This window comes from Halosimplex halophilum (genome assembly GCF_004698125.1).
In the GTDB taxonomy this organism is placed as follows: domain Archaea; phylum Halobacteriota; class Halobacteria; order Halobacteriales; family Haloarculaceae; genus Halosimplex; species Halosimplex halophilum.
Genome location: NZ_ML214298.1, coordinates 827972 through 883607, shown reverse-complemented (window position 1 = coordinate 883607; position 55636 = coordinate 827972). Strand labels below are relative to the sequence as shown.

Here is a 55636-nt window from a genome sequence, read left to right as displayed (position 1 = left end):
GCCGTCCCGTGGGGCGAGGTCCTCATCGGGCTCGGCCTGCTCGTCGGCGCGCTGGTCCGCCTTGCGGCGTTCTTCGGCGCCCTGATGATGCTCATGTTCTACTTCGGCAACTGGGACATGGCACACGGGTTCATCAACGGCGACTTCGCCTACATGCTCGTGTTCCTCGCCGTCGCCGCCTTCGGCGCCGGACGGATCCTCGGGCTGGACGCCTACATCGAGAACTACGACGTGGGCGGCGAGACGCTCGTCGAGCGCTACCCCCGTCTCGAGTACGTTCTCGGCTGAGAGCCGCGCTCCCCTCGATTTTCCCACGCTCTACGACCGCACACTGTTTTCTCGACCGTTTCCCCCGACGAGCGGCCGGTCTTCTGCAGAGCGACCACCGTATCCGCGACGTTTCAGTCGGACGCCGCCGGGCCGGGGCCGGACCTCGCGGTCGCGTCGGCTCCGCTTCCGGGCTCGGCAGACCCGTTCCGGACGACCGGCGGATGACAGAACGGGGCCGTCGATTCGGCGTCGAGCGGTCGGCGCATCCGGACGGCCCCCAGCCTCCCGCCGGCGACCGATGGTTCGGACTCGGTTTCGAAGCCCAGTTCGTCGTAGACGTGCCGGGCGGCGCGGTTGTCGGGTTCGACGACGAGCGCGAGCGCGTCGCGGTCGGCGACGGCCGCCGCCGCGACGACGTGTTTGCTCACCTCCGTGCCGAGCCCGCGGTCCTGGTAGTCCTGGTGGACGAAGACGGCGAACTCCGGTTCGGCCGCGTCGGTCGGCGTGTACAGCGCGTGGCCGACCAGTCGGTCGTCGCCCGCGACGACGAAGTTACACCCCTCCGAGAGGCAGTCGTCGACCCAGTCTTCGAGCCGCGGGCGGTGACGGGGCGGCAGCCCCTGGGCCTGTTCCCCCGGCGCGAAGTCGTCGTACATCGCGACGAGCGCTTCCCGGTCCTCGCCCGTCGCGGGGCGGACCACCCACGCCTCGCCCGTCCGGTCGACGAACCGCGGACAGCGCGGCGGGCAGTGCGCCGACCCCTCGCACTCCGTCGGCGCCCAGTACGTGCACGTCCCGTCGGCGTCGGTCATGACTGAGTGTCCCGCCCCCATCGGGTTAAGAAGGGGACCGCGCTCTCAGTCGCTGGGAACGGGGCCGTGGGACTCGACCTGAACCGGAGCTACCGGGCGACCGCGTAGCAGTCGCCGCCGCTCGTGAACGTGAAGACGGTGTCGCCTGCCACCGCGGGTGCACCGGGAGAGCCACCGAAGACCATGTCGCCGCCCTTCACCCGGTCGCGGAACGGGTGTCGCCACCGCGGCGACCCGTCGGAGGGGGCGACGGCGAGCAGTCCGTCGCCGTGACCGACGTAGACCGCGTCGTCGGTCACTGCGAGTTCCCCGAAACCGCGGTCGCCGTAGCCGTCCGTGGCAGTCTCGACGCTCGCGCCCGCTTCGGTGGACGAACGGCGCCAGCGCTCGCGCCCGTCGGCCGCCCGGCGCGCGACGAGGTCGACCCCCGAGCAGTAGACGGTCCCGTCGGCGACCACCGCCGAGAACTCGGTCTCCGCCGGCGCGGTGGTCTCCCACCTGGGTTCGCCGGTCGCCGCGTCCAGCGCGGCGAACGTCGCCGGCCCGGTCTGGGCGTACACCGTCCCGTTCGCGACGGTGGGCGGTCCGCGCGGTTCCCCCGTCGTCGGCCGGTGCCACAGGCTCGACCCCTCGTGGTCGAGTTTTCGAACGCCCGTCTCCTGCACGACGTAGACGCCCCTGTCGTCGACGGCGACCCGCCCGGTCTCCGCGTCGAGGCGGGCCTCCCACTCGACGCTCCCATCGGCGAGGTCGACGGCCGTGACGCCCGGGTCGACGGGGCCGCCCGAGAGGTAGACGGTCCCGTCGCGAACCGTCGGGCGGCTCCATCCCCCCGACACGTCGGTCGTCTCCCACAGCTCCGTCCCGTCGGCGGCGTCGTAGGCGACCGCGCCGACCTCGTCTTCGACCGTCCCCTCGAACAGCTCACCGACGACGACGGTACCGTCGCTCACGACCGGGCCCGTCGGAAAGGTGGCGTCCGGGCGACGGTCCCACCGATAGCTCCCGTCGCTCCGGTCGAGCGCGTAGACGCCGTCCCCGCTCGGGACGAACGCCGAATCCTCCGAGAGCACGACCGCGGAGCTGATGTCCGGCGGGTCGACGGTACTCACCCAGCGGTCCGCGCCGGACTCGTCGGACGCAGTCCCCGAGACGTAGCCGGTGTGGCCGGCCGTCCGCTGGTGCATCGGGACGGATCCGCCGCCGCCGGTCTCGGAACTGACCTCGTTTCGCGCCAGTTCCGACGGCTCGCCGGCGAACCGGCGGAGTCGTCCGCAGCCGGCGGTGAGCCCGGCGGCTGTGACCCCGAGCGAACGCAACAGCGTCCGTCGACTCTGCACGGGTGCTACTCCCGGCCCGACCGTACAAAAACGTCCCCGTCCGACCCGTTGCGTCCGGCGGTGGCCCCCGCCGCTCGGTCGTTCGGCGGTCGTTTGACCCTCCAGAAGGCCCTTTCCGGTACCCGCGATAGTTCCGACCATGCCCACTCGACGCCGGACGCTCGCGCTCGCCGCCGGCCTCGCCTCACTGACCGGCTGTCTCGGCGACGGCGACGCCGGGAGCGGGACCGATCCCCCGACGGACGGCTCCCCCACGACCGGGGCGGACGACACGATATCGACGGGAACGGACGGCGCCGCCCCGACGCCGTCGCCGTCGGCGACGCCTACCCCGGGGCCCGACGGGACGCCCACCGTCGCGGGGACCGACGAACCCCGGAAGACGGCCGACCCCGCCACGCCGTCGCCGCCCGCGACCGTCACCCGCGTCTCGGGCGACCTCCCCGGGTGGACCGCCGCCCGCTGGGTCGACACCGAATACGCGGACGTGCTCGGGCTCGACGGGGGCGGAGACCGTCTCTACGCCACGCTGGGCACCGACGGCGGCGGCCGCTCGGCTGTCGCCGCGCTGTCGCCCGGTCGGGCGGAGTTCGACTGGGTGCAGTCGTTCGCGGGCGAGGCCGAGGCGGGCTCACACCACGAACCGACCGACGCGACAGACACCTGGGGCGTGACCGTCGGCGACGGGACCGTCTACAGCGTCCACGGCCGCGGCGACGCCTACGAGTGGACGGCGCTGCACGCCCTCGACGCGGGGACGGGAACCGAACGCTGGTCGTTCAAGCGCGAGCGGCGCCTCGGCGTCGCCGGCTTCCTCGACGGCGCCGTCGTCGTCCGCGCCACGGAGTTCTTCGAGCCCGAGCACACCCACGACACGCCCGAAGAGCCGCTGGAGACGACGGTCTACGCCGTCGACACCGGTAGCGGCGACTCGCGGTGGTCGGCGTCGCTCGCGGGCGCGACTGCCTTCGCGGTCGGGAGCGACGCGGTGTACGCCGCCAGCGGCCGGACGCTGTCGGCGTACGGACCGGGCGGCGACCGGCGGTGGCGCCGCGAACTCGCCGCCCCCGTCCGGCTGGCCACCGTCCTCGGCGACACCGTCGTCTGTTCGGTCGGCGAGAGCGACGACGGTTCCTCGCTGGTCGGCCTCTCGACCGGCGGCGAGACGCTGTGGACGCGCCCGCTGTCGGCGCGGTGGTTCGTCCCGACCGACGACCGGGTGTACGTCGGGAACGAGTCGGTGGCCGCCGTCGCCGCCGACGGGACCGTCGCCTGGCGCGAGCGGGCCTACGCCCACGACCCGCTGCTCTCCGCGGACGGGAAGCGGCTGTACACCCGGACCAACGCGCGGATGAACGCCGTCGACGCCTACGACCGCCCCGGCGGCGACCGGCCGTTCCGGTTCGTCACCCCCTCGAACAACGGCTGGCCGGCCGCCGCCACGGCGGAGACGCTCGTCGCCGAGGCGATAACCCCCGAGAAGGCGGAGTTCACCAGCCTCTTCGCCGTCGACGCGGCGACCGGCGAGCCGCGGGCCGTCTACCGGCCGGACGCCTCGGTGTTCACCGTCACGGGGTTCGGCGGGACGGTCTACGCCGGGTTCGGGGACGGACGGCTCGGCGTCTTCGAGCCCGCCGAGTGAGCTCGACCGCTCGGCGACGCCTCACTCCTCGTCCAGCTCCGCCTGCCAGTCCTGCACTTTCGCCATCAGTTCGACCGGCGGCGTCTCGTTCACGTCGAGGTCCCGAAGTTCGTCCAGCACCTCCGCGACCTCGGGGTCGAGCGTCGGCCCCGTGTCGGCGGGGGATCCCTCGACCGCGTGGCTGCCGTCGGTGGCGAGTTGCTCGCTGCCCGAGCCCGTCCCCGCGTCGGCCGCCGGCCCGGCGTCGCTCGCTCCCTCGCTGCCGGCCGACGATCCGTTCCCACCCGTCTTGAACTGCCCGCTGCTCAGGTCGAAGACGGCCTGGGTGGTGCCCGACCCGCCGTCGCTCCCGCGGACCTCGATGGCCTCCTCCTCGCGGAGCCGGTCGAGCACCTCCCGCGAGCGGTCGACGACGGGGTCGGGCACGCCCGCCAGGTCGGCGACGTGGATCCCGTAGGAGCGGTCGGTCGGCCCGTCCTCGACGGTCCGGAGGAAGGTCACGTCGCCGTCGCGCTCCTCGGCGGCGACGTGGACGTTCTGGACGCTCGGCAGTTCCTCGCCGAGCACCGTCAGCTCGTGGTAGTGGGTGGCGAACAGCGTCTTCGCCGCGACGTTGTTGACGATGTACTCGCTGGCGGCCCACGCGATCGAGATGCCGTCGTAGGTCGCGGTCCCGCGGCCCACCTCGTCGAGGATCACGAGCGAGTCGTCGGTCGCCGAGTGGAGGATGTTCGACAGCTCCTGCATCTCGACCATGAACGTCGAGCGGCCCTGCGCGAGCTCGTCCAGCGCGCCGACGCGCGTGTAGATGCCGTCGACCAGCCCCACCCGCGCCGAGCGGGCGGGCACGAAGCTCCCGACCTGTGCGAGCAGCGTGATCAGCGCCGCCTGGCGCATGTAGGTCGACTTCCCGCTCATGTTCGGCCCCGTCACGATGAGGAACTGCCGGTCGTCGTCCATCCGCAGGTCGTTCGGCACGAACTGCGTGGTCTGCTCGACGACCGGGTGCCGCCCCCCCTCGACGACAAGCTCGCGGCCGTCGGACAGTTCCGGCCGGGTCCAGTCGTTGCGGACGGCGTGGGCGGCCAGGCTCGCCAGCGCGTCGCACTCCGCCAGCGCCCGCCCGGTCTCCTGGAGGACCTCGGCGCGGGCCGCGACGCGGTCGCGCAGCCGCTCGAAGATCTGCCGTTCGAGTTCGTGGCGGCGCTCCTCCAGCCGGAGGATCTCCCGTTCCTTCTCCGCCAGCTCGTCGATGACGTACCGCTCTGAGTTCTTGAGCGTCTTGATCTGCTCGTAGGCCTCGGGCACCGCGTCGGTCTCGCTCTTGCCGACCTGGATGTAGTAGCCGTCGGTCTTGTTGCGGTCGACCGAGAGGTGCGTGATACCCGTCCGTTCCTTCTCCCGTTCGGGCAGGTGCTCGATCCAGTCGAGCGCCGCCTCGTGGTCGTCGATGATCTCGTCGAGTTCGGGGTCGAACCCCGGCCGGATCAGCCCGCCCTGGGTCACCGTCCCGGGCGGGTCCTCGACGAGCGCCTCGTCCAGATCAGCGGCGAGTTCCGCCGCGGCCTCGCGGTCGGGTCGGTCGAGCACCTCGGCCAGCGGCGAGTCGGCGAGTCGCTCGCTGTCGGCGACCAGATCCCCGACCGCGGAGAGCAGCGCGAGCGTCTCCTGGGTCGCCCGGAGGTCCCGCGCGTCGGCGCTGCCCGACGCGGCCTTCGATGCCAGCCGTTCGAGGTCGTAGGCGTCGCCGAGCGTCTCGCGCAACCGGTCGCGGGCCATCGCGGCCTCCGCCAGCGCCGCCACCGCGGACTGGCGGCGGCCGAGCTCCGCCCGCGAGCGGCGCGGGCGCTGGAGCCACTCCCGGAGGAGCCGTCCGCCGGCGCTCGTGACCGTGTGGTCGACCGTGTCGAACAGCGATCCCTTCCGATCCCCCTGCATCGTCTCCGTGAGTTCGAGGTTGCGCTGGGTCGTCGCGTCGAGGTCGACGTAGGCCGACTCGTCGAACGACTGCAGGCGCGTCATCGACGCCAGCACGCCCGCGCCCGTCTCGTCGACATAGGAGACGACGGCGCCCGCGGCCCGGACCGCGGCCTCCGCGTCGGCGATGCCGACGCTCTCCAGGGTCTCGTCGCCGAACTGCTCGCGGACGCGATGCCGGGCGCGGCCCGGCGCGAACGCCTCCGTGGTGTGCAAGGAGAGCGAGGCGTCGGTGCGCTCGCGGATCTCGTCCAGAAAGTCGTCGTCCGAGCGGACCTCGGGGCCGGGCAGGACCTCCGCGGGGTCGAACTTGTACAGCTCCGTCAGCGCCGCGCTCGTCGCGTCGGCCCCCGACTGTTCGGTGACGAGGAACTGCCCCGTCGTCACGTCCGCGACGGCGATGCCGTAGGTGGCGTCGTCGCCATCGCTCCCGCCGCTGTCGCCGCGGCCGCTCCCGCCCTCGCGGACGACCGCCGCGAGGTACTGCGCGTCGTCGTCGCTCGTTTCGAGGTGCGTCCCGGGGGTCACGACCCGCGTGATCTCGCGGGCGTGGCCGTCCGCCGTCTCGTACTGGTCGGCGACGGCCACGCGGTACCCCCGTTCGACCAGCGCGGAGAGGTAGGGGGTCAGGTCGTCCAGCGGCACGCCCGCCATCGGATACGACGAGCCGTGCGAGGACTTCTGGGAGACCTTGAGATCCAATTCGTCCGCGACGGTCTCGGCGTCCTCGGCGAAGAATTCGTAGAAGTCGCCGCACTGCATCGCCAGCAAGTCGGCGTCGGTCCCCTCCTTCAGCGAGAGGAACTCCCCGACGATACCCGTCGCCTCGGTCATACAGGGAGGTGTGTCCGAACCGGGGTAAAAGGCTACGGGTCCGGAGCGGAAGTGGTCGCCGTCTCGCGTGGGGCCGCCGGGTCACCGGCCGACAGGTATCGAGTCGAAGTCGCCGAAGCGGCCGAGAAGCCCACGCACGGCGAGTTCGAGGAGGCCCGCCGCGAGCGTCAGGGCGAGGACGACGACGCCGAACTCGGCGAGGTAGTCCGGCGTGGCGGACCAGACGGCGGTCCCGCGAGCGTCGCCGAGGAGGGCAACGGTGAACGCCCAGGCGACCAGCAGCGCGGGAGCGACCGTCCGCTTCCGGGTCGCGAACAGGACCGCGGCCGTCACGGCCGCGACGAGGAACAGACCCCGCGTCGCGACGGCGACGTAGTGGATACCCCGGATCCACGCGGACCCGTAGGTGGTCGGAACGGAGGTCCACGAGAGGAAGACCGCGACCGCCGATACTGCGCCGACGGCCCCGCCCGCGAGCGCGTCCCGTCCGGACAGCAGCGACCGGACGGACGATGGCCAGCGGAGCAGCGACTCCGATCCGAACGCCAGGAGGAAGACGCCGAAGGCGATCGCGCCGGCCGACCACAGTGCTGTCCCCGGACGCCCGCGGTTCAGCCCGAACCCCCAGGTCAGCACCCACGGCACGACCGCGAAGGCGACCACGCCGATCCCGGCCGACGTAGGTGCTCGTCGGCGAGTGAATCCGACGCCGGCACCGAGACCGCCGAAGTACAGGACGAACGTCGCCGCTTGCGCTGGATCGGGCAGTTCGATCGCGAACCCGAGCACGACCGCGTATGCGACGGCCGCCGCAGCCGCGAGGAGAGCGCCCACGAGCGGCCGGTCAGACCCGTCGACGGTCGTCAGCGGATGCGAGGAAGTCGATGCGTCCTCGCCGCTGGCCCCAGATGCGTCGTCGCCGGCCATGCGTCCGGTTCCGTCGGGCTGCTGTAAACCTCTTGGGCCGAGCCGGCGCAAGCTATACTCGACTCTATCACCTCACACGCAGTATGACCACGTCCATTCGCATTTCCGAGGAGACGAAACGCAAGCTCGAAGCGGTGAAACGGGACGACGAGACGTTCGACGAACTACTCGGCAGGCTGGCAGTCACCCGGAGCGAGTCCGATGTCCGTGAGATGGCAGGGTTCGGCGGACCTGGGGTTGCCGAAGGCATGAAAGAGGCCCGCGAAGACCTGAACGGATCAGGGAACGAGGCCGACGACTCGTAGATTCATCCAGATCCCGCTCTCCGAAGTTACTCGTACTCGACGCCCGCCTCGTCTAGTTCGTCTTTCAGCGCTCCGGCGGCCGCCTCGAACCCCTCGGGGCCGCTGTAGCCGTAGGCCGACCCCGCGAACGCCAGGTGCGGCTCCAGCGACAGCGGGCCGTCGAAGCCCCGCTCGTGCAGCGCCGCCACGGTCTCGCCGATCCGGCCGTCGCCCTCGCCGGCGGGGCGGATCTCGCCGCGCTCGCCGAACTCGGCGTCCTTGACGTGGACCTGGTCGACGTACTCGACGACCTGCAGGAGCGCGTCGGGATACGGCCGAACGCCGATTTCGAGGTAGTTCGCGGGGTCGAAGACCGCCCGCAGGTGCGGCGAGTCGATGGTCGTCAGCAGGTCGCGCATCCGGCCGGGCGTGTCGCCGTAGATGTCCTTCTCGTTCTCCAGGACGAGCGTCACGCCCGCCGACTCGGCCTTCTCGACCGCCGTGCGGGTCCGCCGCAGGACTTCCTCGCGGTGGTCCGCCGGGTCGTCGCCGTCGGGGATGTAGTAGGAGAACACCCGTACACGGTCGGTGTCGAAGCGGTTCGCGAGTTCGAGCGCGCGCTCCAGTCGCTCCAAGTGGGGGTCGAAGTCGTCCTCGACGCCGATCTTGCCGATCGGCGAGCCGATGGAGGTGACCGCGAAGCCGCGCTCGGCCAGCGTCGCTTCGAGGGCGTCCAGCCGGTCCGCCGAGAGGTCGAGCGCGTTTTCGTTCCAGACGCCCCGGAGGTCGAGGTGGCTGATGTCGAGCGATTCGAGCGTCGCGAGCTGGTCGTCGAGGTCGTCGGCGATCTCGTCGGCGAACCCGCTGATCGGCAGGGGTGCGGTCATGTCTCGCCGGTCGGCGCGCGGGGTCGTGTGTCTTGCGCCCCCGGAGAGGAGAGCCAGTAGTACGACCCCGCTCGACCGCCCCGGAAGTTCACAATCGAACATCCAATTTATGGGGTCGCCGCCCGATATCGGGGCCGAGGCGATACCATGCACAAGCCACTGCTGGTGACGGACTTCCTCGACCGCGCGCGGCGCCACTACGGCGGCGACGAGGCGGTCGTGGCGACGACCGGCGAACGGTACACCTACGAGGAACTGGGCGAGCGGGCCGACCGCTTCTCGGCGGCGCTCCGCGAGCGAGGGGTCGGACAGGGCGACCGCGTGGCGGTGCTGGACCCCAACACCCACTACCACCTCGAAGCCGCCTACGGGATCATGCAACTGGGCGCGGTCCACACGCCGCTGAACTACCGGCTGACGCCCGACGACTTCGCGTACATCCTCTCGGACGCCGAGGTCGACGCCATCTACGCCGACCGCGAGTACGCCGGGAAGATCGAGCCGATCCGCGACGACGTGCCGACGGAGACGTTCGTGACGAACGGGGCAGACGCGGTCGACGGCGACTGGGAGGACTTCGACGCGCTCCTCGACGCCGCCGGACCCGACCCCGACGTGGACCGCCCGGAGATGGACGAGGACGACGTGATCACGATCAACTACACCTCGGGGACGACGGGCGACCCGAAAGGCGTGATGCGGACCCACCGCACCGAGACGCTGCACGCCTACCTGGTCTCGGTCCACCAGGAGATCCGCGACGACGACACGTACCTGTGGACGCTGCCGATGTTCCACGTCAACGGGTGGGGCCACATCTACGCGGTCACGGGCCTGGGCGCGACCCACGTCTGCACGCGCGGCGTCGACGCCGAGCGGATCTTCGACGCCGTCGCCGCCGAGGACGTGTCCTACCTCTGCTGCGCCCCGACGGTCCTCAACCGGCTGATCGACCACTACGAGGCGGAGGCGCCGGCGACGACCGGCGACGCCGACGTGCGCGTTGCGACCGCCGGCAGCGCGCCGCCGGAGGCGACCATCCGCACCGTCGAGGACGAGTTCGGCTGGTACCTCAAACACGTCTACGGCGCGACCGAGACCGGTCCCCTCATCACCACCTCCGACGCCCGCCGGCACTTCGACGACGACAGCGCCGACCGCTTCGCCGTCAAGAAGCGACAGGGCATCGGCTACCTCGGCACCGAGGTCCGCGTCGTCGACGAGGACGGCGCGGACGTGCCCCGCGACGACGAGACCATCGGCGAGGTCGTCGTCCGCGGCAACCAGGTGATGGAGGGCTACTGGAACAAGCCCGAGGCCACGGAACGGGCCTTCTCCGAGCGGGCCGATGGGTACTACCACACCGGCGACCTCGCGACCGTCGACGAGGACGGCGCGATCTCCATCCAGGACCGCAAGAAGGACATCATCGTCTCCGGCGGGGAGAACATCTCCTCGATCGAGCTGGAGGACGCGCTGTTCGAACACGAGGCGGTCTCGGACGTGGCCGTGATCCCCGCGCCCAGCGACGAGTGGGGCGAGAAGCCCAAGGCGTTCGTCGTCCCCGACGGGGAGCCCGACGACCCCGGCGCGCTCGAGGACGAACTGGCCTCGTTCACCCGCGACCGGCTGGCGAGCTACAAGGCCGTCCGCGCCGTCGAGTTCGTCGACGACCTCCCGACGACGGCGACCGGGAAGGTCCAGAAGTACGAACTGCGCGCGAAGGAGTGGGACGACGAGGACCGCATGGTCGGGGAGGGATGAGCCGGGCGTCCGACCGGCTTCGCCCTCACAGGAGGGCGGAGACGACCAGGTAGAGCCCGAAGGCGATCGCGAGCCCGCCCCCGATCTTCGTGAGCGCGACGTTCCAGGCGGCGGGTTCGACCTCGTGAGCCGGCGTCGTGCTGCCGATGGCGTCCAGCTGTTCGCTGAACCGGGATATCCCGTAGGCGTACCGGACCATGACCGCCCCCACGCCGATCACGATCAGCCCGAGGAGCGTCGACGCGAAGGCCGAGTCCCCCGAGCGTTCGGACTCGGGGTCTTCGAAGCCGGAATCCGGGTCGTCGGGGAACTCCGGGAACGGGTCCTCCGTCGGCGTGGGCGTGTCGTCGCCGACCGGCGGTTCGGCCGTCGGCGTCGCCGGGTCGGCGGTTCCGACCGCGAGGCCGTCGAGGAACGCCCGGCCGTCGACCCGCACGCGCCACTCCCGATCGGGGACCGAGTCGAACGTCGCGTCCCACTCCTCGTTCCACACCCGGTCGGACCCCCAGAGGGCGACGCGCACGTCGCCGTCGGCCGCCCGGACCACCGCGAACTCGAAGAACCGGCCCGACGGGAGCGCGACCCGCTCGGACCGGTTCCCGACCGCGACGACAGCCTCGGTCGAGAAGTCGGGGCCGCGGTTCTCGATGGCGAGCGCAGCGCCGTCGTCGCCCGACGTGGTTGAGGTCGAGGCGCCGGTCACGGTCGAGGCGGTCGTCTCGGCGCCCGCGCCGGCGGCGGTCGGCCCGGTGTCCGCCTCGATCAGCCGGAGCGAGCCGTTCGCGCCGAGATCGAGCGTTCCGGTGACGACGCCGCGGGACCGATCGACGGTCGTCGCCGAGAGGGTCGCGCGCTCGCCGTCCGCGACGAACAGCGAGCAGTCGCCCCCGGCGCCGACCGGGGCGATCCGGCCGCCGGTCCACCGGTCGAGCGACTCGCTCGACAGGTGGTCGACCAGCCCCGCCGTCCAGTCGGCCGGCAGGACGGGCGGGTCGTACTCGTCGTCGAGACACCGCCGCGGCGTCGCCGTCGGGGTCGGCGTCCCGGGCGACGCGGCGGCAGTTCCGGACGACACGGTGGGTGTCGCGGTCGCGGCCGCCGGATCGCTCGCTCCGTCGGCGGGCGCACCCGTCGATGCCGTGGCGACCGTCGCCGCTGCGGCCGCCGCGCCGGTCGCCGCGACGACGAGGAGGCAGGCGGCCGCGTATCTGACGAGCGCTCTGCGGGGTGGAGGGCCGAACACGCCGAGCGATATTCGTGTGCAATACTTACCGTCTTCGGATGGCCGGGATCATCGGTGAGGCCGGGAACTCGCGTCGGCTCGGCGCCCGCGTAAGTCGGTCTTACCGGACACGGCGCCCGCGTGAGCGGGATCGAGGCCGCGCAGTGACACGGCGGTTCGACGGCGGTAAGCCCCCGGTACCGAGCGTGCGCGGCCACCGCGATGAAACGGCCGAAACCGCCGGAAGTAAGCGGTCAATTGCTATCGGGCTGGCCCTCCAAGCCCGGGCGACAATGGCCGCACAGCCGAACGTCGTCGTCGTCGTCGCCGACACCACGCGAGTCGACGACGCCTACGACTCGCAGGTCGCGCCGACCCTCGCAGAGCTCGCCACCTCGGGGACCCGCGCCACGCGGGCCGTCTCGGCGGCCCCGTGGACGCTCCCCTCCCACGCCTCGCTGCTGACCGGGGCCCCGCCCTCGGCACACGGGGCCCACGCCGACCACGAGCGCCTGGACGACCGACTCCCGGTGCTGCCCGAACCGTTCCGGGCGGCGGGCTACGAGACCGTCTGCGTCTCCAACAACACCTGGCTCAGCGCCGAGTCGGGCTTCGACCGGGGCTTCGACGAGTTCCGCCAGATGTGGCAGCTCGTCCAGTCCGACAACGCCCTCTCCGAGCTCGTCGACGAGACCGAACAGAGCCGCGCCCGCCTCGTCGCGCGGAAGCTCTTCGACGGCAACCCCCTCGTCAACGCCGCCAACACGCTCTACCGGGGGTTCGTCCGCGACCGCGCCGACGACGGCGCCGAGCGGTCGACGGCGTGGATCGCCGACTGGCTCGCCGACCGGTCGAGCGACGACCCGTTCTTCCTGCTGGTCAACTACCTCGAACCGCACCTCGAATACCGGCCGCCCCGCGAGACGACCGAACGGCACCTCCCGGAGGGTGCCACCTACGAGGAGGCGATGGAGGTGCCCCAGGAGCCCTGGGAGTATCTCGCCGGCGATATCGACCTCTCCGACCGAGATCTGGCCCTCATCAGGGCGCTCTACCGGGGCGAGATCACCTACTTCGACGAGCAGCTGGCCGCGCTGCGGACCGCGCTGCAGGCCGCCGGCGAGTGGGAGGACACGGTCCTGGTCGTCACCGCCGACCACGGCGAGAACATCGGCGACCACGGCCTGATGGACCACCAGTACTGCCTCTACGACACGCTCGTCCGCGTCCCGCTGGTCCTCCACGGCGGCGCGTTCACCGGCGGCACCGACCTGGACGACCTCGTGAGCCTGCTGGACCTGCCGCCGACGCTGCTCGACGCCGCCGGCATCGAGGCCCCCGACGTTCGTGAGGGGTTCCACGGCACTTCCTTCCACCCCGACGCCGAGACCCCGGCCCGGGAGTTCGCCGTCAGCGAGTACATGGCGCCCCAGCCGTCGATGGCCGCGCTCGAACGCAATCTGGGTCGGGTGCCCGACGACCTCCGGACCTACGACCGGTCGCTGCGGGCCATCAGGACCGACGAGTACAAGCTGGTCCGCGGCTCGGACGGTTCCGAGCGGCTGTACGACCTCGACGCCGACCCCGGCGAGACGAGCGACGTGTCCGAGTCACACCCGGCGGTCGTCGCGGACCTGACCGACGCGCTCGACGACTGGCTCGACTCCGTCGACGCGGCCGGCGAGCGCGAGTCCGTCTCCATCGGCGCCGAGCGCAAGGCGCGGCTCGAACAGCTGGGGTACCTCCAGTGAACCGCTCGGGTCGGGCCGCGCGGACTGGGACCGACCCAAGCCGTATCCGTCGGGAGACGAAGGACGAGAGGACATGAGACTCTCGACGAAGATTCTGGTAGTCGGCGCGCTCGTGTTCGTCCTCCCCGTCCCCGGGACCTTCGTCCTGGGCGGGCTGATCCTGCTGGCCGGCGTCGCGGCGCGGGTGTTCGACCTGTGAGCGCGGTGACGCGCGCTCGACCCGCCGTGACGGTCGCCTCTCACAGCGTGCCGTAGCGGTCCCACACCTCGTAGACGCTGTCGCCGTCGCGGATGTCCCGGCGGACGTTGTTCTCCTGTTCGAGTTCCTCCTCGCCCCGTTCGAGCACCTCGTCGACGATGTCGGGGTCGATGACGGCGATCGACTGGTAGTCGGCGAAGATCACGTCGCCGGGCGCGATGGTCACGTCGTGGACCTCGACGGGCACGTCCCACTCGCGGAAACTGACGCGGCCGAACGACTCGATGGCGCTGTGGCCGTCCGACCAGACGGGGAACTCGTGTTGCTCGATCATCGTCGAGTCCCGCGTCGGGCCGTCGATGAGCGCGCCGGTCGCGCCGTTCTCCTGGACGATGGTGCTGAGGAGCTCGCCCCACAGCCCGACCTCGGTGTCCTTCGGCGCGGCCATGACGACGAAGTCGCCCTCGTCGGTGGCTTCGAGGTACTGGAAGAAGTCGATGTCCTCGGCGTCGCGGTCGTCCTCGACGGCCTCGCCTTCGCCGTCGTCGCCGTCCTCGGGGTCCCACTCGCCCTCGGCGTAGCCGATGTCGACGCGCTGGGCGGTGTGGGCGGTCCCGACGGTCGGCTCCTTCGACCAGACGGGACGGATGCGGGTGCCGGGGATGACGTTGTCGTCGATACCCATCTCGTCGGTGATGTCGTTGATCAGGGCGCTGTGGAGGTTCTCCAGGCGGTCGCGCTTCTCGGGTGTGAGCGTCATTGACGTTCTCGTCACGGAGACTCGATGGGAGGCCAATAAGGGTGGACATAGCGGCAGGCTGGACCGGGAGCCGGCACGGCCGGGGACGGGCCGCCGCAGCGCTACAGTTCGGCCAGCACCCCGTCGGCGAACTGATCGAGGACCGCCCGCACGTCCCGGTCGGGGTCGGTCTGGCGGACGTTGACCATCACGTGGTCGACCCCCGCGTCCCGCAGGTCCCGGACGTGCTCGCGCAGCCAGTCGGTCCCGGCGGCGTACCCCTGGTGGATCCGCTCCGGGCCGGCCGCCGGGTCCTCGGCGAGGGCGACGTGCAGCACCTGGACGTACGGTTTCTCCCCTGCCACGTCCCGCCACTCCTCGACCTGCTCGGCCACGCCCTCGGCGGTGCGCTGGTAGTAGACCCAGCCGTCGCCGCGCTCGCCGATCCACTCAAGCGACTGGTTCGCGTGGCCGGTCACCAGCAGCGGGAGCGTCTCCGTCGTCGGCTTCGGCAGGAGGTCCATCGACCCGTCGAGGCTCCCGAAGGGGGTGTCGATCTCGGGGTACTCCTCGGCCCAGACCGTCCGGAGCGTCCGGACGCTCTCCCGAAAGAGTTCGCCGGCGTCGTCCTCGTCGACGCCGAAGGCGGGGTACTCCGGCGGCCGGTCGCCGCTGGCGACGCCGAGGACGAGCCGCCCGTCCGACAGCCGGTCGACCGACGCCGCGGCCTTGGCGACGTGGAGCGGATGGCGCAGCGGGAGGACGACGCTGCCGGTCGCCAGCGCCACGTCGTCGGTGTTCGCGGCGACGTGGGAGAGGAACACCCAGGGGTCGTAGACCTGGCCGGCGTCGTCGAACTTCGGCCAGAACAGCGGCACGTCGCGGAACCACAGCGCGTCGAAGCCCAGCTCCTCGGCGTAGGCCGCGAGGTCGGTCTGCTCGCCCAGCGGCGGGACCGGCCCGTCGGCGGTCGTGATCGGGAAGAAGAGGCCGACGGAGAAGTCGTCGTCGAACATCCGGCGGTACCCGCGGTTCGCGTGGTCGGTCATCGGTCGTCCGTTGGGCCGACCCCGTGGAGAACCTCCCGGTCTCGACCCGCGAGCGACCCGCGACCACCCTGGCACTGCCGGCCGGTCGCACTTCCCCCGCCCTCCCCGAACGCCCGTGTGACCCGCTCCGAGAAACGGACCGACGCCGAACCGTCAGGCTCGTGGTCGATACCGACCGCCGTCGCGCTCGCGGTCGTCGCGTCGCTCGCGTGGGCCGGGGTCGCCGCCGCCGGGCCCGCGAGTTCCGGCGAGCCGCCCGCGAACGGCGACCAACCGGACGCGAACAGCGTCGGCTCGGACGCGAACGGCATCGATTCGGACGCGGACGCCGCCACCCCTCGGCCCGGTAACGGGAGCGACGCCGCCCGGTCGAACGGGACAGCGGTAGCGGGGCCGAACGGATCCGAGGTCGTCGCCCTCGACGTGACGCGGGTCCGGACGTGCGGCGACCGCTGTCGCCGGGTGACGGCCAACGTCACGAACACCGGCAACGAGACGATCCGGAACGTCACCGCGGAGACGCGGATCTTCGCCGCCGACAGCCGGATCTGGACCCGGGACCACCGCTTCGGGAACCTCTCGGCGAACGCGTCGGCCGGGCGGACCGCCAAGATCGAGCTGTCGCTGGGCGAACTGTTCCGCGTCGCCCGCAACGACGGCCGAGTCCGCATCGAGACGACCGTCCGCTGGGCGGGCGGGAACGCGACGTTCACCGAGCGGCGGCGCGTGCTCGACCGAGGCGGTCGGTCCGCGCTCCCCCGCCGCGACGGTACCCGCTGATTACCGGGGCGGCCGCGCCCGGACCGTGGGCGGATGCCGTCCCGCGGACGGATAAGACCGGGTTATCCCCGCGGGGTCCGCGCGCGCCCGGAAAACGGAGTCGGTCCTATTTCCGGCGGCCGGCCGGACTTCCGTCGCCGGGTTCGCGCCCGGCGATCCCCATGCATCACACTCACCAGCACGACTCCGACCGGCAGACGCACGACCGCCAGCAGCGGCGGGGCGAGCACCGCCGCGGCGCCGAGAACGCCGACCAGTACCGACAGACGGGCCAGCCCCGGTCGCAGGACGCGGGCGGCGGCCACGGGTCCCGCCAGCGTCAGCGACGCGAGAACCGCCAGCAGGCCGGTGCCGGCGAACAGCACGAACAGGTGGGGCGCCACTTCGGCGGCGGGGACGCCCAGCGCACCGACTGGGGGGCGACCGACCGGGAGCGCCGCGCCGACCGCGACCGCCGCCAGCGGAGCGCCCGCCGGACACAGCACCCCCAGGGTGGCACGGGGAGCGACTACGTCCAGCCGCCACAGCGCGAGCGCTCCGAACACCAGCGCGAGCGCTCCGAACACCAGCGCGAGCGCGGCGCGGTGTCGCCGGAGCGACGACCGCGAACCGGTGGCCAGGCCCAGGGTGGCCAGCAGTCCCGGCAGCAGACCGGCCAGCAGTCACGGCAACGCTCCGGCCAGCGACACACCGGCCAGCAACCTCAACAACACACCGGCCAGCAACCTCAACAGCACACCGACCAGCAGCCCCAGCAGCAGGCCGGTCGACAGCCTCAGCAGCAGACTGGTCAGCGGTCACAGCACCGCGACCAGCAGCCACGGCACCACGGCCAACAGGGGTCGCACTCCGGGACGGCCAGCAGCCCGCAACACCGCCCGAGCGAGCAGAACTATCGACGGGGCGGGCAGCAGGGGACCGGCGGGCATCGAGGCGGCGACCGGACCGCCAGCAGCGCGGACCACCACCCGAACGAGCAGCGGTCACAGCAGCGCGGGGGGCAGGTCCAGAGCCGGCAACAGCACAGCCAGCGGACGGGCGGGCGACCCGGACAGCCGACCGGGGGCGGCCAGCAGTGGCCGGACACGGAACCCAGCCAGCACACCGGCACCTGGTCGGAGGAGGGGCTCCGCTACGGCGGCGAAGCGCGCCACGGGCACGACCCGGCTCACGTCGGCAGCGAGAACACGACCGGGCGGTAGCGGTGAGGGACCCTCGGCCGTCGAGAGGCTCCGGCCGTCGCGGACGACCGCCGCGCCGTCGGATGTCCGGCGCCGCGTCGAAGCCCCTGGCCTCCTCGATGTCGGTGCCGCCGCAGTTCGGGCAGTCGGCCCGGGCGTCGTCGAACCGCTCGCCGCAGTCGGCGCACTCGTAGCGGACACCGGGTTCGTCGTCCGGGACGAGCACGTCCCTGACCGTGTCGGAGATGCCTATGCGAGGGGATTCGCCGCGGCCGGTCGAACCCCCTCGCTGGCGAACGAGGGGTCGGGAAGGGGTCCGAGCCGCGCGACCGCGGCGACGCCGGAGTCCCGGGCCTTACAGGCCGACGAGGTCGTCGAGTTCCACGTCCCTGACGCGGCCGCCGCAGGCCGAGCACTCGCTGACGTTCGTCGGCGCCGGGCCGCCTTCCATGTGTACTACGCCACAGTCCGTACACACTTCGAGTTCTGCTTCGAGCATACATCGGGTCGTCAGCCCGACGACACAAGGGTCTTGTGCCGGCCGGCGTCGAACTCGGCGGAGTCGCAGGGGGAGAACCGTCAGGCGTCGAGCGACTCGATCCGGTCCGCCAGTCCCGCGGTGCGGTCGTCGTCGGCCAGCGCCGCGCGGACCGCGTCGGCGGGCGGCACCAGCCGGTAGTTCGGCCGGCCCTTGCCGGCGGGCGACGTGTCCTCCCGGACGCCCTCGACGACGCCGTCGGCCTCGAGTTCGTTCAGCGTCCGGGCCACCTCCGCCTCGGTCACCGACCCGAGCACCTCGCCCGCGACCGCGTCCATCGCGTCGTTGCACGCCCGCCGGATCTCGCCGGCGTGGGCCGGCGTCTCGCCGCGCACGGACAGTTCGACCACGCCCGCGGCCACGACGCGCGACGCCAGCGACTCCGAGTCGAGTTCGGCTCGTTCGCTCATGTCCGTCCGTTCGCACGGCCCTGTCATAACGATTGTGCGGGTTCCGCCGGCTGTCCGCCCGATCGCAGGAGCCGGGGTTCCGCGGCGGCGCCGCGCCGGTCAGGTGGTCGTCGTGGTCGTGTTGCGCTGGGGGATCTTCGGGATCAGCCACGAGAGGAACGCGTCGGGGCTTCGGGTCTGAGTCCAGACGGTCCCCTCGCCGGAGAACTCGCAGACCAGCCCCTCGCCGCTGAACAGCGTCGACTTCAGCCCGCCCACCTTCCGCACGTCGAACGACAGCGACTCCTCGAAGGCGACGATGTGGCCCGTGTCGACGACGAACGACTCGCCGGCCCCGACCTCGTGTTCGTCGATGGCGCCGTAGCTCGACAGGAACACGGGTCCGCTCCCCGACAGCCGCAGGAGAAACAGTCCCTCGCCGCCGAAGAACGTCTTCGCGCCGCCGAACTCGGTGTCCACCTCGACCGTGGGATCCGAGGCCAGGAACGACGACGACTGGACGTACAGCGTCTCGTCGTCGAGCCGGTGGTGCTGCACGTCGCCCGAGAGGGCCGGCGCCAGCTGGATCTGCCCGCCGTCGGGCGCCGAGAACGTGTTCATGAAGAACGATTCGCCGCCGAACAGCGACCGCGAGATGGACTTGAGGATGCCCCCCTCCGCGCTGGTCTCCACCTCGACCGAGGGCGACTTGCTCACCATCGCGCCCGCCTCCGAGCGGACGGACTCGCCGGGCCCGAGGTCGAGCGTCAGCTGCGCGTACGACGGCCTGTGGGAGATCTCGTGCTCCATGGACACCCTGTTGGTTCGCCGATACGATATCCCTGTCGCCGGACGGGTGCGTGTCGCCGGTCGACCAGCGGTAAGTCGGTCGACGACCCGCCGCCGGTCGCCCTCACTCGGTCGTGAGCGCGCTCTCGGCCCGGTACGTGACGGCCATCGGGAGCCCCTCGGCGTCGGTCGGCGGGTCCGCCGGGAGCGTCCGGAGTTCGCCCGCGCCGGGGGCGGCGGTGTAGGCCAGCGCGACCGCGTCGAGCACGTCGGCGACGGCGACCTCGTGGCCCTCGGTGGCCTCGGCGGCGGCCTGGACGACCGGCGGCGCGTCGCGGTCGTGGCGGGCGAGCGTCCGCATCCGCTCGGCGTACCCCGCGGCGTAGGCCTTCCCGTGTTCCAGCGGCTCGCCCGCGAGCGCGCGGAAGCAGACCTCGGGGTGGCTCTCCGCGAACGCCGCCCGGGCCTCGGGGACGTTCTGCAGGAGCTCGTCGACAGCGACGATGGCGTCGCTCAGTTCGAACGCCCGCTCGGAGATGCCCCGGCCGGCCTTGCGCTCGTTGACCCGCTGGGCGGCGGGGTAACGCCGCTTGCGCGTCGCCTCCCGCACCGGCGGCGTGACGACCGCGCCGCTCATCGGCCCCAGCACGCGCCGTGCGAGGTCGTCGCAGCGGCGCCCCTCTTCGCCCTCCTCGACGAGGCCGACCGGCACGTCCACGAGGACCCGCTCGGCGGTCTCCTCGTAGCGGACCCACAGGTCGCCCACCTCCGCGAAGACGGCGGCGTGGTCGAACCCCTCGCGGTCGAACGCCACCGCGAACCACGAGCCCTCGGACCAGGCCGCGCCGACGTACAGCGGTTCCCCGGCGTCGCTCATTACCAGTTACTCCGCCCCGCTCGATAAAAACCCCTCGCCCGCTTGCGATCACCCCGCCGCCACGACTCTCACGCGGCTGAGAATCCCCGATCCCGGCTCCGTGACGGGTCGTGGTAACGGTTCTCTCGGAATGCTTATACATCCCCCGCGTCTGTGTTTAGTCGCAATGGCATCCGGTAAGGTTGATTTCTTCAACGACACGGGCGGTTACGGTTTCATCGAGACTGAGGACGCTGACGACGACGTTTTCTTCCACATGGAGGACGTGGGCGGTCCGGACCTCGAAGAGGGACAGGAAGTGGAGTTCGACATCGAGCAGGCCGACAAGGGCCCGCGCGCGACGAACCTGGAGCGCCTCTAATGGCGTCCGGTAAGGTCGACTTCTTCAACGACACTGGCGGCTACGGCTTCATCGACACCGACGAGGAGGACGACGACGTGTTCTTCCACATGGAAGACGTCGGCGGCCCCGACCTCGAAGAGGGTCAGGAAGTCGAGTTCGACATCGAGCAGGCCGACAAGGGTCCCCGAGCGACCAACCTGGAGCGCCTCTGATGGCCTCCGGATCTGTCGACTTCTTCAACGACACTGGCGGCTACGGCTTCATCGAGACCGAGGATGCCGACGACGACGTCTTCTTCCACATGGAAGACGTCGGTGGCCCGGACCTCGAAGAGGGCCAGGACGTGGAGTTCGACATCGAGCAGGCCGACAAGGGCCCGCGCGCGTCGAACCTCACCCGACAGTAAGTCGCAGTAACTCGGGTCAGTTCCGCTGACTCCGAATTTTCACAATTTCTCACCGGCGAGCGACGGCGCCGTCGCTCCCCAGGCATTACACGACGGCCAGCGACGGCGTCGGAAAACGGGGCGTCGCTACTGCGAGTCGATGTCGTTCAGCTTCGCCATATCCTCGTCGGTGAGTTCCACCTGGGAGGCGGCGACGTTCGATTCGAGGTGGTCGACGCTGGAGGTGCCCGGGATCGGCAGGGTCACGTCGGAGTGTTCGAGCAGCCACGCGAGCGCGACCTGCCGCCGGCTGGCGTCGCGGGCCTCGCCGACCTCGTCCAGCACCTCCGCGACGCCCTCGTCGTCGACGGTGTAGAGCGGCCCCCACGGGATGAAGCCCACGTCGTACTCCTCGCAGGCGGCCAGCACGTCCTCGTCGTCGCGGTAGGCGACGTTGTACTGGTTCTGGACCGTCGCGATGTCCACGATGTCCCGGGCCGTGTCCAGCTGCTCGACGGTGACGTTCGAGAGGCCGACGTGGTCGACCTGGCCGGCGTCTTTCATCTCGGCGAAGGCGTGGACGGAGTCCTCGAAGTCCGTGTCGGGGTCCGGCCGGTGGAACTGGTAGAGGTCGATGGAGTCGACGCCCAGGCGGTCCTTGCTGGCCAGGACCTGGTTGTGGAGGTAGTCCGGGTCGCCGTGGGGCAGCCACTCGCCGTCGCGGTGCCGGAGGAGCCCCGCCTTCGAGGCGACCACGGGCTCGGCGTCGACCTCGGCCAGCGCCTCCCGGAGGACCCGCTCGCTGACCCCCGGCCCGTACGAGTCCGCGGTGTCGACGAAGTCGACGCCGAGTTCGACCGCGCGGTGGACGACGCTGCGGGCCGTCTCCTCGTCGTCGGGGCGGCCGATGATGTCCTCGCCCGTCAGCCGCATCGCGCCGAAGCCCAGGCGGTGGACGGTCAGCTCCCCGCCGATGTCGAACGTGTCGCTCTCGTTGTGTACGTCGTCAGCCATAGCACACCTCCCTCAGGGTTCCACTCACTAAACCGCGGGGAAGCCGGAAGGCCGGGTGGGGTTCGGCGGGGGCAGCCCCCCGACTGCGAAAAACGTCTTTGCGTCGGCGGCGGAACGTCCCCGCATGGCCGGACCCGTCGTCGCGCTCGACCCGGCGGACCCGTCTGCCGAGTACCTCGAATCGGTCCTGGCCGAGGCCGGCCTGCCGACCGAGGACCTCGGGCGCGACGCCGTCGACTGCTACGTCGCGCGTGCGTCGGGCGAGCGGGTCGGCGTCGGCGGGCTCGAACGCCACGGGCGCGACGGCCTGCTCCGGTCGGTCGCGGTCGAGCCCGAACACAGGGGAGCGGGCTACGGCGCCGCCATCGTCGACGGCCTCGAACGGGAGGCCAGCGACGCCGGCGTCGACCGGCTCTTCCTGCTCACCACGACCGCGAGCGACTTTTTCGCCGGACTGGGCTACGAATCGGTCGAACGCGAGGACGTACCGGCGGCGATCCGGGCCACCGAGCAGTTCGCGGAGCTGTGTCCGGCGAGCGCGACGGTCATGCGGAAGTCGCTGTAGCGCGGCCGCAGTCACTCCAGCCGCTCGCGCGCGACGAAGACGGTCTTCAGCTTCCGCCCGCAGTCCGGACAGCACAGCGCCTGCCACTTCGTCGGGTCGAGGTCGGCGATGGTCTCGCTCCGGGTGGCCGCCTCGCGGGGGACCGACCGCTCGCAGGTCTCGCAGTGGAGGTCGTCGTCGCTCATACGCGCGGCTACGGTCGGTGAGTGCTAAATCACATCGGATCGCGCGACCGCGCCGGAAAACGGAGGGAGAGTCCCGGCCGGGGTCAGCCGCGTCGTGGCGGGGCTACTCCGGGTCGAAGCGCCCGGGGCGCGGTCACTCCAGGTCGAAGCGGTCGGCCCGCATGACCGTGCTCCAGGCGTCGACGAAGTCTTCGACGAGTTCTTCCTCGCCGTCCTCGGAGCCGTAGACCTCCGCGATGGCGCGCAGGCGGGAGTTCGACCCGAAGATGAGGTCGAAGCGGGTCCCCTTCCACTCGAGTTCGCCGGTGTCGCGGTCGTAGCCCTCGTAGACCTGGTCGCGGCCGTCGGCGGGCTCCCACTCGTAGCCCATGTCGAGCAGGTTGACGAAGAAGTCGTTGGTCAGCGCGCCCGGCCGGTCGGTGAACACGCCGAGGTCGGAGTCCTGGTAAGTCGCGCCCAGCGCGCGCATGCCGCCGACCAGCGCCGTCATCTCCTCGGGGCTCAGGTCCAGCAGGTCCGCCCTGTCGACCAGCAGCTGCTCGACCGGGCGGTCGACGTCGTCGGCGACGTAGTTACGGAACCCGTCGGTCTTCGGCTTGAGCGCCTCGAAGGAGTCCTCGTCGGTCTGCTCGGCCGTCGCGTCGACGCGCCCGGGCTCGAACGGCACGGTCACGTCGTAGCCGGCGTCGGCGGCGGCCTGCTCGACGGCCGCGTTGCCGCCCAGCACGATGAGGTCCGCCAGCGAGACGCGCGTGTCGTCGGCCTGGGCGTCGTTGAACTCGGCCTGGATCGACTCGTAGGTCTCCAGGGCCGCCTCCAGCTGGGCCGGCTCGTTGACCTCCCAGCTACGCTGGGGTTCGAGGCGGATCCGGGCGCCGTTGGCGCCGCCGCGCTTGTCGCTGTCGCGGTAGGTCGACGCCGAGGCCCACGCGGTCTTGACCAGCTGCGACCGCGAGAGGTCGCTGTCGAGGATCTCCGCCTTGAGCTCCTCGACCTGCTCGTCGTCGACCAGGTCGAAGTCCCGGTCGGGCAGCGGGTCCTGCCAGATCTTCGTCTCGTCGGGCACCTCGGGGCCGAGCAGGCGCTCGGGCGGACCCATGTCGCGGTGGGTCAGCTTGTACCAGGCCTCGGCGAAGGCCATCCCGAACTCCATCGGGCTCTCCTGGAAGTCCTCCATGATCTCGCGGTAGTCGGGGTCGCGCTTCAGCGCGATGTCCGTCGTGAGCATCATGGGGGTGGCCCGCTCGTCGTCGTCCAGCGCGTCGGGGGCCGAGCCCTCCAGTTCGCCGTCCTTGGGCGTCCACTGCCAGGCGCCGCCGGGGCCCTTCTCGGGCTCCCACTCGTAGTCGAGCAGGTTGTTGACGTAGCCCATGTCCCACCAGGTCGGGTTCTGCGTCCACGGTCCCTCGATGCCGCTGGTGGTGACGCCCTCTTCCTTGGCGGTCTCGCCGTCCTGCCAGCCGAGGCCCATGTTCTCGATGGGGGCGGCCTCGGGCTCGGGGTCGTGGGCCTCCTCGGGGTTGTCCGCGCCGTGGACCTTCCCGAAGGTGTGGCCGCCGGCGATCAGCGCCGCCGTCTGCCTGTCGTCCATCGCCATCCGCGAGAACGTCTGGCGGATGTTCTTCGCGGAGGCCTCCGGGTCGGGCTCGCCCTTCGGGCCCTCGGGGTTCACGTAGATGAGGCCCATGACGGAGGCGCCGAGCCCCTCCTGGATCCCGCCGGGCTCCTCGAAGCGGTCGTCGGCCTCCCACTCCTGTTCGGGCCCCCAGTCGACGGCCTCGTCGGGCTCGAAGGCGTCCTCGCGGCCGCCGCCGAAGCCGAACGTCTTGAAGCCCATCGACTCGATGGCGACGTTGCCCGCCAGAATGATCAGGTCCGCCCACGAGAGGTTGCGGCCGTACTTCTGCTTGACCGGTTGGAGCAGGCGCCGCGCCTTGTCGAGGTTGGCGTTGTCGGGCCAGCTGTTGATGGGCGCGAAGCGCTGTCGCCCGCCGGCCGCGCCGCCGCGGCCGTCGTAGGCGCGGTAGGTCCCGGCGCTGTGCCACGCCATGCGGATCATGAGGGGGCCGTAGTGGTCGTAGTCGGCCGGCCACCACTCCTTGGGCGTCGTGATCGCCTCCTCGATGTCCGCCTTCACCTCCTCCAGGTCGAGCTCCTGGAACGCCTCCGCGTAGTCGAAGTCCTCGTCGTAGGGTCCGGGGTCGCGCGCGTTCTGGTCGAGGGCACTCAGGTCCAGCGAGTTCGGCCACCAGTCACGGTTGCTCTTCCGTGTCTGGGGATTCGGCTCGTTGTTGCTCATCAGTCGTTCGTAACCCGGGCATATTGCTCCATAAGCCTTCCTTTGGATAGGAACAACCCGCGGTAGCCGCTCGGTTCCGCCGCGTCGCGAACGACACGCTCGGCCTACCGAACGGTCGAACGTCCGGACACGGCCGCGGCGACGGCCGGCCGCGCCGGAGCCCGGTCGGGCCCGCCAGCGAGGGGGTTTAATGGGCCGGTTCCGTAGCACGGGCCATGATAGAACTCCACGTCGCCTTCCTCGCCCTGCTGGTCGGGACGGAGGCGTTTTTCACCTGGCTCGCGGCGCTGAACGTCCGCCACGGCGCCGCGGCGGTCACCCGGGAGTCCGAGTGGTTCGACGACCGCCTCGACGTCGAGGACACCGACGAACTGCTCGGCTACCAGCGCGCGACGACCGGGGCCTCCCAGCTGGAGTCGTGGGTCGGGCTCGGGCTGGTCCTGCTGGTGCTGTACTCGGGTCTGCTGGCCGACGCCGTCGCCGCCGTCGAGTCGCTCGGCTTCGGTACCGTGCCCTCCGGCGTCGTCTTCTTCCTCGGCGCCGTGGCCGTCCTCCAGCTCTCCTCGCTGCCCTTCGATTTCTTCGACACCTTCGTCGTCGAGGAGATCTTCGGGTTCAACGAGGCGTCGCCGAAACTCTGGGTCCGCGACAAGCTCGTCGGCCTCGCCGTCGCGCTGGCGTTCACCGCCGTCATCGGGGCGGCGGTCATGTGGGTCGTCGAGGCGTTCCCGGGGCTGTGGTGGGTCGGCGCCTGGGCGCTGTTCGTCGCCTTCTCGCTTTCGATGATGGTGATCTACCCCCGGGTGATCGCCCCGCTGTTCAACGACTTCGAGCCCGTCGAGGAGGGCGAACTCCGCGACGCCGTCGCGGACGTGTTCGACCGCGCGGGCTTCGAGTGTTCGCAGATCTACGTGATGGACGCCAGCCGGCGCAGCGGCCACTCCAACGCCTACTTCGTCGGCTTCGGCGCGACCAAGCGCGTCGTCCTCTTCGACACGCTGGTCGAGCAGATGGAGACCGAGGAGCTCCAGGGCGTGCTCGCCCACGAACTGGCCCACTGGAAGAAAGCCCACATCTGGAAACGCGTCGGCGCCTCGGCGGTGCAGATGGGGATCGTCCTGTTCGTCGCCTACCAGCTCGTGACCGGCCCGTGGCTCTACGAGATGTTCGGGCTCGCGACGGGCGCCGGCAAGCCGCTCTACGCCGGCCTGCTGCTGGCCGGGCTCGTGCTCCAGCCGCTCACGCGGCTCACCAGCCCGATCGAGAACAGGCTCTCGCTGGCCCACGAGCGGGAGGCCGACGCCTTCGCCGTCGAGGTGATGGGCGACGGCGAGCCGATGGTCGACGCGCTCACCCGGCTCGCCAGCGAGAACCTCTCGAACCCGTTCCCACACCCCCTCTACGAGACGTTCCACTACACCCACCCGCCGATCCCCGAGCGGGTGCGCGAGATCCGTCGGCGGGCCGGCGGGTCGGCCGCGAGCGACGGCGACGCGACCGACGCGTCGGCGGGATAGACCTCCTCAAACCCTCGGTTTCCGGACGCGTGACGATCCGGGTGACGCCCGCAGGTGCAAGCCGCGGCCATACCCCCCTGGCGGGGCAAGAGCGGGTAGCTGACATGGCGAGGACACACCTGCGTGCGGACCGCGTCGAGGCCGACCTCGACCGACTCCTGGCGGCGACCGGCGACGACCTCGTCGTCGCCTCGAACCGACAGCCGTACAGACACGACTACGGCGACGACGGCGCGGTGACCGTCGACCGCCCGGCCGGGGGGCTGACCGCCGGCCTCGACGAGGTCATGCGGCGCGTCGACGGCACCTGGATCGCCTGGGGGGACGGCGAGGCCGACGCGGCCGTCGTCGACGGCGACGACACGGTGACCGTACCGCCCGACGGTGACGACGAGACCTACACCCTCCGCCGGCTGTGGCTCGACGACGACGAGGTCGAGGGCTACTACTACGGGATGGCCAACCGGGTGCTGTGGCCGCTGTGTCACGCCGCGCTGGGCACCGTGGAGAGCTGCGGCGACGCCTGGGGGGACTACCGCCGGGTCAACGACCAGTTCGCCGACGCGATGGCCGACGCCGCCGCCGACGGCGACCCGCTCGTCTGGCTCCACGACTACCACCTCGCGCTCGCGCCCCGGCAGGTCCGCGAGCGGACCGCGACCGACGGTCCCGGGACCGGAACCCGCGACCCGACGCTCGCCCACACCTGGCACATCCCGTGGCCCAGCTGGGACACGTTCCGGGCCTGCCCGAACCGCGAGGCCGTCCTCGACGGCCTGCTCGGCAACGACCTGCTCGTCTTCCACGTCCCCCGGTACTGCGCGAACTTCCTGCGGAGCGCCGACCGGGGACTCGACGGGACGACCGTCGACTTCGACGCCGGGACCGTCGACTACCGCGGCCGGACGACGGCGGTCCGGGCCGCGCCGATGGGCGTCCCGGTCGACCGCATCCGCGAGCAGGCCGACAGCATGGAAGCCACGGGCTTCCGCGCCGCCTTCCGGAAGAACAGGGATATCGACCGCGACACCCGGCTGGGCGTCGGCGTCGACCGCCTCGACTACACCAAGGGGATCGTCCAGCGCCTCGACGCCATCGAGCGGCTCTTCGCGGAACAGCCCGACTACCGCGGCGAGTTCACGTTCGTCCAGGTCGGCACCGAGAGCCGCTCGGCCATCCCCGCCTACGCCGACTACCAGGACCGCGTCGAGGCGGCCGTCGAGCGGGTCAACGACCGCTTCGCGACCGACGGCTGGCGGCCGGTCGTCTACACGACGGACATGATCTCGAACGAGGGGCTCGCCGGACTCTACCGCGAGGCGGACCTCGCGGTCGTCAGCCCCGTCCGCGACGGGATGAACCTCGTCGCCCAGGAGTTCGTCGCCGCCCAGGCCGACGACCCGGGGGTGCTCGTCCTCAGCGACCAGGCCGGCGTCCACGACGAACTCGGCGAGTGGGCGGTCTCCGTGCGCCCGCACGACACCGAGGGGTTCGCCGCCGCGCTCGACGACGCCCTCTCGATGCCCGACCGCCAGCGGCGCCGCCGCGCGAACGCGCTGGCCGACGGCGTCGAGGACGGCGACCTCGACGCGTGGCTCCGCGACGTGCTCGGGGCGGTCGCCCGCGTCGCGCGACCCGACGGGGGTGTCCCCACCCGTGCAGACCACTGACGCGACGCCACTGGGGCTCGCCCGCGAGGCCGTCGCCGACCGGCTCGCCGCCGCCCCCGGCGTCGTCTGCTGCCTGGATTTCGACGGGGTACTCGCCCCCATCGTCGACGACCCCGACGCCGCCGCGATGCCCCCGCCGCTACGCGAGCGCGTCACCCGCCTCCGCGAGTGCGAGTCCGTCCGCGTCGCGGTCGTCAGCGGCCGCGAACTCGCCGACCTGCGCGAGCGCGTCGGGATCGAGGGAATCGCCTACGCCGGCAACCACGGCCTCGAACGCCGGGTCGACGGCGAGCGGTCGGTCGCGCCCGACGCCCGCCGGAGCGCCGACGCCGTCGCGCGGGTCTGTGACCGCCTCGGCGACCGCCTCGCGCACGTCCCCGGCGTCGGGATCGAGGACAAGGACCTCACCGCGACAGTCCACGTCCGCGACGTGCCCGACGACCGGGTCCCCGAGGTGGAGCGCGTCGTCAGGGAAACGGTCGAGGAAGCGATGAGCGCCGGCGGCCCCGCCATGGAGATCCGCGACGGCAAGGCCATCCGCGAGATCCGGCCCGCCGTCGACTGGGACAAGGGCCGCGCAGTCCGGCGACTGGCCGAGGCGGCGCCCGACGGCTGGCTCCCCCTCTACGTCGGCGACGACATGACCGACGAGGACGCGTTCCGCGCGCTGGACGAGGGGAGCGGGTCGCCCGACGGAGTCGGGATCCTCGTCGGCGAGCGCGAGACGGCCGCCGGCTACCGACTGGAGAGCCAGCGCGACGTGCGGGAGTTGCTCGACCTGGTCGCCGACGCCCAGCGGGGGTGAGCGCGGCGGGTGAGCGGGCGCCCGGCGGACGGCCGCCAACAGTAATGTGGCCCGGGGCCGAACGCTACGCTCGATGCGCGACCTGGTCGCGGACGTGTTCGCGCCGACGCGGTACAACGTGGCCGCGGCCGTCAGCGCCGCGGCCCTGCTCGTCGTCGCCTACGTCCTCGTCCCCCACCCCTACGTCCAGTACGGCGCGTGGCTGGTCATCTTCACCGTCTGGATGGTCTGGTTCGTCTACCTCGGCGTCGACCACGTCTACGGGATCGGCGAGTCCTGACGCCGGGTCGGCACCGACCCGGCCGACCGGGGCGTCAGTGGCGAGCGTAGTGGTAGATCGTGCCCCAGACGAACGAGAGTCCGAGTATGACGACGAGCGACCCCGACAGCGGCCGCGGGAGCGCGACGCCGGTGGCGGCGACGAGGCCCGCCGAGACCGACTCGCCGACGGACGCCAGCGGCGGGAGCAGCTCCCAGACGTACTTCGAGAGGACGGTCCCGGCCAGCATGCTCACGAGGGCGGCGAGCGCGTGTGACGCCCCCGTCTTCGCCGGCATACGCTACTCACCCCGGGCGGACCCGGCCGTCGTCGGGTCGGGCGGAGCGGTTCCGGTCGCGGTTCCGAGGGCCGACGCGGTCTGTCCCATGATACGGATGTCACTCTCGACGACACAATTCAAACTTTGGGTCGAGGGCGCGGCTGCCGGCGGCCAACGGCCGAACCGGGCGCCGCCGGATGGTCGGCGGGTGCCGCCGGGCGGTCGGCGGCCACCGTCCGATCAGTCGTCGTCCGCGGGCTGTTCGTCGTCCGCGGACTGCTCGCCGCCCCCGGCCGCGTCGTCCGCTTCGACCCGCGGTCCGCCGGCGTGGCCCTCGTGGGCGACCGCCGTCGCGAGCAGCTCCTCGGAGAGCGCCGGCACGTCGCCCGAGGAAACCGGTCCGAGGTCGTCGATGGCCTCCGTCGACCGGGGGAACTCGCGGGTGTCCATGTGGATGGCGATGCCGGCTTTCGCGCCCTGGCCCATCGCGACGGGGATCTGGTTGTGGCCGGGGGTCACGTCGCCGACAGCGTAGACGCCGTCGACGCTCGTGCGGCCGTGGTCGTCGACCTCGACGGTGCCGTCGTCGTTGATCTCACAGCCCAGCGACTCGTGGAGGTCGGTGTTGTACTCCGAGCCGAGCATCGGGAAGCCGCCGCGGTACTCCCGGACGCGGCCGTCCTCGAACTCGAAGGATTCGAGCCAGCCGTCGTCGTCGCGGTTGGAAGCGGCGATCTCCGCCTCGACCACCTCGACGGGGTGGTTGTCCAGCATCTCCTGGGTGTCCGAACTCCACTCGGGGTCGTCGCCCCGCAGCAGCACGTCCACGTCGTCGGTGAAGTTCAGCATGATCATCGCGACGTAGGCCGCCGAGTCGCCGGTCCCCATCACGTAGACGGGTTCGTCGACGAACATGTAGGCGTCGCAGTGCAGGCAGTAGTGGAGCCCGCGACCCGTCGGCGGCAGGGGCGGGTCCGGCCGCACGTCCGAGAAGCCCGTCGCCAGCACCACGCTGTCCGCGGCGTACTCGCCGTCCTCGCCCTCGAGGGCGAACGACCCGTCGTCACCCCGCTCGGCGGCCTCGACGAAGTCCCGATGGACGTCGGCGCCGTAGGAGGCGACCTGCTCTTTCGCCGTTTCGAGGAACTCGACGCCGCTGGTCTCCTCGGTGACGCCGATGACGTTGTGGGTGTCCTGCATCATCGCGGCGCGGCCGCCGCCGCGGTCGACCAGGGCGGTGTCCAGCCCCAGCCGCGTCGTGTAGAGCGCGGCCGTCAGCCCCGCGGGGCCGCCGCCGACCACGACCACGTCGTACTCGCTGTCGCTCATGTACCCGCCGCTAGCGAACGAGCCCGTTTAAACCCCGCTATCCCGGCGATCGCGCACACTCGCGGGGGCGGCGGGTTGAAGCCGCGACGGCGAGCGGCGGCGACCCCATCGGACGCCGTCACCCCTCGCAGGGACCGGTCCGCCGGAGGACGACGGTGTACTGGTCGACGCCCATGTCCTGGGGGTCGCCGTACTGCATCGTCCGCGGGCGGAGGCCGACCCGGAGGAGCCGCTGGGACATCGGCGCGCGACCCTTCCCGTCGAGGAACCGGGGCTCCCGGCCGTACTCGCCGGCGATCTCGTAGGGGTAGGTGTCCTCCGCGAGGAGGGTCCGGACGTGGTCCTCGACCGCGTCGTTCGAGAGGGTCTCCGCGCGCTTGCCCCAGCTGTCGGGCGCGAGATAGAGGATCGACTTGTGGTAGTTGAGGACGACGAAGGCGGGGCAGCGGTCCGCGAAGGTCTCGGGGCTGACGCCGAAGCGGGCGTCGACGCGGCCGCTGTGGGGGACGGCGGCGTCCTGCGGGTCGTAGGTGTAGGTCTCGACGGTGTCGTCGGGGCCGGCCTCGCTCCGCAGGTAGTCGACGGCCTGGTCGCGGGGCTGTGAGGCGTAGGCGAGCGTCCCCGCGCCGGCGTAGACCGCGCTGGTGACGAGCAGGAGGGCGACGACCGCCCGGCCGACCGTGGGGCGGCGGTCGCGCAGGCGACCGAGCCCGACCGCGAGGACGACGACCAGCAGCGCGACCACCGGCAGGAGGTGGTGCGTGCGGACGTAGCGCCACGAGGAGTACACCGCGAGGTAGACGCCGGCTCCGACCAGCGCCAGCCGCAGCCCGTCGGCGGGCAGCGAGTCCTCCCGGACCCGGGCCAGGGCCGCGAGCGCGCCGCCGGCGAGGCCCACGGCCAGCGGGAGGCCGACGGCGTGGAGGTAGCTCCGGAGGATCCACCACCAGCTCGGCTGGACGAGCCAGCCGTGGGGCTCGGACTTCGCGCCGAACGAGCGGGCGAGCCGGGCGCCGAACTCCGCGGGCGCGCCGAAGACGACGCTCGGGTAGCCCGCGGCGATGGTCCCGAGCCCGATCAGGATCCCCGTCGCGAGGAACTTCGGCCGGAGGGCGCCGCCCACGAACCCGTCCTCGGAGCGGCGGGCCCGCTGGAGGTGCGCGACGCCGAGCAGGATCGCGCTCACGCCGCCCGAGAGCTTGAACGCGATGGAGACGCCGCCGGCCAGCGCCCCCCAGTAGAACACCCGGTCGACGCCCGTCTCGACGTAGCGGACCGCGTAGTACAGCGACAGCAGCAGGAAGAAGAGGGAGGGGACGTCCTCGCCGGCCTCGTGGGCGAGGATGAGGACGGCCCAGGTGACCGTCAGCAGGGCGGCGGCCAGCCGGCCGGTCGCGCGGTCCCGGAGCGTCGTCCCGATGCGGTAGACGACGTAGACGCAGCCGACGGCCATCGCGACGTTGGCCAGCCGGGCGAGCAGGACGCTCCAGGTCCAGATCCACGCGGGCGTCCGCAGCCAGTGGGTCCAGTAGCCCACGTCGAGGTGGCGGCCCATGTCGGCGAACGCCGGCAGCGCGTCCGTCGCGAGAGCGACGACCAGCACGGGGATCAGCGCGAGCGCCGAGAGGTACATCGCCGAGCCGTAGGTCCGCCAGTAGCCGACGCCCTCGGAGACCGACGCCAGCCGCGGGTCGTCGAGGACGGCCGCCAGCACCTCGACGGGGTCGACCACGCGCCAGCGCTCGTCCCGCGTCGCGAAGTTCGGCAGCCGGTGCCAGATCCAGAACGACGACAGCAGGAGGGCCGCCAGCAGGATGTAGGGGAGGTACGGGTCGGCGCGCAGGTCGTCGACGACCTGCCGTTTCGCCCGGCGGAGCGGTTCGAGGACCATTCGTTCGTCCCGATTCGACCGGGCCGAAGGGTAAAAACGGCCCGCCTTCGCTCCGGTAGGCGACAGCTACTGTCGGGTCGCGGGACGTGTGGGCGACCCGTTCCCCGCCCGCCCCGGCGGTTCGAGGAACGGTTCGCCCGCTCGGATGGTTTTTTGCCGGGGCGTCGAGAACCCCGCCGTATGACAGCCCGCATCGCGATCGCCGGGATCGGCGCCGTCGCGTCGATGCACGCCGAATCGGTCGCCGACATCGACGGGGCCGAACTCGTCGCCGGCTCCTGCCGGACGGAGGAGCGGGGCCGCGAGTTCGCCGCCGAGTACGACTGCACCTGGTACGCCGACACCGAGGCGATGCTCGACGCCGAACGCGTGGACGTGCTCTCGGTCTGCACGCCCAGCGGCGCCCACCTCGAACCCGCGCTCGCCGCGGCCGACCGGGGGGTCGACGTGCTCTGCGAGAAGCCCCTGGAGATCACGACCGACCGCATCGACGAGATGGTCGCCGCCGCCGACGCGGCGGAGATCCGGCTGGGCGGGATCTTCAACCAGCGGTACAACCCCGTCGTCCGCCAGTTGCGGACGGCCGCCGCGGAGGGCCGGTTCGGCGGCCTCTCGGTCGCCAACGCCTACGTCCCGTGGTGGCGCGACGACGACTACTACGACGGCGCCTGGCAGGGCACGCGGGACCTGGACGGCGGCGGCGCGCTGATGAACCAGTCGATCCACGGGGTCGACGCCGTCCAGTGGATCGCGAGCGCGGCCGGGGCCGGCGGGGACGCCGACGGCAATCCGGTCGAGGAGGTGTTCGCCTACACCGACCGGCGCGCCCACGGCGACGACATCGTGGAGGTCGAGGACTCCGCCGTGGCGGTCCTCCGCTACCGCGACGGCACACTCGGACAGATCCTCGGTGCGACCTCGATGTATCCGGGGTCGCTGAAGCGGATCCAGGTCGCCGGCCGGGACGGCACCGCCGAGGTCGTGGAGGACGAGCTCGTGACCTGGCAGTTCCGCGAGGAGCGCGACGACGATCCCGAGGTTCGCGAGCGGTTCGGCGAGACGGAGTCGGGCGGCGGCGCGGCCGACCCGATGAGCATCGACTACGCCAACCACCGGCGCAACATCGAAGACTTCCTCGACGCCCGCCGGACGGGCGACCCGTACATGCTCGACGCGAGCGAGGCGCGCAAGGCCGTCGAGATCATCGAGGCCGTCTACGACTCGGCCGAGCGGGGCGAGCCGGTGCGGATCGACTCCTGATCAGTCCGCGACATCCCCCTCCAGCGCGGACGCCACGCGTATCCACGGACGCACGGGTACGGCGGCGGAGCGCCCACATCTTCGTCGATGCGGGGTGCCCGCAGCCGGCCCGCTGACGGAGATCCGCCAGCGCCGCGAGGAGCCGACCCTGATCGCGGTCGAACTCGCCGTCAAGCATCACGTCGTACGCCGGGTCCCGGAGTCGCTCCTCGACCGGATATCCGAGCGGCGCCCACCCCGTACCGCGGTCCCGGACAGACGGGTACAAGGGGACGGAGCGCGTTGTGTCGCGTATGGACTCGGAGCAGCTGCCCGACGACAACGGCCGTATCGCCCGCGTACTCCTCGCCGCCGGCCTGGGTGTGGCCGCGCTCTGGTCGCTCCGGAAGGGGAAGCGACTCCGCGGCGCCCTCGCCGGCCTCGGCGCCGCCGCGGTCGGCTACAGCGCGACGAGCGACGCCGACGGCGTGACCGACCCCCTCGCCGAGGAGTTCGAGATCGGCGAGGGCGGCGAGAGCGGCGACGCGGCGAGCGCCGGCGGCGACGCCGACGACGGCCCCCTCCGCTGTGCGGCCTGCGGCGAGCCCATCGTCGCCGGCCAGATCCGCGTCCCCAACGAGGACGACGAGACCGTCCACGAGACCTGCCTCGAAGCGACCGCCTGAGTCGGGGACGCAGTTCTCGGGCTTTCTCGAAGTCGTCGAGAGCTTCGGCTCTTCCGATCGGTCCGAGACCATTCGAACCAACAGTCGCCGTGCTCGGCGGTCGGGTTCGGAGAAGTGCCGTCTCCCGTATTTGGTCATTGCGTCTCAGACACCAGCAGGCTGACCTCAAGCGCCGGACGGCCTCCGCCCAGACGAGGGCGTTCAGATAAGGATCGAACGGTGAGGCGTAGCGTTTTCTGAGAGAATCATGCCCGAATCGCACGCCATAATGGCTGTATTTGGTGAAATCCGCTAGAAACACGACACAGACGACGCCGTGTTTCTCGTTTATGACGCCACGGCTGAAAGAAGCATATCATCGACACGACCTCGATTTCAGATACGAACGCCACGGAGATCGCAGCAATGTTGAACGTATCTTTCGCGTGGTGAAACGACGAACTAATCCATTCTCAAACTGTTTCGGCCACGTCGACCCAGCGGCCGCCGACGATGGCTCAATCCAGATCTATCCAGTCTCTATGACCGCTGAATCGGGTGATTTCTGTCATGAACCAGCAAGAAATTCGCTGCCACACTTTTCACGCTTAACTAAACACGATGAAGAGACTGAACCAAAAATTTAATAAAATTATAGAAAGGACAACCTATATGAGGGATTTACCTACTTGGACTGATAATTTCGCTGATGCTTTAGAAGGCCGTCTTCCTCATTTAATCCGTCCACCTGCTAGGTTGGTGTATAACTGGGCTCAGCTACTCTGGTTTATAAAACTTAAAAAGAGTACAAACGGAATGTTACTACCTAAACAATATAAATTAATATATAATTATGCTAGTGGGCTATCCGATTATAAGAGTCATAACATGTTGGAAGTTGGTGGAGCACATGGGTCAGGGACAATAGCAATGGCGAGTGGAATTAAAAATTCAGGCTCTGACGGGGAGGTATTCACCTTTGAACGCATGGAGGGGGGTTCGAGAGCAGAATATGGTGGGAAAGATGAGAATTTACGTATTTTTACTAATAATATTAAAGAATATGGAGTTGAGGATTATGTAAACCTCATCCCAAGAGGTTTAACGGTTGAAGAAGATACCCCAGATGTAATAGAAAATAATGCTCCCTACGCTATGTTACTTCATGACGCTGACGCCCGAATATATAGAGATTTTGAACATTTTTATGACTTATTGCTTCCTGGCTCAATAATTATTGTGGATGATTATTCAAGTATGGAAAGGAATAACAATGGGAAGAACTATGAGTCATATGGATATATATCTCATTTCATTCAACAGGGATACGTCGAAAAAATAGACACGGTAGGAAAATTATTCATTGGCATGAAACCACTAGATGCCGAAACAATAGAGATTGATTATGATGAGATAACTAAGATCCAAGAGCATATGAGTGAATTTGTCGACCCTAGTCGGTTTGCTTTCCAGAAATAGAACTCATATATTTGGCTGTCGAAGGCTCGGTCTACCAGCGCATCAACTTCCCAGTTTTCCTCCTGTCGAATGTGCTGTATCTTGAATCGCTTGAACTCATCAGCCAACTCTTGAGCACGGTCACGAAGTTCACGGAAGTTTTGCTCGTTCGTATCTCAGTCACCCATGACCTGATTGATGATTAACTGTGGATCAGCCCTTGCTTCGACAGTTGCACATCTTCTCTAAGGCGGCTTCCAGACCTCGGATAAGCGCGTGGTACTCTGTCTCGTTGCAGGGTCTCTCCGATACAGTCGTGTTCTTTCTCCTCTGTTGAGCCACCTATCCTGACAGTGTAGCCGATCGCTGCAGGACCGTTATCGGGAGGGCGAGTGCTTCTGTCGAGGTAGATAATTGCTGGGTGATCATCTCCACCCACCTATGATATCTCGTCTGTTTATCACCTCATATGTAGTACTCTAGATTTCGGATTGTATCAGTATCAACCACTATCTAATACTATGACGATCGGGCGGTCGAAATGGCACGATTTGTTGGAATCATTAAATACTGGTAAAGTGAGTTGTATCTGGACCGATTTCTACGATTGGGATACTTGTTTTCGTGGATAAATTTTCATGTAATCTTAAAAATAAAATGTGCCATTCAAGGCCTACACACCCAATTGACAGCAATACGCGCGATCGGGCCGAAAGTTTCTACTTCCCAACACTCTTCGACAATTTCAGAACGCCGGGCGTGACGGGACACATCCAGTGACCGGTTGCCTTCGCATGAGGGGAATCCGAATCGCAGGATAGCGCCACATCTGTCGGTCATCAATCGAGCGGCAACAGGATGCCGCCTCCCGGATTTGAACCGGGGACAGCTCGATCTTCAGTCGAGTGCTCTCCCAGTCTGAGCTAAGGCGGCGCGCCGTCGGGCGTATCACGGAGTGCGGGGAGGGGAGAAAAAAGGATTTCGAAAGCCGGACCGACCGGTCGGTTCGCTGACGCGGTCAGGGCAGGAAGAGGTCGGCGGAGTCGAACTCGGCGCCGCAGTCGTCGCAGACGTAGGTCGTGCCGTCGGCCGTGCTGACGTGCCCGCTGCACTTCGGGCAGGTGGAGCCGTCTATCATGGCCACCCCTCTCTCGGCGGGACACATAGCCCTTGTGCGTCCCCGGGGCGGCCGCGGGAACCCGGTGGAGGCGGCCCGAGGCGAACGTGTGACCACGAAGTATTTGTCGCTGGCCGCCTACCCAACGGTGAATGCATCGCCCGGAGTGGACCGTTTCCCCTCACCCTCCCCGCCGGGACTGACCGATGAGCGACGCCGACGAGCGCTTCGAGTTCGGCGAGGCGGCACCCACCCGCGAGTACGGGGTCGTGGCGCTGGCGGCCGCCTGCGTCGTCGCGGCAGTCCTCGCGACGGCGCTGATCCCGGCGGCCGCGTCGGTCGGGCTGGGCGACGCGCCCGCCGAGTCGCTGATCCCGCTGCCGCCCGGCGCGGCGGAGCGGGCGGGCGAGGAGGGCAACGGCGCGGCCGGAGCCAGCGCGAGCGGCTTCGGCGCGCTGAACGTCGGCGACAGCACGTCCGTCGGCGGCCCGGTCGGGGAGCGCGGCGAGAGCCCGTTCCGCTCGCAGGACACGGAGGTCCACTTCCGGGTGCGGAGCCAGGAGTCGAACTACTGGCGGACAGGGGCCTACGACACGTACACGGGCAGCGGGTGGTCCCGCTCGGGGCCGAGCGACGCGACGGCGCCGGTCGAGGGGGAGGAGACCCGGTACCGCGTCGAACTCGTCCAGTCGGCCAGCGCGGCGCCGACGGTGTGGCGGCCGACCGACCTCGAACGCGCCGAGGGCGTCTCGCTCACGGAGGGCGGACTGGCCCGCGCCGACGACCGGCTGTCGGCGGGGACCAGTTACGTCGGCGTGAGCCGGACGCCGCCGCGGGACCCCGAACTCCTCCGGGCGACGGGGCGTGACTACCCCGACGCCGTCGAGCGGCGGTACACGCGGCTGCCGCCGAGCACGGCGGTGTCGCTGCGGCCGTTCACGAACAACGTCACCGAGGGCGCCGAGAACCCCTACGAGACGGCGACGCGGGTCGAGCGGTGGCTGGAGACCAACAAGGAGTACTCGCTGAACGTCTCGCGGCCGTCGGGCGACAACGTCGCGCGGGAGTTCGTCACGCAGATGGACGCGGGCTACTGCGAGTACTTCGCGACGGCGATGGTGACGATGCTGCGCTCCCAGGAGATCCCCGCGCGGTACGTCGTCGGCTACTCGACGGGGCGCCAGGTCGGCGCGAACACGTTCCAGGTGCGGGCGATGAACGCCCACGCGTGGGTCGAGGTGTACTTCGCCGACGTGGGGTGGGTCCGGTTCGACCCGACGCCGGGCGCCGAGCGGCTCCGCGCCGAGCAGGCGGCCTACGAGGACAGCGACGCGCCGGGACGGTACGCGCCCCAGGAGGAGGGCAGCCCCGGCGAGACGTTCTCGGCCGAGCCCGGGGCGAACGGCACGGAGCAGGAGACGGGAACGACCACCGACCCCGGGACGCAGGCGGGGCCGGACGCGACGCCGCCGACGCCGGTGACGCCGAGCGGTCCGGACGAGCCGCCGTCGGACGACCCCGACGAGCCGACGGGCGGGTACGACGTGTCGCTCAACCGGACGGCCGTGCCCGGGACGACCGTCGCGGTGACGGTCGAGGCGGGCGCCCAGCCGGTCGCGGGCGCGACGGTCGCGTTCAACGGGGAGCCGATCGGCCAGACCGGCCGGGACGGGACGGTCGCGGGCCGCGTCCCGTTCGCCGAGAACCTGACGGTCACCGTCTCCGGCGGGACGACGACGGGGACGGGCTCCGGAACCGGTGGAGCGGCGGCGCTGGAGGAACCGGCGGCGCCCTCCGCGTCCGCGAGCGAGTGGTTCGACGACCGGACCGCCGCCGCCGTGGCGCGGGAGGGATCAGACGACGCGTCGGGGCAGGGGGCGGAGGGGTCGGGGCCGGAGTCGGCCGGAGCCTCGGAGAGTTCGCCACGCCGACAGGCCGAGAACACGTCGCGGTCGTTCGATGTGGCGACGAACGCGACGCTGTCGGTCTCGGGGGACGCCCGGACGAACGCGACCGTGCTCGTCACGGCGACCGTCGACGGCGTCGCGGTCCCCGACGCGGCGGTGACGCTCGACGGCGAGCGGGTGGCGCGGACCGACGCCGACGGCCGGGCGACCGTCGCGCTCTCCGACTCGCCGGGCAACGTCACGCTGCGGGTCGCCCGCGACCCGGTCGCCGGCGAGCGGACGCTCGAACTCGGCCGGTTGCGCGTCGAGGCGGAGTCGCTCTGGCCGCTCCCGGTCGCGGGCACGCCCGTCGATGTGACGGCGCGGCTGGGCAACGAGTCGGTCGCCGGCGCGCCGGTCCGCCTCGGCGGCGACCGTGTCGGGACGACCGGCGTCGACGGGACGCTGGCGGCCACGCTCCCGTTCGCGTCGTCGGCGTCCGTCGCGGTCGACGCGAGCGGCCAGACCGCGCGGACGGCGGTCGCGAACCCGCTGGTCAACGCGGCGGGGGTCGCGCTCGCGGCGGTCGCGCTGGTCGCGGCCGCGGCGGTCGGCGTCGCTCGCCGGTCGGTCGATCCGCGGGCCGTCCCGCGGCGGGTCGCGGCGACGCTGCGGACGCTCGCTCGCGGGACAGTCCGGGCGTTCGTCGGCGGTGCGGTGGCGGTCGCGGCGCGTATCCGGGCGACGCTGGCGCAGCTCCGCGGACTGGTCGCGGGCGAGCGCTCGCCGGCGGAGCTGCTAACGGCGCTGGGCGCGTGGCTGGCCGACTGGTCGCGGCGGCTCCGGCCCGGCGCGCCCGCGGCCGAGGGGAACGGGGCGAGCGCCGCTTCGGCGGCGGACCGAGGTGGCGACGCCGCCGGCGACGACGCCCACCTGACGATACGGGAGGCGTGGGGCCGGTTCCTCGGGCACGTCTCGGTCCGGCGGCCGTGGACGAAGACGCCGGGGCAGCTGGCCGACCACGCGGTGACGGCCGACGGGCTCCCGCCCGGGGCGGTGGCGACGCTGCGCGACGAGTTCCGCGCCGTCGAGTACGGCCCCCGCTCGCCCGACGAGTCAGTCCCCGCCGTCGAGGGTGCCATCGAACGCATCGAGTCGGCGCTCGACGGCGATCACGACGAGGCCAGTGCCGATCACGGTGGTTCCGGGACCGGTCACGACCGCCGATCCGACGGGACCGGAGACGGGGGGCCGGGTGGGGACTGATGGGCGGGGTGCTCCGCGCGGCGCTGGGCGGGCTGGGCGTCCTCGCGACGCTGCTGGGTGCGCTGGCGGTCGCGGCGCCGGCGGCGGTCGCCGAGACGGCGCCGCTCTCGGCGCTGGTGGACGCGGCCGCGGCCGTCGGACCGCGGGACCTGTTCGTCGCCGGGAGCGCCGCGGTCGGGCTCTCGCTGTTACGGGCGGCCGTGGGCTCGCGCGAGTCGGAGCTGGTCGGCGGGTCCCCGGCGGCGAGCCGGCGGTTCGCGGCCGTCCTCGCCGACGAGCCGGAGACCGCGACGGCGCCCGAGGGGACCCTGGCAGCTAGCGAGCTCGACGAGTCCGTCGAGCGGGCGGTCGCCGGCGACGAGCGAGCGCGCGGGGCGGTCGAGGACCGGCTCCGGCGGCTGGCCGTCGCGCGCCTCACCCGCGCGGGCAGAGACCGCGAGGCCGCCGACCGCGCCGTCGCCGAGGGGACGTGGACCGATGACCGCACGGCCGCGGCGTTCCTCTCGGAGGCGGACGGGCCGGTCGCGGCGCTCCGGTCGCGGCTCCGCCTCTGGCTCGACCCCGAGCGCGAGCGCGAGCGGCGGATCGAGCGGACGGTCGCGGCGCTGGACGACCTCGCCGAGTCGGAGCCGGGGAACCGGCCGGGAGCGAGCGGACGGGCGGATCCCGGGGGTGACGGGGCGTGAGCCACGAGCGCGTCTACCGCTTTCGGGTCGGCGCGGTCGCGGCCGGGGCGCTCGTCGCGCTCGGGCTGCTGTACGCGTCGCCGCTCCTGCTCGCGGCGACGGCGGTCCCGCTCTCGTACGTCGTCTACGGCGCCGTCTCGTCGGTGCCGGCCGACGCCGCGGTCAGGGTCGAGCGGTCGTTCGCGTCGGCGACGCCGCCGCCCGGCGAGCGGGTGACGGTCCGGCTCACCGTCGAGAACGTCTCCGAAGCGACGCTACCGGACGTGCGCGTGGTCGACGGCGTACCGGACGACCTGGCGGTCGTCGACGGATCGCCGCGGGGCTCGGTCGTCCTCAGGCCGGGCGAGTCGGCGACGGTCGCCTACGACGTGGTGGCCAGGCGCGGGGACTTCGCGTTCGCCGACCCGGTCGTCCGCCTGCGGTCGCTGGGCGCGAACCGCCTCGTCACCGAGACCGTCCCCGCGGCGGGCGAGCGGGAGCTGTCGTCGCTGGACCCGGTGTCGGCGGCGCCGGCCGGGTCGACGACGCCGCTGCGCGCGGGGACGCACCCGACCGACAGCGGCGGCGAGGGCCTGGAGTTCCACTCGACGCGGGAGTACCGCCCGGGCGACTCGATGGCCCGCATCGACTGGCGCCGGTTCGCGAAGACGAAGGAGCTCTCGACGGTCTCCTACCGGGAGGAGCGGGCCGCCAGGGTCGTCGTCGCGGTCGACGCGCGGCCGGTCGGGCGGGTCCGGCCCCACGCCGGCGCGCCCACGGCGGCGTCGCTGTGCGGCTACGCGGCCGAGCGGATCTACGAGACGCTGGTCGCCGCCGACGTGACGGCGAGCGTCGCCGCGTTCGGCGTCGACGCCGACCCGTCGGTCCGGATGGGCGCGGGGCCGGTCCCCTGGGTCGACGGCGAGCGCGACGACGCGACCGCGGTCGCCCGGACGCTGTTCGACGCGGTCCAGCGCGTCGCCGACGACCCCGACGCCGGCGGGGGAGCGGTCGGGGCCGGCGCTGGCACCGACGCCACCGATTCGGCGTCCGGAAGTGTGTCCGCCGGCGTCGACCGGACCGCGGGTGACGGAACTGCCGGCCAGACCGCCGGCGGTTCGGCGGGCGAGGGGGACGGAGCGGCCGACCGACAGCGGCCGGCGGACCCGCCGGGGGAAGCGACGCCGGACGGGGGGACGGACGCCGTCGACCTGCTGTTCTCGCAGTTCCCGCCGGCTGCGCGGGTCGTCCTCGTGACGCCGCTGGTCGACGACTGGCCGGTCTCCGTCGTCCGCCGCCTGCGCCGCCGCGGGTACCCCGTCGTGGTCCTCAGCCCGGGCGCCACGGGCGGGGCGTCGCTCGGCCGGCGGGTCGCGGGCCACGAGCGCGCCGTCCGGCTGGCGGACGTGTCGGCGACCGGCGCGACCGCCGTCGACTGGGACCGCGACGACCCCATCGAGGGCGCGCTGGCGACCGCGCTGGCGAAGCTCCCGGGGGGATCCCATGGCTGACGACCACCGTGACGCCCCGGCGGACGGCGAGGGGGGCGGGACCGAGTTGTCGGCCCGGTCCGGGCAGTCGACGGCGACCGAACTGCCGACACGGGCCAGCGCCGCGGTCGTGCTCGTCGTCACGCTGGCGGCGGCCGTCGCGCTGATGGGACGGGTCGCGCCGACGCTCCCGGCCGTCGTCGCGGTCGCCCACGCGGCGGCGTTCGCGGCGAGCCTGTGGCTGGTCGACCGCGACCGGTGGCGCGGTACCGCGACCGCAGCCGCGGGCGTGCTCGCGCTCGGCGTCGGGGCGAGCTTCGCGGTCGCCGTCGGCTACACGTTCCTCGCCCTGCTCGCCGCGGCGTACCCGGTCCCGGAGGTCGCCCAGATCCGCCCCCGCGGGCTCCGCGTCGCCAGCGCCACCGTCGTCGTCCTCGGCGGGACACTCGCGCTGGTCGGCGGGTTCGCGACCGCCGCGGGCCGGCTCCGTCCGGCGACGGTCCGGGCGTACGCGAAGCTCGCGGTCAAGACGTTCGTCGTCCCGCTGGTCGTCGCCGCGCTCATGCTCCTGACCACGCTCCTCGCCCGCCTCGGCGGGGCGGGCGAGGCGCCGGTGTTCGCGCCGCTCGCCGAGCGGGTCGCCGGGGCCGTCGGCGCGGTCGTCGCGCCGGTCCCCGGACGGACGCACCTGCTCACGTTCGCCGCCCTCCTCGCGGCGGCGTCGCTGGCGGTCGCCCGCGGCGTCGACGCGCTCCCCGTCGCCGAGCTGTCGACGCCGCGGACCGACGACCGCGTCGAGGCGACCGCCGACGCCGTCGTCCGCGCGGCCCGCCGGACGCTCGTCGTCACCGCGTTCGCCCTCCCGGTGACGCTCGTCGAGGTCGTCCTCGCGCCGGCGGACCTGCGGTCGCTGCTCTCCCCGGGCGTCTACGACCTCCTCGCGGCCGTGACCGCGAACCACGGACTGCGCGCGCTGCTGCTCGCGACAGTCCTCGTCGCGGGCGGGACCGCCGCCGTCGTCTGGCTGCTCGGTCGCCTGGCGCGGACGGACGCGGCCGACGCCGCCGTCGCGCTCACGCCGTTCGTCGGCGGCGGCGCGGTCGTCGCGCTCGCCGTCGCCGCCCACGGGGTCGTCCTCGGACCGACGCTGGCGTTCGTCGCCGACGCGCTCCCCGGCGGCTTCGAGACGGTCTTCGTCCGCCAGTCCGACGCGGTCGTCGAGTTCTACGGGTCGCTCCCCGTCGTCACGACGCTCGCGGCCGTCCTCGTCGGCATGACCGCCGCGCTCTCGCTGGCGCTCGCGCTGGTCGCGAGCACCGGCGCGCTCCCCGAGTCGGCGCCCGGCCCGGCGCTCGCGGCCGCCGGTATCTTCGTCGCCGCCGCGTTCGCCCCCGGCGCGGACGCCGGCCCACCCCTCGTCCTCGGCGGGGTCGTCGCCGCTTTCGTCGTCTGGGACGCCGGCGAGTACGGCGCCGCGCTCGGTCGGGAGGTCGGCAGGGGCGCCGACACGCTCGCCCCCGAGTCGGTCCACGTCGGCGCGACACTCGCCGTCGGCGTCGGCGCCGCGGGGTTCGCCGCGGTTGCCCACCGGGTCGCCGCGAACGCCACCATCGCCGACGTGACGACCGTCCCCTTCGCCCTCGCGGTCGTCGTCGCCGGACTCCTGTTGCTCGTCGGCGCGCTGCGATAGTCCGGAGAGGACCCGGTCCGGCGGGCTACCGCGACTCGTCGACGGCCGGCACGGCGACCCGCTCCAGCACGTCGTCGACGACGTCGGCCGGGTCGGCGTCGCGGACGCTCGCCTCCGTCGTCAGCACGAGCCGGTGGGCGAACGTCGCGTGGACGACCCGGCGCACGTCCTCGGGGACGACGTAGCTGCGCCCCTCGATGACGGCCGCCGCCCGCGCGGCCTCGAACAGCCGCTGGACGCCCCGCGGCGAGACGCCCACGTCGACGCGGTCGTCCTCGCGGGTCGCCCGCCCGATTTCGACCACGTAGTCCCGCAGTTTCCCGTCGACGGAGACGGTCTCGGGGACCGCCTGCAGCTCCCCGACGGTCTCCGGGTCGACCACCGGGTCGACGCTCGGCGACTTGCTCGTCCGGTCGGCGCGGCGGTCGATCAGCGTCCGCTCGTCGTCGAACCCCGGATACCCCATCGCGAGCTTGAACACGAAGCGGTCGCGCTGGGCTTCGGGCAGGCCGAACGTGCCCTCCTGCTCGATGGGGTTCTGCGTCGCGATGACGAAAAAGGGGTCTGGCAGCGCCGTCGTCTCGCCGTCGACGGTGACCTGGCCCTCGCCCATCGCCTCCAGCAGCGCGGCCTGGGTCTTCGGCGGCGCGCGGTTGATCTCGTCGGCCAGCACGACGTTCGAGAAGACCGGTCCCGGCACGAACTCGAAGTCGCCGGTCGCCTCGTTGTAGACGTTCGACCCCGTGATGTCCGAGGGCAGCAGGTCGGGCGTGAACTGCACGCGCGAGAACGACAGCCCGAGCGCGCTGGCGAACGACCGCGCCGTCAGCGTCTTGCCCGTCCCGGGCACGTCCTCCAGCAGGACGTGACCCTGCGCGAGGACGCCCGTCAGGACCTGCTCCAGGAACCGGTCGTCGGCGATGACCGCCTCGCCCACCGCGTCGAGGATCCGCCGGCAGACCCGCCCCGCCTCGTCGTAGTCCATACACGCCGTCCGGGACCGTCCGACCAAATGCTTTCGGCCTCGGAGTCGGGCGAACTTGCGACCGCACGAGGACTCCGGCAGCAGACAGGGACGCCAGCACCGCAAACAGCGTGAAAGCCCCGACGCGTTCGACTCGCGCGCCTCGCTGCGCGCTTCACTCGCTTCGCTCGTTCCAGTGCTTGCCTCGTCGGGCTTCGTCGAACGCGTCGCCCCTTTCATTCCTGCCCGCACAGACTGACCGGCCAGCCGACGCGGGTGGGAATGAAAGGGGCCGATTGCTCCGGGAACCCGGGCGACGTAAGCACCGCAGGGAGTGTAACGACCGAGGAGCGCAACGAGCCCCGGGACCGGAGCAATCGGGGGCTTTCACGCTGTTCGCGGTGACGAAAGAGGCCACATTCGTGATCGGTTTGTCGACCGCAGAAGATCCACGTCAGATCACCACTCCGCGTCGACCAACTCGTCGATCCGGTCGAACGCGGCCCGTTCGCGCTCGCCGCCGGCGGTCTCGACGACGGTCTCGAAGTACGCCAGCCGGTCGAGCAACGTGCCGCGGTCGTAGCCCGGCACGTCCAGCCGCGAGGCCGCGACAGTGGCCTCGACGACCGCGTAGAAGCCGCGGTTCGTCGTCGGGACCACCCGTCGCTCGACGCCGCTGTCGGTCGGGCGGAGCTCCCACGTCACTATCTCGGTGTCGCCTTCGCGGTCGCTCCCGACGCGCTCGGCCTCGACCTCGACCCAGGCGTCGGCGCTGTCGAGGACAGGCTCGTCGACCTCGTGGACCGCGAGCGCGGCGTCGACGAACGCGACGGGGTCGCGGGTGAACTGGACGACCCCGCCGTCGCGCTCGCGGAAGTTGCGCCGCGTGCGCGTGCGGCCGTAGGTGCGGGCAGTGACCGGGTCGCCGGCGTGGAGGCCGAGCGCGGCGACGTTCCAGCGGTCGTTCGGGCCGAGCGTGGCGACGACCGACTCGACGACGCCCGAGAGTTCGACGGGCCAGCCCGTTTCCCCGGTCATATTTCGAGCCCCCGCTCCAGCGCGACGAACAGCGCGGCGGCGACCGTGTCGGCGGTCGTGCCCGGGTTGATCCCCTCGGCGACGAACTCCTCGGCGAGTTCCTCGGGGTCGACCTCCCCGTCGAGCGCCGCCTGCGCGCGCTCGGTCGCCCGCTCGGCGGTCGCGCGGCCGTGTTTGGTGACGACGAAGGTGTCGACCTCGGCGGCCAGCAGTTCGAGGAACGCGTCTGCGGCGCGGTCGGTGACCGGTCGGTCGGGGTCGCCCGATCCGATGGACTCGGCGGCGGCGAACGTGCGCTCGAAGCCCTCGACCCACTCGCGGGCGACGCCGTCGCGGTCGGCCGACCGCTCCATGATGTCGGCGAGCGTGAGCCCGCGCTCCTCCAGCGCAGACACGGCGTCGGCCCCGCGGCGCACGTCCAGCGCGCTCATGTCCTCGGGCGGGTCGTCGACGGCCACGTCGACCGCCTCGAAGGCGCGGTAGAAGCCCGCCGCGTCGGCGACGGTCGTGGACTCGACCACCGCCGTTGCACCCTCGGGCGACAGTTCCCGGTCGTCGTCGCCCGCAGCCGCGACGAGCGGGAGCTGGAGCAGGATCGCGCCGAACTGGGTGTTGCCGCCGCGCTGCTCGCTCATCCCCTCTATCGCTCGCTGGAACGACCCACCGAGCGGCTCGCCGTCGGCGGCCATCCGGAGCCCCTCCTGAGCCCCGACAGCGCCGGCGAGGAAGTGCTCGAACCGGAGGTCATCGTACTCCCGGCGGCGGTCGACGTTGCCGGGCTTCGGGGTTCCCGCGACTTCGAGCAACAGGGCGAGTTCGGCGTTCTGAGCGACGTTCCTCACGGCTGTGACCCTCCGCCCGTCGGCCGAGCGCGACGCCGGGGCTCGTCGCCGGGGTCGCCGGAGCCGCCGCGGTCGTTGCGGTCGCCGGAGTCGCCCTCGAACCACTCGTCGACGGCGGCACGGACCTGCCGGAGGACGCGCGGGTCGTCGCTCGGGCGGCCGACGCTGACGGCGTCGGCGCCGTACGCGAGGTACTCGCGGACCGTCTCGCGGTCGCGGACGCCGTTGTTCGCGACGACCGCGGCGTCGGTCGCCTCGACCACGTCGGCGACCACGCGCTCTGAGTCCATCGCGTCGACGTGGAGGATGTCGGCGCCCGCATCGCCGACTCGGCCTGCGACCGCCGGCAGGTCGACGCCGGCGAGTTCCGTCCGGACCTTCACGCTCACGGTCGCGCCGGTCTCGGCGGCGGCCGCGACGTACTCGGCCAGCCGGTCGGGCTCGCGCAGCAGCGACTCGCCGGCGCCCGCGGCGCACATCTCCGACTGGCGGCAGTGGGCGTTGACTTCGAGGACGGCGCCCCGCTCGGCGCAGATCGCGGCGGCTTCGCGGACCGATTCAGGGTCGCTCGCGCGGACGTTGAACCCCGCCAGGAGCGGCGCGTCGGCCAGCGCGGCCAGTTGCTCGTCGACGAACGCCAGGGGGTCGGCGGGGAGGAACTCATCGCGGTCGCGGTCGACCATCTCGCGGGCCGCTTCCCGGGTCGGTCCGTCGAGCGCGATCCCGCCGAGAAAGGCCGCACCGGCGAGTTCGCCGGCGGCGCGCGCCCAGTCGGCGTCCGACCGGCCGCTCAGGCTCGCCAGCGCCACGCGGGGCTCGAAGGGGGCGGTCGAGACCGGGTCGGTTCCGCCGGTCATCGAACTCCCTCCAGCGCCTCGCGAGCGGCGCGGGCGACCCGCTCGGCGTCGCGCTCGTCGTCCATCCGGGTGTCTGTGCGGACGACCGGTCGGTCCAGGTCGGTGCCGTCGGCCTCGTCAAGGACGAACGCGTCGGCGAACGGGTACGCCTCGGCGACCCCGGCGGTGCTGGCCTCGTAGCCCTCGGCCGCCATCAGGTCGTCGGCCGGCCCGGAGAAGACGGTGTCCTCGACGAACGGCGAGACGGCGACGACCGGCGTGTCCGCGAGCGCCTCGCGAATCCCGTCCAGCGCGAGCATCGGCCCGAGGCTCGTGATCGGGTTGGAGGGGCCGATCACCACCGGGTCGGTCAGCGCGTCGACGACGGCGTCGGTCGCGGTCGCCGCCTCGCTGCCCCGGAACTCGACGGATTCGATTGCGGGCTCGCCACCGCGGGCGACCCAGAACTCCTGGAAGTGCATCGACCCCGAGTCGGTGTGGACGATGGTCGCCACGGGGTCGTCGCTCATCGGAAGCAGGTCGACGGTCAACCCGAACGCGTCGGCGAGGAGTCGGGTCGCCTCGGTGAGGGTGTGGCCCTCGTCGATCAGGCTCGTCCGCGTCACGTGGACGGCGCGGTCGGCGTCGCCGATGTGCATGAACTCGCCGACGCCGGAGAACCGCCGCCAGCGGGCGATCTCCCGGCCCGCGGTCTGTCGCTCGTCGTCGAGGTAGCGGGGGTCGGTCCCCAGCCCGGCCGCCTCGGCGATGTCGACGAGCTCCCCGTGGGTGGTCGCCGAGTCGTCGGCGATCCCCCACCAGGTGTCCCGGTCGAGGCGGCCGCCCCGCAGGTAGAGCACGGTGTCCACGTCGGGACAGACGAGGTGGCCGCCCAGCTCCACGTCGTCGCCGGTGTTGCCGACGACGGTCGCGTCGGCGGGCTCGAAGACGGCGTCGGCGCCCGACAGGAGCTTCGGCGTGCCCGTCCCGCCGGACAGAAACGTCACCATACCCCGGGTACGTGCGAGCCCGGGCTAAAACCTTGCGTGACGACCGCCGCGCCTCGGAGGCGCGGTCACCGACCCCGGATCCCTCCGCCGATGCCGCAAGCTAGTTGACTCGGGTGGGCGACCTGTGCGTATGCCAACGCACGACGGTCCCGACGAGGAGCACCGACGACGGCGCCGCCTGGAGACGGGCTGGCGGTTCACGCGCGGCGACGTCGACGACGGCGCCGACCCCGCGCTCGACGACGGCGACTGGGAGCGCGTCGAGGTGCCCCACGACTGGAGCATCGAGGGGCCCTTCGACCCCGACAACCCCGGCGGCGCCTCGCAGGGCTACGCCACCGAGGGCGTCGGCTGGTACCGCCGCGAGCTCCCCGAGGACATCGAGGGCGAACCCACGGTCCGCTTCGACGGCGTCTACCGCAACTTCGACGTGTACGTCGACGGCGAACACGTCGGCCACCGCCCCTACGGCTACTCGACGGTCAACTACGACCTGAGCGAGTTCGGCGTGACCGGCGGCGAGACGCTGGCCGTCCGCGTCGACAACAGCGAACAGCCCCACAGCCGCTGGTACACGGGCTCGGGCATCTACCGCGACGTGCACCTCGTCGAGACCGACCCGGTCGCGGTCGCGCCGTTCGGCACCGACGTGCGGACCAACGCCGTCAACCGCCAGCGCGCCGAGGTGCAGGTGCTCACCGAGGTCGCAAACGGCGAGGACGGCCCGGTCGAGGTCGCCGTCGAGACCGACATCGTCGATGCGGACGGGTCCGTCGTGGCGACCGCCGGGAGCGAGGCGACGGTCGACCCCGGCGCCCCCGAGAGCCACGAGTTCGAGCAGCGCCTCTCGGTCGCCGACCCCGACCGCTGGACGCTGGACGGCCCCACCCGCTACTTCGCCCGCACGGTCGTCTACCGCGGGGACGAACCCGTCGACGACTACGTCACTCCCTTCGGCATCCGCACCTTCGAGTGGACCGCCGACCGGGGGTTCTTCCTCAACGGCGAGCCCGTCGACATGAAGGGCGTGAATCTCCACCACGACGCCGGCTGTCTCGGCGCGGCGGTCACCGAGCGCGCGCTCGAACGGCGGCTGGAAACGCTCAAAGAGCTGGGCTGCAACGCGATCCGGACCGCGCACAACCCGCCCCAGCCCGAACTGCTCGACCTCTGTGACCGAATGGGCTTCCTCGTCGTCGACGAGGTGTACGACAAGTGGCGCCACGTCGGCGCCGACGAGTGGTTCGACGAGTGGTGGGCCGACGACCTCGCGGCGATGATCGACCGCGACCGCAACCACCCCTCGGTCGTGCTCTGGAGCGTCGGCAACGAGAACTTCGACCAGGGCTCCGACGAGATGATCGAGGACCTCGCGATGCTCACCGAGGCCGCCAGCGAGATGGACCCCACCCGGCCCGTGACCTACGGCAACCCGCCGTGGGGCGACGGCACCGAGGGCGTCGTCGAGAACATCGAGCGCGTCGCCGAGCACGTCGACGTGCTCGTCGGCAACTACCAGGAGCACTGGTACGACGACTACCGCGAGGCGGGCATCGACCTGCCCATCCTCGGCTCCGAGAACCGCCGCTTCTTCCGCGGGGCCGACGACGAACCCCTCGCGTTCGTCCCGCGGAACCCGTGGTACGACGTGGAGGAGCGCGACGACGTCTGCGGCCAGTTCCTCTGGCCGGGTATCGACTACCTCGGCGAGGCCCGCGACTGGCCGAGCAAGGGGTGGCCGACCGGCCTGATCGACACCACCGGCGCCATCAAGCCCTCGGGGCGGTTCCACCAGGCCGCCTGGTCGGACGAGCCCGTGGTCTTCGCCGCCGCCGTGGACCACGACCGGGAGCGCCCGGCCTGTCGCCCGGCGTGGAGCGGCCCGCCGTTCTCCGAGCACTGGAACTTCCCCGACCGCGAGGACTCCCAGGGCTTCGTCAACGTCTACACGTTCACGAACGCCGAGGAAGTCGATCTCTACCAGAACGACGAGTACCTCGGCACCCAGCGCGCCGACGACTACGGTCCCCGGCCCATCGAGTGGTACGTCCCCTACGAGGCGGGCACCCTGCGCGCCGTGGCGAAGGAAGACGGCGAGGTCGTCGACGAACACGAACTGGAGACCGCGGGCGAGCCCGCGGGCCTCGAACTGTCGGCCGACCGCGAGACGCTCGCCGCCGACGGCCGCGACCTCGTGTACGTCGAGGCGACCGTCGTCGACGACGATGGCGTGCGCGTCCCCCGCGCGGACCACGAGGTCGCCTTCTCGGTCTCCGGCGCGGGCGAGATCGCCGGCGTCGACAACGGGAACCTCGACAGCGACGAGCCGTGGGTCGGCGAGACCCGCTCGGCCTACCACGGGACCTGCATCGCCGTCGTCCGCGCGGACCGCGAGGGCGGCCGGGTCGACGTGGCGGCCGACGCCGACGGGCTCGACGGCGACGATGTCACCGTCGTCGTCGGCGCCGACGGAGACTGACCGGCCGAACTGACCGGAGCCACCGCGACCGCACGAACTGTTCGCACGGGAACGTTTTTCGGCCGGCGGTCTCAACCCGGAGGTATGCGTGCCCTCCTGTACTGGCCGCTGAGCATCGCCGCCGGTGTCGGCGTCGCCGCCGTCTCCTGGGAGTTCGCCGGCCTCCACCTCGGCGCCGTCGCGTTCGGACTCGTCTACGCGGTCGCCCTGGGCCTGCTCGCCAGGGCCCACTTCGACCTGAAATCGCGCGTCGACTCGTGGAAGCGCCCGTCGCTGTGGTCCGGCGCGTTCGCCGGCCTGTTCACGTTCACGATGCTGCTCGTCGCCGAAACGGTCGAGACCGACGCCGAACCGCTCGTTGTGATCCTGGGTCTGGTGGCGACGGCGATCCTCGGGATGGCCGCCGGGACCGGCATCGCGCTCGAAAATCTCGACGCCGCCACGGCGGAGTGAGCCCTCGGCGCGGCGGTTACCGCACGGTTTCCCGACGACGACGAACCCGCTCGGGTCCGTGTCGTTCGAGACGGGTGAGAGCTAGTGCGGTGCGGTCGGCGCGCGCTGGAGCGCGCGTTCATGCGCGCGACCGTAGCCGCGCGAGGGATGAGCACCGCACGCCGTAGGCGCGCGGAGCGCAATCGGCTGGGGAGGTGTGTGGCCGTCTGCGGTGCCGTGCGGTGCGGTCGCGGTGTCGTGCGGTGCGGGTGCGGTCCTGGTGGACTGAAAGGGCGAGGCGGGCTCGCGTCCACTTTAGTCGCCTGAGCGGGCCACTATCCGCGCGGGCGGTGCCGAGAGCGCGGATATCCCGCTTCAGCGACCGCGAGCGGGCCGAGGGCTTTCATCGGTTGCTGTCTCCGATGTGTGCTGTTCCTCGTAGCGAGCGGGCCGAGGGCGTTCAGCGCTCGCCGTCGAGAGCGGTCGCTGTCTCGCTGCGTTCCTCCACGTCGACCGAACCAGAAGCGACGGAGACGCTCGCACCATGAACAGACACTCCGGAGGTCGACGCCGGGATTAAGCCGCGAACGGGCCAAGACCGGGTATGGAGTTCGACCACGCGGGCATCGCGACCGACGACCGCGACGCGCTCATCGACCGCTACGGGGCGATCCTCGACGCCTCGGTCGCCCACGAGGAACAGTTCGGTGAACTCCGAGTCGCGTTCCTCGACCTGGGCAACGGCTACTTCGAGCTGCTCGAACCGACGGCCGACGCCGAGGGACCGATCCCGAACTTCCTCGACAGTCGCGGCGGGGGGATCCACCACCTCGCGCTCCGAACGGGCGACATCGGGGACGCCTTGGACCGCGCCCGCGCCGCGGGGGTCGACCTCATCGACGAGGAACCGCGGCCCGGCGCGTGGGGCCACGAGGTCGCCTTCCTCCACCCCGAGTCGACCGGCGGCGTCCTGATCGAGTTCGTCGAGCACTGACCCTATCCCGGTAGCAGGTCCCCGAGCGCGGCGCCGATGGCCATCGGGACGAGCGCGACGGCGACCTGGCAGACCGCGAGCCAGGGGTCGGCCCAGTCGACCCGGCCCCAGGCGGTCATCACGACGACGGCGGTGACCAGCGGGATGGCGAGCACGCCGGCGAACTTCCGCGGGATGAAGCCGAGGAGCGGGTTGTGGACGCGAACGTCCTGGAAGTCGGCGACGTAGAGGATCCCGACCACGAGCGCGACCGTCAGCGCGTTCGTCAGCAGGAAGTAGTGCGGTCGGTCGGCGATGAACTGCCCGACCTCCTCCGTGCCGCCCTCGACGAACATCGGGATGCCGAAGAGGAGCGACCCCAGCAGCGCCTCGGCGGCGTCCGAGCGGTCGAAGCCGAAGACGACGCGGCCGAACACCTCCGAGTCCTGCACCTCCATCGCCATCCGCATCGTCTCGCGGACCCGCTCGCGCTCCTCGTGGGAGTCGACGCTGTCCTCCAGCTCCGCGAGTTCGTCGAACAGGTCGCCCATGTCCGGGTCCTCCTCGTCGTCGCCCCGTCCGTCGGCGTCGTTCAGGTCGACCTCGCGGTCGCCCCACCACCCCTCGTCGTCGGGGACCTCGCCCTCGCCGGCCCACTGCTCGTCGTCCCACTCGTCGCCGCCGTCGGCGGCGTCAGTCCCGTCGTCACTCCCGTCGCCACCCCCTCGGTCGTCCCGGTCGCTCATCCGTCACCCGGGCCGACGGGGCCGCCGAAGTCGTCGGGGCCGCCGTCCGGGCCGTCGACGTCCGAACCGCCGACCGGACCGTCGCCCGGTTCGCCGTCGGACCCCTCCTCCGGCGCGGGCTGGTCGTCGGGGTCGGTCGGGCTCTCGGCGCGCAGCTCCGGCGTCGGGTCGGGCTCGCTCGGCTCGACGGGTTCGCCGCCCTCCCAGACGTAGAACCCCTCGCCGGTCTTGCGGCCGAGGTCGCCCGCCGCGACCTTCTCCCGGAGCACCGGCGGCGGGGCGAACCGCTCGCCCAGGGCGTCTTCGAGGTGTTCGAGCGCGTCGAGCGTGGCGTCGAGGCCGCGCTCGTCAGCCGCGGCGAGGGGGCCGACGGGGTGGTCGTGGCCGGCGGTCGTGGCCCGGTCGATGGCCTCGACGCCCGCCACCCGCTCGTCGACCATCGTCATCGCCTCGACGGCCAGCGCCAGCCCCAGCCGCGTCGCCGCGAACCCGGGCGTGTCCCGGACGACGATGGCCTCCCGGCCGAGCCCGTCGACGAACGAGACGGCCGTCTCCCGGGTGGGCTCCGTGGTCTGCTCGGCGACGACGACCTCGACCAGCGGGGCCGCCGGCGGGTCGACGAACTGCAGGCCGACGGCGCGGCCGGGGTTCCTGAGCCCGGCGGCGACCGCCGTCACCGACACCCCGGCGCCGCTGGTCGCGATGAGCGCCCCGTCGTCGACGGCCACCTCCACGTCGGCGAACAGCGCCCGCCGCCCGTCGCGGTCGGCGTCGGTCGCCTCGACCACGACGTCGGCGCCGGCGACCGCGCCCTCCAGCCCGGTGGTCGCCTCGATGCGGTCGACGGCCGCCTCGCGCGCGGCGGCGGCGAGGTCGCCCGCGGCCACGGCGTCGTCCAGCCCCGCCTCGACGGCGTCGACCGCGTCCATGACGACGTTGGCGTCGTCGTCGTGGAGGGTCACGCCGTGGCCCGCCGCCGCGCAACACTGCGCGATCCCGCGCCCCGTCGCGCCCGCGCCCAGTACGGCTACGTCCATACCCCACATGCGAGCGCCGACCCGATTAAGCGTTGTTCCCCGTCCCGCTCCGCCCCGCCCTGCCCCGTTCCGCGTCCCCCCGCCCTCGGAAATTAAGCGTTCGGGGTGCTAACAGATACCATATGCCGTACAGCTACGAGCCCCACTACTTCGAGGAGTTCGAGGCGGGACAGACCTTCGAGAGCGTCGGGCGCACGGTCACGGAGGCGGACTTCGTCCTCCACTCGGCGTTCTCGGGCGACTGGACGGAACTGCACACCAACGCCGAGTACGCCGCCGACAGCGGGTTCGGCGAGCGGATCGCCCAGGGGCCGATGACCTTCGTCCTGGCGACGGGGTTCGTCTACCGGTGTGGCTTCCTCGAACGCCGCGTCGTCGCCTTCCTCGGGATGAACTACATGGACATCCCGGCGCCGGTGTACGCCGGCGACACCGTCTCCGCCGAGTTCGAGGTGACCGAGACCCGCGAACTCGACAGCCGCGACGACGCCGGGCTCGTGGTCCTCGACAGCGAGCTGACGAACCAGGACGGCGAACCCGTCTTCGCCGGCGACATGAAGTTCCTCGTCGAGCGCCGCGAGTGACCGCGAGCGCGCCTGGCAGCCGCCCGGACCGGCCGCGAATCGTATCGACGCGCCAATACGAACCCGCGACCGGGTCCGTGAACGCCGCCGTCGGCCACGCGTCGGACGCGTGTCTCCCAGCCGACCAGTTCCCGTGAAACGCCGAATCCGACCGCCGAAAAGCCGAATATGTGCGTTTCCGGACGTTGTGTCGGCTGACATGCGACGGAAGTCGGGCGAAGGGTTTATATGTCCCCAAAATTTGTCTATATAAGAACAATGGAACGGCCGAGCCGCCAGCGCGAGCGCGTGGAGTCCGAGGAAAAACAGGACGAACAAGCGGACGAGCAGGCCGAACAGCAGCAGTGTCCCGAGTGCGAGTCGTGGGGGGGGGGGGGGGGGGGGGGGGGCGGGGGGGTCGGGAGCGGGGGGGTGGGGGGGGTAAAC

At 71.4% G+C, this 55636-nt stretch carries 52 protein-coding genes, 1 tRNA gene and 1 pseudogene (1 of these 54 only partly in view); 28 read left to right on the top strand and 26 right to left on the bottom strand.

Annotation, left to right across the window (positions count from 1 at the left end; all coding sequences use genetic code 11):
- On the top strand, positions 1-288 hold the 3' portion of the coding sequence (locus E3328_RS15415) for a DoxX family protein (protein WP_135365505.1). It extends 285 nt beyond the left edge of the window; only the last 288 of its 573 coding nucleotides appear in the window; its start codon lies off the left edge, out of view; it ends in the stop codon at positions 286-288.
- A 113-nt stretch (positions 289-401) separates the two neighbouring features.
- Here E3328_RS15415 and E3328_RS15410 read toward each other — a convergent pair whose 3' ends face one another.
- Complete coding sequence (locus E3328_RS15410) at positions 402-1082, bottom strand: GNAT family N-acetyltransferase (RefSeq protein ID WP_135365504.1); 681 nt, start codon at positions 1080-1082, stop codon at positions 402-404.
- Between the two features lie 89 nt (positions 1083-1171).
- On the bottom strand, positions 1172-2422 hold the full coding sequence (locus E3328_RS15405; protein WP_167837421.1) for an outer membrane protein assembly factor BamB family protein: 1251 nt from the start codon (positions 2420-2422) through the stop codon (positions 1172-1174).
- A gap of 139 nt (positions 2423-2561) precedes the next feature.
- On the opposite strand from E3328_RS15405, the gene E3328_RS15400 reads away from it, so the two are divergent.
- Positions 2562-4064: an outer membrane protein assembly factor BamB family protein gene (locus E3328_RS15400; RefSeq protein WP_135365502.1), complete on the top strand. Its 1503-nt coding sequence runs from the start codon at positions 2562-2564 to the stop codon at positions 4062-4064.
- A 21-nt stretch (positions 4065-4085) separates the two neighbouring features.
- Here E3328_RS15400 and mutS read toward each other — a convergent pair whose 3' ends face one another.
- Together mutS and E3328_RS15390 are read right to left on the bottom strand one after the other, a co-directional pair.
- On the bottom strand, positions 4086-6875 hold the full coding sequence (gene mutS, locus E3328_RS15395) for a DNA mismatch repair protein MutS (RefSeq protein ID WP_135365501.1): 2790 nt from the start codon (positions 6873-6875) through the stop codon (positions 4086-4088).
- 81 nt (positions 6876-6956) lie between these two features.
- Positions 6957-7802, bottom strand: a complete 846-nt coding sequence (locus E3328_RS15390) for a hypothetical protein (protein WP_135365500.1) — start codon at positions 7800-7802, stop codon at positions 6957-6959.
- Between the two features lie 83 nt (positions 7803-7885).
- On the opposite strand from E3328_RS15390, the gene E3328_RS15385 reads away from it, so the two are divergent.
- The gene (locus tag E3328_RS15385) at positions 7886-8107 is read left to right on the top strand and encodes a DUF7557 family protein (RefSeq protein ID WP_135365499.1); all 222 of its coding nucleotides are present in this window, start codon (positions 7886-7888) and stop codon (positions 8105-8107) included.
- A 26-nt stretch (positions 8108-8133) separates the two neighbouring features.
- On the opposite strand, the gene E3328_RS15380 is transcribed toward E3328_RS15385, so the two are convergent.
- On the bottom strand, positions 8134-8973 hold the full coding sequence (locus E3328_RS15380; protein WP_135365498.1) for a sugar phosphate isomerase/epimerase family protein: 840 nt from the start codon (positions 8971-8973) through the stop codon (positions 8134-8136).
- Between the two features lie 147 nt (positions 8974-9120).
- Between E3328_RS15380 and E3328_RS15375 the strand changes: the two genes are divergently transcribed.
- Complete coding sequence (locus E3328_RS15375; RefSeq protein ID WP_135365497.1) at positions 9121-10737, top strand: long-chain-fatty-acid--CoA ligase; 1617 nt, start codon at positions 9121-9123, stop codon at positions 10735-10737.
- A gap of 25 nt (positions 10738-10762) precedes the next feature.
- On the opposite strand, the gene E3328_RS15370 is transcribed toward E3328_RS15375, so the two are convergent.
- The gene (locus E3328_RS15370; RefSeq protein ID WP_135365496.1) at positions 10763-11980 is read right to left on the bottom strand and encodes a DUF6199 family natural product biosynthesis protein; all 1218 of its coding nucleotides are present in this window, start codon (positions 11978-11980) and stop codon (positions 10763-10765) included.
- 272 nt (positions 11981-12252) lie between these two features.
- Between E3328_RS15370 and E3328_RS15365 the strand changes: the two genes are divergently transcribed.
- Positions 12253-13710 (top strand): sulfatase family protein, encoded by a 1458-nt coding sequence (locus E3328_RS15365; protein WP_135365495.1) that lies wholly within the window; start codon positions 12253-12255, stop codon positions 13708-13710.
- A gap of 73 nt (positions 13711-13783) precedes the next feature.
- Positions 13784-13909 (top strand): hypothetical protein, encoded by a 126-nt coding sequence (locus E3328_RS22755; RefSeq protein WP_281275796.1) that lies wholly within the window; start codon positions 13784-13786, stop codon positions 13907-13909.
- 40 nt (positions 13910-13949) lie between these two features.
- Here the strand turns inward: E3328_RS22755 and E3328_RS15360 are convergent, their stop codons facing one another.
- Both E3328_RS15360 and E3328_RS15355 read right to left on the bottom strand, forming a co-directional pair.
- Positions 13950-14669, bottom strand: coding sequence for an RraA family protein (locus tag E3328_RS15360; RefSeq protein ID WP_135365494.1), 720 nt, complete (start codon positions 14667-14669; stop codon positions 13950-13952).
- 101 nt (positions 14670-14770) lie between these two features.
- Positions 14771-15697, bottom strand: a complete 927-nt coding sequence (locus tag E3328_RS15355) for an LLM class oxidoreductase (protein WP_135365493.1) — start codon at positions 15695-15697, stop codon at positions 14771-14773.
- Between the two features lie 117 nt (positions 15698-15814).
- Here E3328_RS15355 and E3328_RS15350 point away from each other — a divergent pair, with 117 nt between their 5' ends.
- Complete coding sequence (locus tag E3328_RS15350) at positions 15815-16477, top strand: hypothetical protein (protein ID WP_135365492.1); 663 nt, start codon at positions 15815-15817, stop codon at positions 16475-16477.
- 161 nt (positions 16478-16638) lie between these two features.
- Positions 16639-17679, top strand: coding sequence for a hypothetical protein (locus E3328_RS15345; protein WP_135365491.1), 1041 nt, complete (start codon positions 16639-16641; stop codon positions 17677-17679).
- Positions 17680-18013: 334 nt separating this feature from the next.
- On the opposite strand, the gene E3328_RS22095 is transcribed toward E3328_RS15345, so the two are convergent.
- The 4 genes from E3328_RS22095 to E3328_RS15330 all read right to left on the bottom strand — a co-directional run bounded on the left by E3328_RS22095 (position 18014) and on the right by E3328_RS15330 (position 20251).
- Positions 18014-18157, bottom strand: a complete 144-nt coding sequence (locus E3328_RS22095; RefSeq protein ID WP_167837420.1) for a hypothetical protein — start codon at positions 18155-18157, stop codon at positions 18014-18016.
- Between the two features lie 80 nt (positions 18158-18237).
- A complete protein-coding gene (locus E3328_RS15340) occupies positions 18238-18606 on the bottom strand; it encodes a Cdc6/Cdc18 family protein (protein WP_135365490.1) in 369 nt (122 codons plus the stop codon).
- A gap of 99 nt (positions 18607-18705) precedes the next feature.
- Positions 18706-19395 carry a TIGR00266 family protein gene (locus E3328_RS15335; RefSeq protein WP_135365489.1) on the bottom strand — a complete coding sequence of 230 codons (690 nt, stop codon included), beginning with the start codon at positions 19393-19395 and terminating at the stop codon, positions 18706-18708.
- Between the two features lie 103 nt (positions 19396-19498).
- On the bottom strand, positions 19499-20251 hold the full coding sequence (locus tag E3328_RS15330) for a DUF429 domain-containing protein (RefSeq protein WP_135365488.1): 753 nt from the start codon (positions 20249-20251) through the stop codon (positions 19499-19501).
- Positions 20252-20417: 166 nt separating this feature from the next.
- On the opposite strand from E3328_RS15330, the gene E3328_RS15325 reads away from it, so the two are divergent.
- From E3328_RS15325 to E3328_RS15315, 3 genes are read left to right on the top strand one after another with little or no spacing between them, the layout of a single operon-like run.
- Positions 20418-20612 carry a cold-shock protein gene (locus tag E3328_RS15325; protein ID WP_006883278.1) on the top strand — a complete coding sequence of 65 codons (195 nt, stop codon included), beginning with the start codon at positions 20418-20420 and terminating at the stop codon, positions 20610-20612.
- Positions 20612-20806, top strand: coding sequence for a cold-shock protein (locus tag E3328_RS15320; protein ID WP_135365487.1), 195 nt, complete (start codon positions 20612-20614; stop codon positions 20804-20806). Before E3328_RS15325 ends, E3328_RS15320 begins: the two co-directional genes overlap by 1 nt.
- Complete coding sequence (locus tag E3328_RS15315) at positions 20806-21000, top strand: cold-shock protein (protein ID WP_135365486.1); 195 nt, start codon at positions 20806-20808, stop codon at positions 20998-21000. The genes E3328_RS15320 and E3328_RS15315 overlap by 1 nt, the downstream gene beginning before the upstream one ends.
- Before the next feature lie 126 nt (positions 21001-21126).
- On the opposite strand, the gene E3328_RS15310 is transcribed toward E3328_RS15315, so the two are convergent.
- The gene (locus E3328_RS15310) at positions 21127-21993 is read right to left on the bottom strand and encodes an aldo/keto reductase (RefSeq protein WP_135365485.1); all 867 of its coding nucleotides are present in this window, start codon (positions 21991-21993) and stop codon (positions 21127-21129) included.
- Between the two features lie 124 nt (positions 21994-22117).
- Between E3328_RS15310 and arsN2 the strand changes: the two genes are divergently transcribed.
- Positions 22118-22558, top strand: coding sequence for an arsenic resistance N-acetyltransferase ArsN2 (gene arsN2 / locus E3328_RS15305; protein ID WP_135365484.1), 441 nt, complete (start codon positions 22118-22120; stop codon positions 22556-22558).
- Between the two features lie 11 nt (positions 22559-22569).
- On the opposite strand, the gene E3328_RS22090 is transcribed toward arsN2, so the two are convergent.
- Complete coding sequence (locus E3328_RS22090; RefSeq protein ID WP_167837419.1) at positions 22570-22743, bottom strand: hypothetical protein; 174 nt, start codon at positions 22741-22743, stop codon at positions 22570-22572.
- Positions 22744-22876: 133 nt separating this feature from the next.
- Positions 22877-25042: a catalase/peroxidase HPI gene (katG, locus tag E3328_RS15300; protein WP_135365483.1), complete on the bottom strand. Its 2166-nt coding sequence runs from the start codon at positions 25040-25042 to the stop codon at positions 22877-22879.
- 215 nt (positions 25043-25257) lie between these two features.
- Here katG and E3328_RS15295 point away from each other — a divergent pair, with 215 nt between their 5' ends.
- The 4 genes from E3328_RS15295 (at position 25258) to E3328_RS15280 (ending at position 29314) form a co-directional block, all read left to right on the top strand.
- Positions 25258-26559: a M48 family metallopeptidase gene (locus tag E3328_RS15295; protein WP_135365482.1), complete on the top strand. Its 1302-nt coding sequence runs from the start codon at positions 25258-25260 to the stop codon at positions 26557-26559.
- 104 nt (positions 26560-26663) lie between these two features.
- Positions 26664-28229: an alpha,alpha-trehalose-phosphate synthase (UDP-forming) gene (locus E3328_RS15290; protein ID WP_135365481.1), complete on the top strand. Its 1566-nt coding sequence runs from the start codon at positions 26664-26666 to the stop codon at positions 28227-28229.
- Positions 28216-29034: a trehalose-phosphatase gene (gene otsB, locus E3328_RS15285; RefSeq protein ID WP_167837418.1), complete on the top strand. Its 819-nt coding sequence runs from the start codon at positions 28216-28218 to the stop codon at positions 29032-29034. Before E3328_RS15290 ends, otsB begins: the two co-directional genes overlap by 14 nt.
- 73 nt (positions 29035-29107) lie before the next feature.
- Positions 29108-29314 (top strand): hypothetical protein, encoded by a 207-nt coding sequence (locus tag E3328_RS15280; RefSeq protein ID WP_135365479.1) that lies wholly within the window; start codon positions 29108-29110, stop codon positions 29312-29314.
- A gap of 34 nt (positions 29315-29348) precedes the next feature.
- Here E3328_RS15280 and E3328_RS15275 read toward each other — a convergent pair whose 3' ends face one another.
- The 3 genes from E3328_RS15275 to E3328_RS22085 form a co-directional block, all read right to left on the bottom strand.
- Positions 29349-29591, bottom strand: coding sequence for a hypothetical protein (locus E3328_RS15275; protein WP_135365478.1), 243 nt, complete (start codon positions 29589-29591; stop codon positions 29349-29351).
- A 222-nt stretch (positions 29592-29813) separates the two neighbouring features.
- Positions 29814-30902, bottom strand: coding sequence for an NAD(P)/FAD-dependent oxidoreductase (locus E3328_RS15270; protein WP_135365477.1), 1089 nt, complete (start codon positions 30900-30902; stop codon positions 29814-29816).
- A 118-nt stretch (positions 30903-31020) separates the two neighbouring features.
- Positions 31021-32793 (bottom strand): glycosyltransferase family 39 protein, encoded by a 1773-nt coding sequence (locus E3328_RS22085; RefSeq protein ID WP_167837417.1) that lies wholly within the window; start codon positions 32791-32793, stop codon positions 31021-31023.
- Between the two features lie 180 nt (positions 32794-32973).
- Between E3328_RS22085 and E3328_RS15260 the strand changes: the two genes are divergently transcribed.
- The 4 genes and pseudogenes from E3328_RS15260 (at position 32974) to E3328_RS15245 (ending at position 36176) form a co-directional block, all read left to right on the top strand.
- Positions 32974-34053: a Gfo/Idh/MocA family protein gene (locus tag E3328_RS15260; protein WP_135365476.1), complete on the top strand. Its 1080-nt coding sequence runs from the start codon at positions 32974-32976 to the stop codon at positions 34051-34053.
- A gap of 293 nt (positions 34054-34346) precedes the next feature.
- Positions 34347-34718, top strand: coding sequence for a DUF2892 domain-containing protein (locus E3328_RS15255; protein WP_135365475.1), 372 nt, complete (start codon positions 34347-34349; stop codon positions 34716-34718).
- Positions 34719-35013: 295 nt separating this feature from the next.
- Positions 35014-35212, top strand: a pseudogene (locus tag E3328_RS22595) (IS6 family transposase); the annotation flags it as partial.
- A gap of 106 nt (positions 35213-35318) precedes the next feature.
- Positions 35319-36176: an O-methyltransferase gene (locus E3328_RS15245; RefSeq protein ID WP_135365474.1), complete on the top strand. Its 858-nt coding sequence runs from the start codon at positions 35319-35321 to the stop codon at positions 36174-36176.
- Between the two features lie 838 nt (positions 36177-37014).
- Here the strand turns inward: E3328_RS15245 and E3328_RS15240 are convergent.
- Positions 37015-37088 (bottom strand) — tRNA-Phe (locus E3328_RS15240).
- 390 nt (positions 37089-37478) lie between these two features.
- On the opposite strand from E3328_RS15240, the gene E3328_RS15230 reads away from it, so the two are divergent.
- From E3328_RS15230 to E3328_RS15215, 4 genes are read left to right on the top strand one after another with little or no spacing between them, the layout of a single operon-like run.
- Positions 37479-40424 carry a transglutaminase TgpA family protein gene (locus E3328_RS15230; RefSeq protein ID WP_135365472.1) on the top strand — a complete coding sequence of 982 codons (2946 nt, stop codon included), beginning with the start codon at positions 37479-37481 and terminating at the stop codon, positions 40422-40424.
- On the top strand, positions 40424-41110 hold the full coding sequence (locus E3328_RS15225; protein ID WP_135365471.1) for a DUF7269 family protein: 687 nt from the start codon (positions 40424-40426) through the stop codon (positions 41108-41110). Before E3328_RS15230 ends, E3328_RS15225 begins: the two co-directional genes overlap by 1 nt.
- Positions 41107-42600 carry a DUF58 domain-containing protein gene (locus tag E3328_RS15220; RefSeq protein ID WP_135365470.1) on the top strand — a complete coding sequence of 498 codons (1494 nt, stop codon included), beginning with the start codon at positions 41107-41109 and terminating at the stop codon, positions 42598-42600. The genes E3328_RS15225 and E3328_RS15220 overlap by 4 nt, the downstream gene beginning before the upstream one ends.
- Entirely contained in the window at positions 42593-44269 is a 1677-nt protein-coding gene (locus E3328_RS15215; protein WP_135365469.1) for a DUF7519 family protein, read from the top strand. Before E3328_RS15220 ends, E3328_RS15215 begins: the two co-directional genes overlap by 8 nt.
- Before the next feature lie 25 nt (positions 44270-44294).
- Here E3328_RS15215 and E3328_RS15210 read toward each other — a convergent pair whose 3' ends face one another.
- From E3328_RS15210 to cofD, 5 genes are all read right to left on the bottom strand, one after another.
- The gene (locus E3328_RS15210; protein WP_135365468.1) at positions 44295-45254 is read right to left on the bottom strand and encodes an AAA family ATPase; all 960 of its coding nucleotides are present in this window, start codon (positions 45252-45254) and stop codon (positions 44295-44297) included.
- 438 nt (positions 45255-45692) lie between these two features.
- Positions 45693-46271, bottom strand: a complete 579-nt coding sequence (locus E3328_RS15205) for a DUF447 domain-containing protein (RefSeq protein WP_135365467.1) — start codon at positions 46269-46271, stop codon at positions 45693-45695.
- Positions 46268-47113, bottom strand: a complete 846-nt coding sequence (locus E3328_RS15200; RefSeq protein ID WP_135365466.1) for a triphosphoribosyl-dephospho-CoA synthase — start codon at positions 47111-47113, stop codon at positions 46268-46270. The genes E3328_RS15205 and E3328_RS15200 overlap by 4 nt, the downstream gene beginning before the upstream one ends.
- Entirely contained in the window at positions 47110-47970 is an 861-nt protein-coding gene (locus tag E3328_RS15195) for a tRNA-dihydrouridine synthase (RefSeq protein ID WP_135365465.1), read from the bottom strand. The genes E3328_RS15200 and E3328_RS15195 overlap by 4 nt, the downstream gene beginning before the upstream one ends.
- Positions 47967-48959 (bottom strand): 2-phospho-L-lactate transferase, encoded by a 993-nt coding sequence (cofD, locus tag E3328_RS15190; RefSeq protein ID WP_135365464.1) that lies wholly within the window; start codon positions 48957-48959, stop codon positions 47967-47969. The genes E3328_RS15195 and cofD overlap by 4 nt, the downstream gene beginning before the upstream one ends.
- A 130-nt stretch (positions 48960-49089) precedes the next feature.
- Here cofD and E3328_RS15185 point away from each other — a divergent pair, with 130 nt between their 5' ends.
- The 3 genes from E3328_RS15185 (at position 49090) to mce (ending at position 52864) form a co-directional block, all read left to right on the top strand.
- Positions 49090-51438 (top strand): glycoside hydrolase family 2 TIM barrel-domain containing protein, encoded by a 2349-nt coding sequence (locus E3328_RS15185; RefSeq protein WP_135365463.1) that lies wholly within the window; start codon positions 49090-49092, stop codon positions 51436-51438.
- A gap of 84 nt (positions 51439-51522) precedes the next feature.
- Entirely contained in the window at positions 51523-51891 is a 369-nt protein-coding gene (locus tag E3328_RS15180; RefSeq protein WP_135365462.1) for a hypothetical protein, read from the top strand.
- Between the two features lie 583 nt (positions 51892-52474).
- Complete coding sequence (gene mce / locus E3328_RS15175) at positions 52475-52864, top strand: methylmalonyl-CoA epimerase (protein WP_135365461.1); 390 nt, start codon at positions 52475-52477, stop codon at positions 52862-52864.
- A gap of 2 nt (positions 52865-52866) precedes the next feature.
- On the opposite strand, the gene E3328_RS15170 is transcribed toward mce, so the two are convergent.
- Together E3328_RS15170 and E3328_RS15165 are read right to left on the bottom strand one after the other, a co-directional pair.
- Positions 52867-53394, bottom strand: a complete 528-nt coding sequence (locus E3328_RS15170) for a DUF2391 family protein (RefSeq protein WP_135365746.1) — start codon at positions 53392-53394, stop codon at positions 52867-52869.
- 191 nt (positions 53395-53585) lie between these two features.
- Entirely contained in the window at positions 53586-54626 is a 1041-nt protein-coding gene (locus E3328_RS15165) for a 3-hydroxyacyl-CoA dehydrogenase family protein (protein WP_135365460.1), read from the bottom strand.
- Positions 54627-54748: 122 nt separating this feature from the next.
- Between E3328_RS15165 and E3328_RS15160 the strand changes: the two genes are divergently transcribed.
- On the top strand, positions 54749-55210 hold the full coding sequence (locus tag E3328_RS15160; protein ID WP_135365459.1) for a MaoC/PaaZ C-terminal domain-containing protein: 462 nt from the start codon (positions 54749-54751) through the stop codon (positions 55208-55210).
- Positions 55211-55636 lie beyond the last annotated feature (426 nt).

What these genes read in the sequence shown, in the direction of transcription:
- E3328_RS15410 (WP_135365504.1), bottom strand. Translation starts at nt 1,082, where the DNA reads ATGACCGACGCCGACGGGACGTGCACGTACTGGGCGCCGACGGAGTGC.
- E3328_RS15400 (WP_135365502.1), top strand. Translation starts at nt 2,562, where the DNA reads ATGCCCACTCGACGCCGGACGCTCGCGCTCGCCGCCGGCCTCGCCTCA.
- mutS (WP_135365501.1), bottom strand. Translation starts at nt 6,875, where the DNA reads ATGACCGAGGCGACGGGTATCGTCGGGGAGTTCCTCTCGCTGAAGGAG.
- E3328_RS15390 (WP_135365500.1), bottom strand. Translation starts at nt 7,802, where the DNA reads ATGGCCGGCGACGACGCATCTGGGGCCAGCGGCGAGGACGCATCGACT.
- E3328_RS15385 (WP_135365499.1), top strand. Translation starts at nt 7,886, where the DNA reads ATGACCACGTCCATTCGCATTTCCGAGGAGACGAAACGCAAGCTCGAA.
- E3328_RS15380 (WP_135365498.1), bottom strand. Translation starts at nt 8,973, where the DNA reads ATGACCGCACCCCTGCCGATCAGCGGGTTCGCCGACGAGATCGCCGAC.
- E3328_RS15375 (WP_135365497.1), top strand. Translation starts at nt 9,121, where the DNA reads ATGCACAAGCCACTGCTGGTGACGGACTTCCTCGACCGCGCGCGGCGC.
- E3328_RS15365 (WP_135365495.1), top strand. Translation starts at nt 12,253, where the DNA reads ATGGCCGCACAGCCGAACGTCGTCGTCGTCGTCGCCGACACCACGCGA.
- E3328_RS22755 (WP_281275796.1), top strand. Translation starts at nt 13,784, where the DNA reads ATGAGACTCTCGACGAAGATTCTGGTAGTCGGCGCGCTCGTGTTCGTC.
- E3328_RS15360 (WP_135365494.1), bottom strand. Translation starts at nt 14,669, where the DNA reads ATGACGCTCACACCCGAGAAGCGCGACCGCCTGGAGAACCTCCACAGC.
- E3328_RS15355 (WP_135365493.1), bottom strand. Translation starts at nt 15,697, where the DNA reads ATGACCGACCACGCGAACCGCGGGTACCGCCGGATGTTCGACGACGAC.
- E3328_RS15345 (WP_135365491.1), top strand. Translation starts at nt 16,639, where the DNA reads ATGCATCACACTCACCAGCACGACTCCGACCGGCAGACGCACGACCGC.
- E3328_RS22095 (WP_167837420.1), bottom strand. Translation starts at nt 18,157, where the DNA reads ATGCTCGAAGCAGAACTCGAAGTGTGTACGGACTGTGGCGTAGTACAC.
- E3328_RS15340 (WP_135365490.1), bottom strand. Translation starts at nt 18,606, where the DNA reads ATGAGCGAACGAGCCGAACTCGACTCGGAGTCGCTGGCGTCGCGCGTC.
- E3328_RS15335 (WP_135365489.1), bottom strand. Translation starts at nt 19,395, where the DNA reads ATGGAGCACGAGATCTCCCACAGGCCGTCGTACGCGCAGCTGACGCTC.
- E3328_RS15330 (WP_135365488.1), bottom strand. Translation starts at nt 20,251, where the DNA reads ATGAGCGACGCCGGGGAACCGCTGTACGTCGGCGCGGCCTGGTCCGAG.
- E3328_RS15325 (WP_006883278.1), top strand. Translation starts at nt 20,418, where the DNA reads ATGGCATCCGGTAAGGTTGATTTCTTCAACGACACGGGCGGTTACGGT.
- E3328_RS15320 (WP_135365487.1), top strand. Translation starts at nt 20,612, where the DNA reads ATGGCGTCCGGTAAGGTCGACTTCTTCAACGACACTGGCGGCTACGGC.
- E3328_RS15315 (WP_135365486.1), top strand. Translation starts at nt 20,806, where the DNA reads ATGGCCTCCGGATCTGTCGACTTCTTCAACGACACTGGCGGCTACGGC.
- E3328_RS15310 (WP_135365485.1), bottom strand. Translation starts at nt 21,993, where the DNA reads ATGGCTGACGACGTACACAACGAGAGCGACACGTTCGACATCGGCGGG.
- arsN2 (WP_135365484.1), top strand. Translation starts at nt 22,118, where the DNA reads ATGGCCGGACCCGTCGTCGCGCTCGACCCGGCGGACCCGTCTGCCGAG.
- E3328_RS22090 (WP_167837419.1), bottom strand. Translation starts at nt 22,743, where the DNA reads ATGAGCGACGACGACCTCCACTGCGAGACCTGCGAGCGGTCGGTCCCC.
- katG (WP_135365483.1), bottom strand. Translation starts at nt 25,042, where the DNA reads ATGAGCAACAACGAGCCGAATCCCCAGACACGGAAGAGCAACCGTGAC.
- E3328_RS15295 (WP_135365482.1), top strand. Translation starts at nt 25,258, where the DNA reads ATGATAGAACTCCACGTCGCCTTCCTCGCCCTGCTGGTCGGGACGGAG.
- E3328_RS15290 (WP_135365481.1), top strand. Translation starts at nt 26,664, where the DNA reads ATGGCGAGGACACACCTGCGTGCGGACCGCGTCGAGGCCGACCTCGAC.
- E3328_RS15280 (WP_135365479.1), top strand. Translation starts at nt 29,108, where the DNA reads ATGCGCGACCTGGTCGCGGACGTGTTCGCGCCGACGCGGTACAACGTG.
- E3328_RS15275 (WP_135365478.1), bottom strand. Translation starts at nt 29,591, where the DNA reads ATGCCGGCGAAGACGGGGGCGTCACACGCGCTCGCCGCCCTCGTGAGC.
- E3328_RS15270 (WP_135365477.1), bottom strand. Translation starts at nt 30,902, where the DNA reads ATGAGCGACAGCGAGTACGACGTGGTCGTGGTCGGCGGCGGCCCCGCG.
- E3328_RS22085 (WP_167837417.1), bottom strand. Translation starts at nt 32,793, where the DNA reads ATGGTCCTCGAACCGCTCCGCCGGGCGAAACGGCAGGTCGTCGACGAC.
- E3328_RS15260 (WP_135365476.1), top strand. Translation starts at nt 32,974, where the DNA reads ATGACAGCCCGCATCGCGATCGCCGGGATCGGCGCCGTCGCGTCGATG.
- E3328_RS15255 (WP_135365475.1), top strand. Translation starts at nt 34,347, where the DNA reads ATGGACTCGGAGCAGCTGCCCGACGACAACGGCCGTATCGCCCGCGTA.
- E3328_RS15245 (WP_135365474.1), top strand. Translation starts at nt 35,319, where the DNA reads ATGAAGAGACTGAACCAAAAATTTAATAAAATTATAGAAAGGACAACC.
- E3328_RS15230 (WP_135365472.1), top strand. Translation starts at nt 37,479, where the DNA reads ATGAGCGACGCCGACGAGCGCTTCGAGTTCGGCGAGGCGGCACCCACC.
- E3328_RS15225 (WP_135365471.1), top strand. Translation starts at nt 40,424, where the DNA reads ATGGGCGGGGTGCTCCGCGCGGCGCTGGGCGGGCTGGGCGTCCTCGCG.
- E3328_RS15215 (WP_135365469.1), top strand. Translation starts at nt 42,593, where the DNA reads ATGGCTGACGACCACCGTGACGCCCCGGCGGACGGCGAGGGGGGCGGG.
- E3328_RS15210 (WP_135365468.1), bottom strand. Translation starts at nt 45,254, where the DNA reads ATGGACTACGACGAGGCGGGGCGGGTCTGCCGGCGGATCCTCGACGCG.
- E3328_RS15205 (WP_135365467.1), bottom strand. Translation starts at nt 46,271, where the DNA reads ATGACCGGGGAAACGGGCTGGCCCGTCGAACTCTCGGGCGTCGTCGAG.
- E3328_RS15195 (WP_135365465.1), bottom strand. Translation starts at nt 47,970, where the DNA reads ATGACCGGCGGAACCGACCCGGTCTCGACCGCCCCCTTCGAGCCCCGC.
- cofD (WP_135365464.1), bottom strand. Translation starts at nt 48,959, where the DNA reads ATGGTGACGTTTCTGTCCGGCGGGACGGGCACGCCGAAGCTCCTGTCG.
- E3328_RS15185 (WP_135365463.1), top strand. Translation starts at nt 49,090, where the DNA reads ATGCCAACGCACGACGGTCCCGACGAGGAGCACCGACGACGGCGCCGC.
- E3328_RS15180 (WP_135365462.1), top strand. Translation starts at nt 51,523, where the DNA reads ATGCGTGCCCTCCTGTACTGGCCGCTGAGCATCGCCGCCGGTGTCGGC.
- mce (WP_135365461.1), top strand. Translation starts at nt 52,475, where the DNA reads ATGGAGTTCGACCACGCGGGCATCGCGACCGACGACCGCGACGCGCTC.
- E3328_RS15170 (WP_135365746.1), bottom strand. Translation starts at nt 53,394, where the DNA reads ATGGGCGACCTGTTCGACGAACTCGCGGAGCTGGAGGACAGCGTCGAC.
- E3328_RS15165 (WP_135365460.1), bottom strand. Translation starts at nt 54,626, where the DNA reads ATGGACGTAGCCGTACTGGGCGCGGGCGCGACGGGGCGCGGGATCGCG.
- E3328_RS15160 (WP_135365459.1), top strand. Translation starts at nt 54,749, where the DNA reads ATGCCGTACAGCTACGAGCCCCACTACTTCGAGGAGTTCGAGGCGGGA.